Here is a 57,671-nt window from a genome sequence, read left to right on the forward strand (position 1 = left end):
TCGACATTGTTGCATCGAGGTCCTTTGACAGAGCCGGACACCGCGGTGTTGAGTTCGTTAGGTGAACACCAGCCCAGATGTGTTCAGTCCGGCCCGACTCGGCCCGCTGACGCTGCGCAACCGCATCATCAAGGCGGCCACCTTCGAGGCAGCCTCCCCGGATGCCCTGGTGACCGACGACCTGATCAACTACCACCGCCGGCCGGCGGCCGGCGGCGTCGGGATGACCACGGTGGCCTACTGCGCGGTGGCCCCCGGCGGCCGCACCGACGGCTGGCAGATCTGGATGCGCCCCGAGGCCGTCCCGGGCCTGCGCAAGCTCGCCGAGGCCGTGCACGCCGAGGGTGCGGCGATCAGCGCGCAGATCGGCCACGCGGGTCCGGTGGCCAACGCGAGGACCAACAAGGCGCAGGCGCTGGCGCCGGTGCGGTTCTTCAACCCGCTGTCGATGCGGTTCGCCAAGAAGGCGACCGTCGAGGACATCCGCGAGGTCACCGAGGCCCACGCCAATGCGGCCCGGCTGGCGATCGACGCCGGTTTCGACGCCGTCGAGATCCACCTGGGCCACAACTATCTGGCGAGTTCGTTCCTGAGTCCGCTGATCAACCGCCGCACCGACGAGTTCGGCGGTTCGCTGGAAAACCGCGCCAAGGTGGCCCGCGGTGTCGTCCAGGCGGTGCGCCGCGCGGTCGGCGATCAGATCGCGGTCATCGCCAAGCTCAACATGTCCGACGGCGTACGCGGCGGCATCCCCATCGAGGAGTCACTGCAGACCGCGAAATGGCTGGAGTCCGACGGCGGCCTGGACGCCCTGCAACTCACCGCCGGCAGCTCGCTGGTCAACCCGATGTACCTGTTCCGCGGCGACGCCCCGGTCAAGGAATTCTCCAAGGTGTTCAAGCCGCCCATCAGCTGGGGCATGCGGATGACCGGCAAGAAGTTCCTGCGCGAGTACCCGTACCACGAGGCGTATCTGCTGCGCGACGCCAGTAAGTTCCGGGCCGAGCTGACCCTGCCGTTGATCCTGTTGGGCGGCATCACCAACCGCGAATCGATGGACCGGGCCATGGCCGCCGGCTTCGAGTTCGTCGCGATGGGCCGGGCGCTGCTGGCCGAGCCGGACCTGCTGCACCGTATTCAGGCCGACAGCAGCGTGAAATCGGTGTGTACGCACTGCAATCTGTGCATGCCGACGATTTACAGCCACACCCACTGCGTGCTGACCGGCGCGCCGGACCGGTAGGCCGTTACAGTTGGACCCGATGACTGGACCAGTGGCACCCGCGCTGACCGTTCGGTACGACGGGTCCCAGCGGACCTTCGCAGCGGGCAATGATGTGGTGATAGGCCGCGATCTGCGCGCCGACGTGCGTATCGCGCATCCGTTGATCTCGCGGGCGCACCTGATCCTGCGGATCGAGCGGGGCCGTTGGCAGGCGATCGACAACGGCTCCCTCAACGGCATGTACCTCAACGGTCGTCGGGTGCCGGCCGCCGACGTCTCCGATGGCATGGCGCTCAACATCGGCAACCCGGACGGACCCCTGCTGAGTTTCGAGCTGGGCCGCAACACCGGGGCGGTGGGCATGCCGCCGCAGACCGCGGCGGTGCCGGTGGCCCGCCCGCCACAGGGCAGCGGTCCCATCGGCTACCCCAGCCAACCCATGTACCCGACCGGCGGCGGCGGTTACTCGACCGGCTACCGGACCGGCACACCGCCCGGCACGCCGCCGCCGCGGCCGCCGTATCCGACCGCGTCCCGCCCGCAGCCGGCGTACCCGACCAGCGGCAGCTACCCCACCGGATATCCGCCCAGTGCGTCGCGACCGGTCCAGCAGCAGCCGCAGTCGGGCAACATGCCCACCCAGATGGGTCCCGCCGCGGCGGTGCCCAAGAGCGGCGACGGCAACCTCGCGACCAGCATGCTCAAGATCCTGCGGCCGGGCCGGACGCCGGAAGCACCGGCCGGTGCCATCAAGATCGGCCGCGCCACCGACAACGACATCGTCATCCCGGACGTACTGGCGTCGCGCCACCACGCGACGCTGGTGCCGGGCGTCGGCGGTACCGAGATCGTCGACAACCGCAGCATCAACGGCACCTTCGTCAACGGTCTGCGCGTCGAGTCGGCCCAGCTGAACGACGGCGACGTCGTCACGATCGGCAACGTCGACCTGGTCTTCACCGGCGGCACGCTCGCGCGCCGCTCGGAGACCGAGGCCGCCACCCGCACCGGCGGCCTGGAGGTCCGCGGCCTGACGTGGACCATCGAGAACAACAAGACGCTGCTGAACAACATCTCGATCGACGCCCGCCCCGGCACGCTGACCGCGGTGATCGGGCCCTCGGGCGCGGGTAAGTCGACGTTCGCCAAGCAGGTGGCCGGACTGACCCACCCGACCAGCGGCACGGTGACGTTCGAAGGGCACGACATCCACGCCGAGTACGCCTCGCTGCGGTCCCGGATCGGGATGGTCCCGCAGGACGACGTGGTGCACGGCCAGCTGACCGTCGATCAGGCCCTGATGTATGCCGCGGAACTGCGGCTGCCGCCGGACACCAGCGAGGCGGACCGCGCGCAGGTGGTCGCGCAGGTGCTCGAGGAGCTGGAGATGACCCAGCATCGCGAGACCCGGGTGGACAAGCTCTCCGGCGGTCAGCGCAAGCGCGCGTCGGTGGCCCTCGAATTGCTCACCGGCCCTTCGCTGCTGATCCTCGACGAGCCGACCTCGGGCCTGGACCCCGCGCTGGACCGCCAGGTGATGACGATGCTGCGGCAGCTGGCGGACGCCGGCCGCGTGGTGCTGGTGGTCACCCACTCGCTGACCTACCTCGACGTCTGCGATCAGGTGCTGTTGCTGGCCCCGGGCGGCAAGACCGCGTTCTACGGCCCGCCCAGTCAGATCGGTCCGGAGATGGGGACCACCAACTGGGCCGACATCTTCAGCGCCGTCGCCGGCGATCCCGACGACGCGCATCAACGCTTCCGGCAGCGCTCGGCCCCGCCCCCGGCGCAACCGGCCGCGGCCAGCGCGCCCACGGATCTGGGCAAGCCCGCGAAAACCAGTCTGCTGCGGCAGTTCTCCACGATCGCGCGTCGACAGATGCGGCTGATCATCGCCGACCGCGGTTATTTCGCGTTCCTGGCGCTGCTGCCCTTCATCATGGGGGTGCTGTCGCTGTCGGTGCCCGGCGAGGTCGGATTCGGGGTCCCCGACCCGTTCGGCGAGGCCCCGAACGAACCGGGGCAGATTCTGGTGTTGCTCAACGTCGGGGCCATCTTCATGGGCACCGCGTTGACCATCCGCGACCTGATCGGCGAACGGGCGATCTTCCGCCGGGAGCAGGCGGTCGGACTGTCCACCACCGCTTATCTTTTGGCCAAGGTCTGCGTGTACGCGGTGTTCGCGATCGTGCAGTCGACGATCGTCACCGCCATCACGATCATGGGCAAGGGCGCGCCGACGCAGGGCTCGGTGGGGCTCGGCAATCCGACGCTGGACCTGTTCGTGGTGATGGGTGCGACGACGGTGACCTCGGCGATGGTGGGCCTGGCGCTCTCGGCGCTGGCCCGCACCAGCGAGCAGATCATGCCGCTGCTGGTGGTCGCGGTCATGAGCCAGCTGGTGTTCTCCGGCGGCATGATCCCGGTGACCGACCGGCTGGGGCTCGACCAGCTGTCCTGGATCACCCCGGCGCGGTGGGGCTTCGCGGCGTCGGCCTCCACGGTGGATCTGATCCACCTGGTGCCCGGTCCGCTGACGCCCAAGGATGGGCACTGGGAGCACACCTCGTCGGCCTGGTGGCTCGACATGGCCATGCTGGGCGGGCTGTGCGTGGCCTATCTGACCTTCGTGCGGTGGAAGATCCGGCTCAAGGGCTGAGGTTTTCCGCGCCGAAAGTCGGGTTGTTGTACGCGTTTCGCGAGTGACCCCGCGAACAAGTCAACTCTCGGCACACCAGCCGGCGGCCCGTAGCGCTTCGCGGGCGCGTCGCACCACCCCGGGCTCGTCGAACTCGAGGTGGCGCGCCGAAACCCGCACGATCCGCCAGCCGAGGCCAGCGAGGAACTCGAGCCGGTCGATGTCGGCGGCGTAGTGATTCGCGTCGGTCCAATGCTGTTCACCGTCGTACTCCACAGCGACCTTCCAGTCGGGCCACCCGAGGTCGAGGCGACGCACAATCCGACCGGCCGCGTTGCGGATCGGTATCTGCGTCACCGGCCGCGGCAACCCGCCGCGGACGAGCGCCAATCGCACGCGGGTCTCCTGCGGAGATTCGGCTCCCCCGTCGACGAGTTCGAGCACCTCCCGGAGCTGTCGGATGCTGCGGGCTCCCGGATACCTGGCGGCCAGCGTCGCCACCGCGGGGACGCCGATCGCCGTGGCGTTCAGCAGGGCGTCCACCCGTATCACGGCCTCGTCCAGTGGGAGTCGGCGACCGATGTCGAATGCCGTGCGCGGGGCCGTCGTACAGCTGACGCCGCCCAGCAGTTGCACCTCGTCGTCCGCGACGGTGTCCCGGTGGATGCTGATGCCGGCCGGCGCCCCGTGCTGGGCGCGCACCAACTCGGCCGGCGCCTTGCGGGGCACCCACTTGCTGCCCAGCAGCGCGGCGGCCGATAACCCAGCCACTGTGGCCGCGCGGTTCGACCACAGCCACGCCGCGATCGCTCGATCCCTCGGAGTCAATTGGGCGTCACGCGGCGCATACACGTTGCGGTGCACTTTCGTGTAGCGCCGGGCCAGATCGCGGCGGGCCAGCGCGCCCGACGCCAACGCCTCGGTCGCCAAGATCAGTCTGGGCACGCGCAGATCGTGCGGGAATCCGCGGAATCCCGGTATTCACCCCTGTTGGCAATCGCCGAAAGTCGGGTTGTTGTACGCGTTTCGCGAGTGGCCCCGCGAACAAGTCAACTCTCGGCGAGGTTGAGCCCGTGGGCCGCGGCGAACGCCAGGGCCTGGGGGACGTCGATCCTGGCCCCGCGCAGCGCCGCGGTGGTCCACAGCGTCGCATCGATGCGCGCGCCGCGCAGGTCCGCCTCCTGCAGTCGGGTGCCCTGGGTGCGCGCCCCCGACAGGTCGGCCCCGCGTAGCACCGCCTTGCGCAGATCGGCGTCCACCAGCGACACCTCCCGCAACCGGCAGCCGCTGAGGTCGACGCCGCGCAGATCGGCGCCCCCGAGCACCGCCAGCGAGAAGTCGACCTCGTCGAAGACGGCTGGGCGCAACCGGCAATTCGTGAACACCGACCCCATCAGGCTGCAGTGCCGAAAGGTGCTGTGCCACAGCGTCGCCCGTTCGAAACGGCAGTTCCGGAAGGCCGATCCGGAGTGCGTGGACTCGGCCAGGTTCACGCCGCTGAAATCGCAGTTGTCGAACACCACGCGCTCGGTGGTCAGTCCCGCGAGGTCCTCATCGCGGAAGTCGTGCTCGCTGAACTCGCGGTCCGACCAGTTCACCCCGCAGCCGTCAGGGACTCCAGCGCGTACTCGCTGACGGTGATCAACGCGTTCTTGGCGGACTCACGATCGCGCGCGTCCACGGTGATCACCGGGATGTCCTCGGACAGCGCCAACGCCTGGCGCACCTCGTCGACCGGGAAGCGCTGCGCGTCCTGGAACTCGTTGACGGCGATGATGAAGGGAATCTTGCGGTTCTCGAAGAAGTCCACCGCGGCGAAGCTGTCCTCCAACCGCCGGGTGTCGACCAGCACGATGGCCCCGATCGCCCCGTGGACCAGGTCGTCCCACATGAACCAGAATCGGCGCTGGCCCGGGGTGCCGAACAGGTACAACACCAGGTTTTCGTCGAGGGTGATCCGGCCGAAGTCCATCGCCACGGTCGTGGTCGCCTTGCTCGGAGTGGCCTCGAGGCCGTCCACGCCGGAGGACGCGGTGGTCACCATCGCTTCGGTACGCAGCGGCATGATCTCGGAGACCGAGCCCACGAACGTGGTCTTGCCGACACCGAAGCCGCCTGCGATGACGATCTTGGTCGATGCAGCATCACGCCTCTCAGAGTGCGCGTAGGCCACGGAGGGTCCTTCCTATCAGTTCGCGTCGTTCATCGTGTGTCGAGCGGTCGGAGAGAGTCGCCTGCACTTGAAGGTATCCCGAGGTCACGAGATCACCGACCAGGACACGGGCCACTCCGAGTGGAACGTCCAGCAGCGCTGAGATTTCGGCCACAGAAGGACTTTTCGTGCAGAGCTGGATGATCCGCCCGCGCATGTCGTTGGGCGGCCAGCGATGGAACAGCGCCGATTCCAACGTGCGCACCGGGGCCTCCAGCGACAGCGCCACGGTGGTGTCGGTACGGCCCGCGGTCAGCATGTAGGGACGCACCAGGCTCGCTTCGTGCGCTGCCGACCGTTCGAACATATTCATTCCAGTTCTTCGATCAACTGTGTTGGGGCGCGCGGCGGCGGGTGGACTGCACAGTGCTTCCCACCCGTTCCACCAGGATCGCCATCTCGTATCCGACCTGGCCGATGTCGCAGGACTTGGAGGCCAGCGTGGCCAGCTGCGACCCGTCGCCGACCTGCATGATCAGGACGTAGCCGTGATCCATCTCCACGACCGACTGCAGCACCCGGCCGCCGTCGAAAAGCTGTGCCGCACCGGCGGACAGGCTGGCCAGTCCGGAGGTGACGGCGGCAAGCTGGTCGGCCCGCTCGGGTGGTAGATGCTCGCTGGCCGCGATCAACAATCCGTCGACCGACACCAGGACGGCGTGGGCGACACCGGGGACATCACGGGCGAACTTCGAGACCAACCAATCGAGCGGGTTCTCGTGCTGCGAACCTTGCGCATAGCTCATTGCTCATCGAGTCCTTGAGTTGTGTTGCGGGCGTGCGAGCGTGCCGCGCGCACGCCGCCGAAATGATTACTCATCGAGGCGCGGATCGCCTGGGGATCGCGCTCCGGCTGACTGTCGTTCGAATCTGGCTCGTCCTCCGTGTTTTCGGCATTCTCCTGCAACTCGCCTTCCGCCACCGGCGGGGTGGCTCCACCCGGGATCAGCCGAGCACCCGGCGCACGCACCGGCAAGCCGTGATCGGTGCGCTCCTCGACGGGCACCTGCTCGGCCTCGGCGGCCGCCGCCCAGCCGTTGTCCCACACCGATTTCCAGTCCTGTGGCACTGCGAGCTGTTGCACCTCGGCCGGATCCAGCAGTTCCGTGACCATGTTCTGGTAGATCAGGTCGACGGAGCCCACCGGGATCGGGCCCGACTGCGGCGCGATCTCCTCGGCCAGCCGGTCCATATCGGTCAGGTCGATGTCGTCCTCGGCGACCGGCACCGGCCCGGTGTCCTCGAGCACCTCGTCGGGAGCTTCTTCGGAAGCCTCCTCGACCGGCTCAGCGGGCGGCTCCTCGACCGGCTCGGCGGGCGGCGCCGGCTGCTCCTCCGGTTCCTGCTGGCGGGCCCGACGACGCGAGGCGAAAAAGCCCGAGGTGTTCGACGGCAGCTCCGCCGCCGGTTCCGCGGCGGACTCGTCCGACCACCACTCGTCGGCTGCGCCGGTGTCCTGGCCCGCACCCACCTCGGTGAACAGCCGATCCCCCGGTGTGGCGATGGCACTGGAGCCGGGGTTGCGCCGCGGCAGCACCGAGACCGAGGAATCGCTGACCGCGGGCTCGCTGTCGGGTTCGTAGCGGATATCGAAGTCGACGTCGGGCGGCGCCGGCTCGTCCGCGACCGGTTCGTCGTGGGCCGGGGTCTCGGCCGCCGGCTCGACGACCTCGGGCTCGACGACCTCGGGCTCGGCAACCTCGGGCTCGTCCGCATAGGGCTCCGGCGGGTAGGACTCGGCGTAGCCCTCCAACAGGGTGGGCGGCAGGTAGACCTGCGCGATGGTGCCGGCGCCCGTCGCCCCCGGCAGCAGCCGCACCGTCATGCCGTGCTGGCGCGCCAACCGGCCCACCACGAACAGTCCCATGTGCCGGGTGTTGTCCGGAGTCACCTCGCCGCCGGCGTTCAGCCGCATATTGGCGATGCGAAGGTCGGCATCGGTCATCCCGAGGCCGGTGTCGTTGATGTCGATCAGCACGCCGGACTCGCTGGTCTGCACCGCTGTCACGCGCACTTGGGCGGTCGGCGGCGAATACCGCAGCGCGTTGTCGATCAGCTCCGCGAGCAGGTGCACCGCGTCGCCGGCCGCGGCCCCGATCAACGAGCAGTCCGGGACCATGCCGGTTTCCACCCGCTGATAGTCCTCGACCTCGCTGGCCGCGGCGTTGATCAGCGAACTCAGCGGCACCGGCTGGCCCTGTTCGCGCCCGGCCGGTGCACCGGCGAGGACCAGCAGATTTGCTCCGTTGCGTCGCATCCGGGTGGCCAGGTGGTCCAGCCGGAACAGACTGTCGAGGCGCTCCGGATCCTCCTCGTTGCGTTCCAACCGGTCGATCAGCGACAGCTGTTGGTCGACCAGCGACTTGTTGCGCCGGGACAGCGTCTCGAACATGTCGTTGACCATCACCCGCAGCCGCGCCTCGTCGCCGGCCAGCAGCAGCGCCTGGGTATGCAGTTCGTCGACGGCGTGGGCGACCTGTCCCACTTCCTCGGTGGTGTAGATCGGCAACGGATCGGGTTCCCGCTCGTCGCCGGCCTTGACGCGTTCCACGCCGGCGGCGAGGTCCTCGTGGGCGATCTTCAAGGCGCCGTCGCGAAGCCGTCGCAACGGACGGATCAACGATCGCGCGACGCCCCACACGATCAGCATCGCCAACAGGATCGCGAGGATCACCACGACGGCGTCTCTGATGGCCGCGTTGCGCTGCGCGGTGGCGGCCTCGTCGACGGTGGCCAGCAGCTCCGGCGTGACGCCCTCGATGACGTCCCGGGCGATCGCATCGGTGGTGTCCAACGAGGCCAGCATCCGCGCGCTGCCGACCACGGGCACCGCCGGATCGGCCATCATCGACAGCCGCAGCACCATCTGGGCGCGCAACTCGGAAGCCTCCGAGGAACTGTTGCCCAGCAGCGCGGACACCCCGGTGACGTTCGACGGCTCGGTGCCGGCCAGCGCGATCATCGAGGACCGCACATACGGCTCGGGCAATTCGGCACCGCGTTCGACCAGCAGCCGCTGGATCATCATCTGCCCGTGGGTCCCCACGGCGCGGGCCAAACCGTCGGCCTGGCGGCGCACGGATTCGTCGTCGACCCGCACGGACCCGGTGATGGCGGTCTCGGCGGTGAGCAACAGCGGCGCGAACGCGGTCACCCGCTCGGGCAGTTCGGCCGCATTCGGCCCGGCCTCGGAGACAAGCTCCTGGCCCTGGTCGGTCAGGGTGGTGACGGCCTCCCGAACCTCGGCGATGGTGTCATCGTTGACCCCCGCCAAGAGCTCGGAGCGACGAGTTTCGAACGCGGTCTGAACCTCAGTGGAGCCGGCCTTGGACGGCAGGGTGAACAGGGCGTCTTCGAGGGCGGCCATGTAATCGGCGATCGCCGGCACCAACTCGGCCCGGTCGGCGGCCACGCGCAGATCGCGCGCCTCGGCGAAGCTGGAGTAAATCCGGAGTCCGCCGAACACCGCGGCCAGCACCAGCGGCAGCAGCGCGATCGCCACGACCTTCCAGCGCACCGGCCAGTTCGTCGGAGACCAGCGCCGCGGCCGGATCGCCGGTTCGGGCTCGGCCACCGCCCCGGCCTCGGCCGGCGGGAAGGGGTCGGCCGGTGACGTGTTGAGGTCTGGCCCCAGGGGTTCGTTGAACGCCGGGGGCTTGTCGAACATCGTCACCGGGCGGTTCCCCCTGCCGCTGCCGGGCTCGCCGCACTCGCGATCGCACCGCTGTTATTCAGTGTTTCCGCCTTCATCAGACTTCCTGCTCATTTCGACCCGTCGCGGTGTTCGACGGGCGTAATTCGCACGGCAATTGGTGAAGTATGACAGTCCTCACCAGGGTGTTCCAATGTTCTTACTGAACGAACAGACTACGGCGGCCGCCGCGGCCGTCCGGACGCACAATGCCGAGCAAACTTCCACCCAGCACCGAAGGGACGCCAGAGATGTTCGCGCTGCTGTTCTACTCACCGCGGATTGCGCCCAATACCGGGAACGCGATCCGCATGGTCGCGGGCACCGGCGCCGAACTGCATCTGGTCGAGCCTTTGGGCTTTGACCTGTCCGAACCCAAGCTGCGGCGGGCCGGGTTGGACTACCACGACCTGGCGTCGGTGACCGTGCACGCGTCGTTGGCGGCGGCCTGGGAGGTGCTGATGCCGGCGCGGGTTTTCGCGTTCACGGCCCACGCCGAGACATCGTTTGTTGATGTTAGCTATCGATCAGGCGACGTCTTGATGTTCGGTCCGGAACCCACCGGTTTGGATGCGCAGACGTTGGCCGATCCGCACATCACCGGTACGGTCCGGATTCCGATGTTGGCCGGGCGGCGGTCGTTGAACCTGTCGAACGCCGCCGCCGTCGCGGTGTACGAGGCGTGGCGTCAGAACGGCTTTCCGGGCGCGGTATAGCGGCGCCGTCGGGTCACCAGGTGTCCCAGTGCGTCAACTGCTCGGCGGGCAACCGCTTGGCCTGCTTGAACTCGGTGCCCTTGGTGTAGGCGATCGGGAACAGCCCGCCCTGGGAGTACTGCTCGAACGGAATCCCGAGTAGGTCGGCCGCCTGCTTCTCGCCGTCGCCGATCAGGTGCAGCGTGGTCCAGGCCGAACCGAGGCCCCGGGACCGCAACGCCAGCATGAAACTCCACACCGCGGGCAACAACGAACCCCAGAACGAGGCGCTCATCCCGGCGGGCGCGCCGTCGGCACGGCCTTCCAGGCACGGGATCAGCAATACCGGCGCCTTCTCGAAATTCTCGTTGAGGTACTTGGCCGAGCTCTGCACCGCATCGAGTTGCTGGTCCCGGATGTCGCCGCGCTCGGGCTTGGGCAGGTCCAGATACGGGGTCGCATTGGCCCGGTAGATGTCGGCCAGCGCCTTCTTCTTGGCGGGGTCCTCGACAAACATCCACTGCCAGCCCTGCGCGTTGGAGCCGGTCGGGGCCTGCAGCGCCAACTCCAGGCACTCCATGATCACCTCGCGGGGCACCGGCTTGTCGAAGTCCAGCCGCTTGCGGACGGAGCGCGTGGTGGTCAGGACTTCATCGACAGACAGGTTCAAGGACATGACATCGAGAGTAGTGGTCGCCGCTGCGTCGACACCGCCGAACGGTTCATGGCTCAGCGGAAGTCCCGCGAACGCGAACCGATCTTCATGTCGATGGGTTCCATCCGGTCGGCGACGACGGTGACGGCGCCGCTGGCGTTCTGCACGATGCCGCGGATCACCAGGGCCGAGGCGGTCTGGGCCAGTTTGCGGTACCGCGACCAGACCCCCGGCGAGCACAGGATGTTGACCATCCCCGTCTCGTCCTCGAGGTTGAGGAACGTCACCCCCTGTGCGGTCGCCGGCCGCTGCCGGTGGGTCACCGCGCCGGCCACCAGCAGCCGGGTGCCGTCCGCCACCGCCAGCAACTGCGCGCAGGGCAGCACCCCGCGCGCATCGAGGTCGGCGCGCAGAAATTGGATCGGGTAGCTGTCCGGCGAGATGCCGGTGGCCCACACATCGGCGGCCGCCAACTCCAGCGCGCTCATCCCGGGCAGGGCCGGGACATGCGAGGACGTCCCCACCCCGGGCAGCCGGTCCGGCCGTTCGGCGGCCGCGGCCCCGGCCGCCCACAGCGCCTCGCGCCGGGTGATCCCGAAGCAGCCCAGCGCCCCGGCCGTCGCCAGCGCCTCGGTCTGCGGCACCGACAGCGGAACCCGCCCGGTGAGATCCACCAGTGAGCGGAACGGGCCGCCCCGGTTTCGCTCGTCCACCAGGCGCTGCGCCAACTCCGCACCGATGTTGCGCACCGCCCCCAGCCCGAGGCGCACCTCGCTGCCGGCGTTCTCGAGCGTCGCGTACGCCAGGCTGGCGTTGACGCACGCGCCGTGCACCAGCACCCCGTGCCGACGGGCATCGGCGACCAACGACTGCGGCGAGTAGAACCCCATCGGCTGGGCGCGCAGCAGCGCCGCGCAGAACGCCGCCGGGTGATGCAGTTTGAACCACGACGAGTAGAACACCAGCGACGCGAAGCTCAACGAGTGGCTCTCGGGGAACCCGAAATTGGCGAAGGCCTCCAGCTTCTCGTAGATCCGGTCGGCCAATGTCCCGGTGATGCCGTGCAAGTCACGCATGCCGTCGTAGAAGCGCCCACGCAGCCGGCGCATCTTCTCGGTGGAGCGTTTGGAACCCATGGCCCGGCGCAGCTGATCGGCCTCGGCGGGGGTGAACCCCGCACAGTCCACGGCCAGCTGCATCAACTGCTCCTGAAACAGCGGCACCCCAAGGGTTTTGCGCAGCGCGGGTTCCATGGAGGGGTGGTCGTAGGTGACCGGCTCCAGACCGTTGCGGCGGCTGATGTAGGGGTGCACCGACCCGCCCTGGATGGGTCCGGGCCGGATCAGCGCCACCTCGACCACCAGGTCGTAGAAGATCCGCGGCTTGAGCCGGGGCAGGGTGGCCATCTGCGCGCGGGATTCCACCTGGAACACGCCGACGGAATCGGCGCGCTGCAGCATCTCGTAGACGCCCGGGTCGGTCAGGTCCAGTTTGGCCAGGTCCACCTCGATGCCCTTGTGTTCGGCCAACAGATCGATGGCATAGTGCAGCGCGGAGAGCATGCCCAGGCCCAACAGGTCGAACTTCACCAGCCCGATGGCCGCGCAGTCGTCCTTGTCCCATTGCAGCACACTGCGGTTCGCCATCCGCGCCCACTCCACCGGGCACACATCGGCGATCGGCCGGTCACAGATGACCATCCCGCCGGAGTGGATGCCCAGGTGTCGCGGCAGGTTCTTGATCTCGGTGGCCAGCTCGACCACCTGCGACGGGATTCCGGCCACCTCCGGCGCCTCGACCAGACCGTTCCACCGGCTGATCTGCTTGCTCCAGGCGTCCTGCTGACCCTGCGAGAAACCCAGGGCGCGAGCCATGTCCCGGATGGCACTGCGGCTGCGGTAGGTGATGACGTTGGCGACCTGTGCCGCGTAGTCGCGACCATAGCGGTCGTAGACGTACTGGATCACCCGCTCGCGCAGGTCTGATTCGATGTCGATGTCGATGTCGGGCGGACCGTCCCGGACCGGTGACAGGAAGCGCTCGAAGAGCAGATCGTTGGCAATGGGATCGACCGCGGTGATGCCCAGGGCGTAGCAGACCGCGGAGTTGGCGGCCGATCCCCTGCCCTGGCACAGGATGTTGTTGTCCCGACAGAACCGGGTGATGTCGTGCACCACGAGGAAGTAGCCCGGGAACTTCAACTCCTCGATCACGGCCAGCTCGTGTTCGATCTGGGCATAGGCGCGCGGGGACCGCCCCGGCGGCCCGTACCGGTCGGCGGCACCCGTCAGCACCAGCTCGCGCAGCCAGCTGTCCTCGGTGTGGCGGTCCGGAACCTCGAAGGGCGGCAGCTGCGGGGCGATCAACTGCAGCCCGAAGGCGCACTGCTCGCCCAATTCCGCTGCGGCGCTGACGACTCCGGGAAACGGCGCGAACAACCGGGCCATCTCCTCCCCCGAGCGCAGATGCGCACCGCCCAGCGGGGCCAACCAGCCGGCGGCCTCATCGAGGGACTGCCGCGCGCGGATGGCGCCCATCGCCATGGCCAGCCGGCCGCGGGACGGCTCGGCGAAATGCGCGCCGGTGGTCGCCACCACCGAAACGCCGAACCGGTGCGCGATCGACGCCAGGGCCGCGTTGGTCTCATCCTCACCCGGGTGACCATGACGGGTCAGTTCGACACTGACCCGCTCTGGCCCGAACCGGTCCACCAGATCGGCCAGCGCGACCGCCGCCGCCTCCGGGCCCCCTTCGGAGAAGGCCTGGCGGACATGGCCTTTCCGACATCCGGTGAGGATATGCCAGTGCCCACCGGCGGCCTCGGTCAGCGCGTCGAAATCGTAGTGCGGCTTCCCCTTCTCGCCCCCGGCCAGGTGTGCGGCCGACAGCTGCCGGGACAACCTGCGGTACCCCTCGGGCCCGCGGGCGAGGACCAACAGATGCGGGCCGGGCGGATCCGGTGTATCGGTGCGGGCGACGTTGCCCAGCGACAACTCCGCCCCGAACACCGTGCGCACATCGAGCTCGGCAGCGGCCTCCGCGAACCGCACCACCCCGTAGAGGCCGTCGTGGTCGGTGAGGGCAATGGCCCGCAGATCCAGCCGTGCCGCCTCCTCGACGAGCTCTTCCGGAGTGCTGGCGCCGTCGAGGAAGCTGTAGGCCGAATGCGCGTGCAGTTCGGCGTAGGGCACCGTCGAGCGGCGCGCCGGCGGACCGTCCGGACGCTGGTAGTCCGCCCGCTTACGGGTCCAGGCCGGACTGTCGCCGCCGTCGCGGACGGGTTCGGTCAGCGGCAGGCCGGAGCGGCGCGGCTTGCCATTGAGCACCCGCTCCATCTCGGACCAGCTCGGCGGCCCGTTGCTCCAACCCACCCCCGCAGTCTATCGAACATCTGTTCGATGGACTGTCTCGGTCAGGGCTTGCGGGCCACGATCACCGGCATGCGCGCCGCCTGGGCGATCGAGTTGGCCACCGAGCCCAGCAGCATCCCGGTGAAGCCACCCCGGCCGTGGCTGCCGACCACCAGCAGTTGGGCGGATTCGGACTGCTTGAGCAGCGCCTTGGCGGGCCGGCCCCACTCCACCACCCGGCGGACGGTGACATCGGGATAGCGTTCCTGCCAGCCGGCCAACCGCTCGCTGAGAATGACGTGGGCGCGTTCCTCCAGCGTCTCGTAATCCACGCCGGGGATCTCGATCACATCGGCGTCGCTGACCGCGTGGAACGCCACCAGGTCGACGCCCCGGCGCGACGCGGCATCGAAAGCGATCGCGGTGGCCAGTTCCGAGGCCGGCGAGCCGTCGATCCCGACGACGACCGGCGCCTGCGACGGGTGCTCCATCAACGGATCCTCGTCGTGGATGACCGCCACCGGACAGTGCGCGTGCCGCACCACATTGGAGCTGACCGAACCGAGCAGCCCACGGGCCAGCGCCCCGCGGCCGCGACTGCCCACCACCACCAGGTCGGCCTGGGCGGACAGTTCGATCAGCACCGACTGCGACGGACCCGTCGGCATCTCGGTGCGGACCTCGAGGCCGCCGGCGTCCTTGGCGGCCTCCTGAGCCAGAGCGGTTGCCGCGCTCAGGATTTCGCGGCCCTGTTCCTCCTGCCACTGGGAGTAGCTCGGCGGCATCGCCACCTCGGGCCACATCATCATCACCGGCGGGCTGAGCACATACACGAGCGTGAGCGGCACCCGGCGGGAGGCCGCCTCCCGCGCGGCCCAGTCGACCGCCACGTTTGCCGACGGCGATCCGTCGACACCGACCAGAATGCCTCGATGAGTCGTGGGCGCGGACATGTCTTTCCCTTCCACCTGCAGGTCCCGTCGACCGGCGTTGCCACCGACGTTAGCCGCCGCGGGGACCACAGGTAAGGGCACCAAGTCCTCGGCCCCGGGTCCTCGGACCCGCGATCAGGGCGCTTGCCGCCAGATTTCCTCGGCCTGTGCCACCGACTCGGCCGGCGGGCGGTCCGTGGCAATGCGATGGGCGCCGGCCCAGGCGTCGCCGACGGCCCGTTCCTCGATTCCGCGCGCGATCTCGGGGGTGGCGTCCGAGGTGCTGTTGCGGCGCTGGGCGATCCGGTTCTGCGCCTCGGCCAGCGCGGCGCTGCACTCCATCTCCAGCAGCACGGCGTGGGCGTTGTCCGCCAACTCGCGCGCGTGTTCGCGCTGCGCCGGGTCACGCCAGGTGGCGTCGAGAATCACCGACTCGCCCGCCGCCAGCACGCTGTGCGCGCGCCGCAGCACCACCTTGTACACCATGGCCACGTTCTCCGGGGCGTACAGACCGGCATCGAGTTCACCGGGCGCACCGGCGATGACGTCGTCGCGCTCGAGGTCCCGGCGGACATCGTCGGTCGAGATCACCCGCGCGCCGACGCGTTCGGCCAGCGCTCGGGCCAACGTGGTCTTGCCCGTGCCGGGCCCGCCGCCGACGAGGGTCAGGCGCGGAACCGCGGCCCGCAGATGCGCCAGGGCGAGGTCGAGGTGGCGCGCGGCGTCGGCGGCGGCCTCGGGGTGGCCCTGCGCATGCCGGATGCAGTCCACCTTGGCCCGCACCCCGGCCCGGTAGGCGATGTAGAAGTGGCGCAGCGACTGCGGGGCCTCGTCGGCGGCACACCCGCAGTAGCGGTCCAGGTACGCCTCGGCGAGGTCGGGCCGGCCCAGGAACTCCAGGTCCATCGCCAGGAAGGCCGCATCGTCGAGGCCGTCGACATAGCGCAACCGGTCGTCGAAGTCCATGCAGTCAAGCAGATTCGGATACCCGTCGACGCAGAAGATGTCGTCGGCGAGCAGATCGCCGTGCCCGTCGACGATGCGGCGCAGCGAGATCCGGTCGGCGAACAGCACCGCCCGGCCGCGGATGTATCGGTGCGCCAACTCCTTGATCTGGCGGACCGCCGCCGCGGAGGCCACCGCGCCGGTGAACTTCTCGAGTTCGGCGAGATTGTCGTCCCACCGGCCCTTGATGGCCAGCACCCGGGCCTGCGCGTCGATCTCCCGGCCGCGGCGAGCGCTGCGGTGGAAGTCGGCCAGCACCACCGCGACCCGTTCGACCTCCGCGCGCACCGTCTCGAGGTCGGCGGCCACCCGCGTGCTCAGTCGGACCGCATCGGGATAGCGGTTCATCACCAGCACCGGTTCGCGGTCGTCGGGGCCGGGCCCGTCCAGTTGCGCAATACCAAGGTAGGCCTGCGGCGCCAGCCGATTGTTGAGTTCCAGTTCGCGGGTCAGGGCATGCTCGCGCGCGTCGCGCGTGCTGAAGTCCAGAAAGTCGGTGACCACGGGCCGCTTGGCCTTGTAGGCACGCTCGCCCACCAGAATCACCACACCGGTGTGTGTTTCGCGCACCTGGGCGTAGGGCTGACCGTCGGCGTGCGCATCGAAATCCCGGGGCATACCTCGATACTGCCCATCCGCCGCTGGGTTGGCTAGTTACGTCGGCCCCGCCCGGGGTGACCAATGACCCTGTTGCACCACGTCGGCTCGGGCGATGATGGACGCCAGCGAATGGGAAGGGTGGTAGATCATGTCCCGGGCAATCCTCGACGCCGAGGTGATCAAGCAGGCCGTGACGGTGGCCGCGCGGGCGCCGTCGCTGCACAACAGTCAACCCTGGACGTGGGTGGCCGACGGTCCCGAGCTGCAGCTGTTCGGCGACCGCAGCCGGATCCTGCGCTCGGCCGACAGCTCCGGCCGCGAGGCCCTGATCAGTTGCGGGGCGCAACTGGATCACCTGCGGATCGCGATGGCCGCCGCGGGGTGGCAGTCGTTCGTGGACCGGTTTCCCAACCCGAACAACCTCGGCCATCTCGCCTCGGTCGACTTCCAACGCAGCGAATTCGTCACCGACGCGACCCGGGCGCGGGCCAACGCCATTCTGCGGCGCCGCACCGACCGGCTGCCGTTCGAGGCGCCCGCCGATTGGGACATCCTCGCGCCGGTGCTGCATGAGTTGGTCGACTCCGACGTCGTGCATCTCGATGTGATCGACGACGCGCTGCGACCAGAACTCGCCGAGGCATCCCGGTTGAACGAGGCGCTGCGCCGCCACGACCCGGAATACATGTCCGAACTCGATTGGTGGACAGCACCGTTCGAACTCGACGAGGGAATTCCGCGCAGCGCACTGAACTCGGTGGCCGAAGCCGACCGGGTCGACATCAACCGCGCTTTTCCCGTCGACGGCCACCATGAGCGCCGGGTGGCCACCGGAGCGGATCAGGCCAAGATCCTGGTGCTGACCACGCCCGATGACAGCCGCAAGGATGCGTTGCTGGCCGGCGAGGCGCTGTCGACGGTGCTGCTGGAATGCACCGCGGTGGGGTTGGCGACCTGCACCGTGACACATCTGACCGAAACGGAGTCCGGGCGGGCGGCCATCGGCTCGCTCCTGGGCAAGCCGCGCTGCCCGCAGGCGCTGATCCGGGTGGGCCGGGCACCGGCACTCGAGCATCCGCCGGCCCCCACCCCCCGCCGCGCGCTGAGCGACATCCTGAAGTTCCGGCGCTAGCGATCGGCCGCGGTCACACCTCGAGTGGTTCCTGAGGTGCCGGGGTGCCGCGCGCCAGGGTGCGGCCCTCGAAGAACGCCGGGCTGCGCATGCGCATCACCAGCATCAGCACCACACCGAAACCGAGGATGCCGAAGCCCATGAAGAACACCAGACCAATCCCGGCGAAGGCCGCCCCGCTGCCGTTCTCCGGGTCCATGCTCTCTTTGATCGAGATGATGAAGACCGCGGCCAGCATCAGCCCACCCAGCAGCGGGAACAGCAGCTTGAACACGAAATTGCGTGCGCTGGTGAATAATTCGCGGCGGAAGTACCAGATGCAGGCGAATGCGGTGATCCCGTAGTACCAGCAGATCATGATGCCCAGCGCCGCGATGGTGTCCAGCAACGTGGATTCGGACAGCACGCTGACCGCGGTGTAGAAGACGGCGGTGACCACCCCGGCCACCACGGTGGCGAAGACCGGCGCCAGGTGTCGCGGGTGCACCTCGGCGAACTTCGCCGGGAACGCGCCGTAGGCGCCCATCGCCAGCATCGCCCGGGCCACCGGCAGGAACGTGGTCTGCAGGCTGGCCACCGAGGAGGCGAACACCGCGGCGAACAACAACAGCCCGCCCCAGGGCCCGAGCACCGGCGCGGCCAGCACCCCGAAGACGTTGTCGGCGTTGTCCTGGTTGCCCAGTCCCATGCCGGTCTCCCCGACGCCGGCGTACATCATCACCGCGACCGCGACCAGCAGGTAGGTCAACAGGATCGAGATCACACACAACAGGCCCGCCCGCCCGGGCGTCTTGGTGGGATCCTTGGATTCCTCGCCCAGCGTCAGGCAGGTGTCCCACCCCCAGAACGCGAAGATCGAGCCCGTGACGCCGATGACGAACGCGCCCAACGCCAAACCGGAGAACGGGTTGAACCAATCCAGGTCGAAGGCCAGGCCCGCCGGTGCGTCACCGAGGTTGACATGGCTGATCGCGATGACCGCGAACGCGATCAGCACCACCATCTGAAATCCGACCAGCACGTACTGCACGCGCTCGCTGGTGGTGATCCCCCGGCTGGCGATCAGGGTGGCCAACGCCAGCAGGGCCACCGTGGTGAGGATGTTGATCAGCTTGTTGTCGGCCAACTCGGCGATGCCGGGTTGGTTGAACAACTGCGCGATGAACAGGTACAGGAACTCCACGGCGATCGCGGCCAGGTTCGACAGCACGATGATGGTGGCGATCACCATGCCCCAGCCGCACATCCAGCCCACGTAGGGGCCAAATGCCTTGGTGGACCAGGTGAACGAGGCCCCACAGTCCGGTGCCCGGGAGTTCAGTTCGCGGTATGCGTAGGCGGTCAGGAACATCGGGATGAAGCCGGCGATGAAGATGGCCGGCATCTTGAGTCCGACGGCCGCGACGATCAGCCCGATGCTGGCGGTCAGGGTGTACCCAGGAGCCACGCACGAGATGCCCAGGACCGCGCCGGCGAGCGTGCCGACCTTGCCCTCGGCCAATCCCTTGGCGACCAGGCCGGTGCGCTCCTCTGCGGCCTTCAACGGATCGGTCATGGCAGGTCCTCGTCACTGAGTTGGTCGCGGGGGATGACGATCATCGGAACGTCGAGCACGCGCAGCATCTTGGCTGCGGTGGAACCGAGGAACAGTCGGCGCGGGGCGCTGAGCCGACTGGAGCCCACCATGATGACGTCGCCGTCGTGCCAGGTGAGCTGCGCGACCGCGGCCTCGACCGAGGCTCCCTGCAACACGCTCGAGGTCACCGGAAAGCCCTTGGGCAGCTCTGCTTTGGCCATGTCGAGGGTCCGCAACGCGTGCCGGACCGCATGTTCGCGAGCGGCGTCGTCGTCGCCACGCAGCATCCCGAACACCGGGTCGAGCGCCACCAGCGACACCAACCGTAACGGCACGTCGGCCGCCGCGCTCAGGCGCACCGCGTAGTCGAGCAGGAGGTCGGCACCGGCGCGTTCGCCGATCGCGCAGGTGACCCCGCGGATCCGGTCGACCCGGGATTCGCGCAAACCGCGCGGCGCGACGGCGACCGGCACGGGTGCGGAGTAGAGCAATTCGTTGACCACCGAGCCCAGCGAGCGGTTGCCCGCGATGCCGCCGCCCGACCCGCCGACCACCAGGAGATCCGCCTCGAGGCGGACGACTTCGTTGATCAGTCCCTCGGCGAACGAGTCCGCGAAGTTGCGGTGGCCGTGGGCAATGATCCCCATCGGCACCTCGGCAAGCGCGTCGGCGATCCACGCGTCGGTGCTCTCTGCGACGAGCTTCTCGTAGCTCGCGGGCGCGCCGCCCAGGGCGGGCAGTTTGGCCGGCGGGAGGATGAGGCAGATCTCGAGTTGGGCGACCAAGCTGCGGGCGAGCCGGCCGCCCAGCGCCAGCGCGTCCGCCCCGCCCGGGGTGGCCAGGTATCCGACGACCAGTTTCATGAGCGAATCCTGACAACGTGGCGCCGTCGATATCGGCAGTTCGCCGAAATTGCCGTCCGGATATCGACGGTGTGCGATGCTGCCGACAGTGGGAAGGGAGACCATGCTGGACGAGCTTCGTCGGGTGCTCAATTTCCGGGTCAGTGTCGAGCAATTGATCGAATTGGCGCTGTGGCTGGCCATTCCCTATCTGCTGGCCGGTGTCGTGTTCACCTTCTTCAACGCCGAAGCCGTGGACCGCTACCAGGCCCGGCTCGAGACCCAGCTGCCCGCCGGGGCCAACCTGCTGGCGTTCGGCCACACCACCGCGATGTGGCCGGTGCTGCTGGTCGCGCCCGACGTCTGTCGTTAGGCCGACCCGGCTGCCCCGGCCGCGACCGGGCATGGCTACATAGAGGTCGTGCCGCAGCAACTGAAGAACGTGTTGGACCTGTGCCGGGTCGAGGACCTCGGAGATGACGCCTTTCTGGGCGCGCAGCCCGACGATGACCGCAAGCGGGTGCGCGTCTACGGCGGTCAGGTCGCAGCACAGGCGATCGCGGCCGCGGCCCGCACCACCGCGCGTCGGCCGCACAGCATGCACCTGTCGTTTCTGCGCCCCGGCAACACCGAGATCCCGGTGCGCTACGACGTGGTGTCGCTGCGCGAGGGCCGGACGTTCTCCACCCGGCGGGTGACCGCCAGCCAGGACGGCACCGTGGTGATGGAGGCGCAGGTGTCGTTCATCATCGACATCGACGGCGACGAGTACCAGCAACCGATGCCCGCGGTGCCCGAACCCGAAGCGCTGGTCCCCCTCGACGAACAGCTGCGGACCCACCTGCCGGCCGACGATGAGTACCTGGAAATGGTGCGCTTTCGCATCGCCGAGATGCGCTACGTCGATCCCCCGCCCCGCCTCGCCGTCGATGCGCCGCCGCCCGCGGTGGCCCAGTGCCGGACCTGGCTGCGGCTTTCCGAACAGCCGCCGGCCGAGTTGGTCGACGACCCGCTGCTGGCCACCTGTCTACTGGCCTACATCAGCGACTGGGCCATCCTTGACGCGGTTCAGATCGCCATCGGCAAGACCTGGCAAGACCTGGAACACATGGCGTCGCTGGATCACGCGATGTGGTGGCATCGGCCGGTCGACTTCACCGACTGGCTGCTCTATGAACAGCGGAGCGGCACCGTCACCGGCGGCGTCGGTCTGGGTACTGGCGCAATCTACAACCGTGACGGCACGTTGGTCTGTACGGTGACCCAGGAGGGCTTCGTGGGAAGGCGACTCTAGATGCCACACGCCGGGCTGCTCGGGGGAAAAGCACTGGCCGCGCTGTTCGCGGTCACGGTGGTGGGTGCGTGCAGCTCGGGTCCACCGCCCCCGCCGTCGATCACGCTGACCCTGGTCCGGCACGCCGAGTCCGAGGGCAACATATCGGGCGTCATCGACACCTCGGTGCCCGGCCCGGGTCTCACACCCGAGGGCAAGCAGCAGGCCGAAGACCTCGCGGATGAGTTGCGCGGCAAGGACTTCGACGGAATCTACGCATCGAACATGGTGCGCACCGCGCAGACCGCCGCACCACTGGCCGCCGACCTCGGCGAGCAGGTCGAGGTGTTGCCGGGGCTGCGCGAGATCGAGGCGGGCTGGTTCGAGGGCAAGCCCGAGGACCAGATCGCGACGACGTATTTCCTGGCGCCGGTGCAATGGCTCGAGGGGAATATGGACGCGGCCGTTCCCGGCTCGGTCAGCGGCAAGGAGTTCAACGACCGGTTCACCGGCGCGGTGCAGGAGATCTACGCCAGCGGGGACAAGAATCCGGTGGCGGTCGCGCACGCCGGGTCGATCATGCTGTGGACCCTGTTGAACACGGTGAACTCCCGGGAAAGCCTGCTGCAGACCCGCCCGCTGCCCAACACCGCGATCGTGGTCCTCGAGGGCAACCCGATCACCGGGTGGCGCCTGGTGAGCTGGGACGGCCTCACCCTTTAGCGCGAGCGGGCGTGTCCCCGGCCGACACGCCGTCAAATTCCCGTGGTTTGCGCACCTTCGCCATCCCCAATCTTGTCAAGATTGGTTGACACGAGGGGTCCGGGCGCGCCACGATGCTCCCCATGAACTATGTCGTTACCGGCGGTACCGGGTTCATTGGCCGCCGGGTGGTCACCCGAATCCTGCGGGCTTACCCACAGGCCGAGGTCTGGGTGCTGGTGCGACGGGAGTCGCTGAGCCGATTCGAACGCCTCGCCGCCGAGTGGGGCGATCGGGCCCGCCCCTTGATCGGTGACCTCACGGCCGCCAACCTGGGCCTGACCAGCGACACCGAGGCCGAACTCGCCGCCGTCGAACACGTCGTGCACTGCGGGGCGGTCTATGACATCGCCGCCGACGACGCCCGGCAACGCGCTGCCAACGTCGACGGCGCCCGCGAGGTGATCGCCCTGGCCCAGCGCCTCGATGCGACCCTGCATCACGTCTCCTCCATCGCGGTGGCCGGCACGTACGCCGGGCAGTACGCCGAGGCCGACTTCGACCTGGGCCAGGACCTGCCGACGCCGTATCACCAGACCAAGTTCGAGGCCGAGCAGTTGGTGCGGACGACGGCAGGTTTGCGCTACCGGGTGTATCGGCCGGCGGTCGTGGTCGGCGATTCGGTGACCGGTGAGATGGACAAGATCGACGGCCCGTACTACTTTTTCGGCCTCCTGGCCAAGCTGGCGGCACTGCCGCGGTTCACCCCGATCGCGCTGCCGAATACGGCCCGCACCAACATCGTTCCGGTCGATTTCGTTGCCGACGCACTGGTGGCGTTGCTGCCCGCCGAGGGCCGCGATGGCCAGACGTTCCACCTGGTCGCGCCGAAGACGATCGGGCTGCGCGGCATCTACCGCGCCCTGGCTCCGGCCGCTGGACTGCCCCCGCTGCGGGCCAGCCTGCCGCGGGCGCTGGCCGGCCCGGTTCTCGACGCGCGCGGACCACTCAAGGCTTGGCGCAACATCGCTATCACCCAGCTGGGAATCCCGCCCCGGGTCCTCGATGTCGTCGACCTGCCGACGACATTCACCTCCGACAACACCCGAAACGCCCTGCAGGACACTGGGATCGCTGTTCCTGACTTCGCCGACTACGCGCCGGCGCTGTGGCGCTACTGGGCCGAGCACCTCGACCCCGACCGGGCCCGGCGCACCGATCCCGGCTCCCCGCTGGCCGGGCGGCACGTCATCATCACCGGTGCCTCCAGCGGGATCGGGCGCGCCTCGGCGCTCGCGGTCGCCGGGCGCGGGGCCACGGTGTTCGTGTTGGCCCGCAACGGCGAGGCGCTCGACGACCTGGTCGACGAGATCCGTGCCGCCGGCGGACAGGCACACGCGTTCACCTGCGATGTCACCGACTCGGACTCGGTCGAGGCCACCGTGAAGGACATCCTCGGCCGGTTCGGTCACGTCGACTATCTGGTGAACAACGCCGGGCGCTCCATCCGGCGCTCCGTCGAGGCGTCCACCGATCGCCTGCACGACTACGAGCGGGTGATGGCCGTCAACTACTTCGGCGCGGTGCGGATGGTCCTCGCGCTGCTGCCGCACTGGCGCGAACGCCGGTTCGGTCACGTCGTCAACGTCTCCAGCGCCGGGGTGCAGGCGTCGTCACCGAGATACTCGGCGTATGTGCCGACCAAGGCCGCGCTGGACGCGTTCGCCGAGGTGGTGGCCGCCGAGACGCTGTCCGATCACGTCACGTTCACCACCATCCACATGCCGCTGGTCCGTACGCCGATGATCGTTCCGTCCAAGCGGCTCAACCCGATTCCCGCGATCAGCGCCGAGCACGCCGCGGCCATGGTGGTGCGCGGGTTGGTCGACAAGCCGGTGCGGATCGACACCCCGCTGGGCACGCTGTCGGACGCGGGCCGCTACCTCACGCCGAAGCTGGCCCGTCGGATCCTGCATCAGGTGTACCTGGGGTATCCGGACTCGGCCGCCGCCCGGGGCGAGGCCCCGGCAGCGCCCGCCGCACCCCGGCGTCCCCGGAAGCCGAGTCGACCCGCCCGCGCGGCGCGCAGGCTGAGGGTGCCGCGCAGCCTCAAGCGCACGGTCCGCCGGTTCCCGGGCGTGCACTGGTAAACCGCGGCGATAGCATGGGCGCATGCCCGCGGTCTTCGCCGATCTGGATACCGGCGTCGACGACGCCATGGCTCTGGTCTACCTGTTGGCCAGCCCGGAAGCGGAGCTGGTCGGCATCGCCTCGACGGCCGGAAACGTTTCGGCGCAACAGGTTTGCGAGAACAACCTGGCACTGCTTGAACTCTGCGGCAGGCCCGATGTCCCGGTGTCGCTGGGCGCCGCCGTGCCGTTGAGCATCCCGCTGCGCACCGCCGAGGACACCCACGGCCCCGCCGGTCTCGGCTACGCCGAACTGCCCGCTCCGAGAACCCAACCCAGCACCCACGACGCGGCGCAGGCCTGGATCCGCGCGGCGCATGCGCATCCGGGCGAACTGATCGGCCTGGCCACCGGCCCGCTGACCAACCTGGCCCTGGCGTTGCGGGCCGAACCGGAGCTACCCCGGTTGCTGCGCCGACTGGTGATCATGGGCGGCTCGTTCGACTACCGGGGCAACACCACCCCGGTCGCGGAGTGGAACATGCTCGTCGACCCGGAGGCCGCCGCCGAGGTGTTCGCCGCCTTCGACCGTCCCGAGGGACACGCCGGTGAGCTCCCGCTGGTATGCGGGCTCAACATCACCGAAAGCATCGTGTTGACCCCGCAGATCCTGGCGCGGTTGGGCGACGCCGCGGGCGCCCCAACCCGCACGATGAGGCCCGACGATGCTCCCGGAACTCGTTCTGCGGCCGCCAATCCGCTGATCCGGGTGCTCGAGGACGCGATGCGGTTCTATTTCGAATTCCACGCGCAGCAGGACGAGGGGTATCTGGCGCATCTGCACGATCCGTTTGCCGCGGCGATCGCGCTGGACCCCGGGCTGGTGACCGCCCGGGCCGCCACCATCGATGTGGAGTTGTACGGAACGCTGACCCGCGGTATGACGGTGGCCGATGTGGCCGGACACTGGGGTCGCCCGCCGAATGCCGCCATCGTCGTCGATGGCGCAGCGCACACCGGCCGCCCGTTGGCCGAAGTGTTCTTCGACCGGTTCATCGCCCGTGTCGGCCCGTTTCTGCAGCGATTGTCCTAGCCGCTACTCATAGGCACCCTCCACGTACCAGCGCCGACGGCGGTAGCACAACAGCAGCGCCGGGCCGAGTTCAGTCGTCGAGGCGTCCTCGAGAAGCACCTGGGCGCGCGCAGTCCGGCCGGGCGCTTCCTGATCCCACCAGCGTTCATCCACGGGCCAAGGACCCGTCCACCAACGCAGCGGACCGCTGTGACCGCGATGGCTGGCCGCCAATCGGGCCGGTTCGGCAGAGAACATTCCCCGAGCGGTCACCCGAACCGGATTGCCTTGGGCATCAAGCAGATCCACCGGATCGTCGAGCAGCACCGCGGGCGCCGGTTCCGGCAGTCGTCCCGGCCATGGCCGGTCCGGGTCCGTTCGCGGCACCAGTTCATCACCCAGCGGGGCCAACGTGATGCGTTCGGCGGGTCCGCGCCCGCCGCTGAGCACCGGCAGCTGCACGGCATCGGGGCCGAGCAGGCCCTGCACCCGAACCAGCGCACGACGCGCGCGGAGGCGATCCTCGTCGCCGACCCCACCCCACAGCGGCAGCTGCAGCGCACCGGCGGACACCAGCTCCACCGGGTGCAGCCGCAGCACCGTGATCGGCCCGGTGGGGCGGTCCGCGGTGTTGCGCCGGTTCAGCCAGCCGTCCAGCTGCCAGCGGATGCGGTCGGCGGTGGCGTCCTCGGTCAGCGGTTCGGCACACCGCCACACCCGGTTCAACTCCTCGCCGTTGCTGGTCACCGCCTGGATCGCCAGCCGGGTGCAGCCCACCCCGGCCGCCTCCAGGTTCCGGTGCAGTTCGCTGGCCAGCGTCCGACCGGCAAAGGCCGCGGCGTCGACCCGGTCGATGGGCGGATCACAATCGAGCACGGCGTCGCGTTCGGGCGGCAGTTCACGGCCCGACGGCGCGCGCATCGGCTCGGCGCGCACCATTCGATGAGCCACCACCGCATCCGCCCCGAACCGGGATGCCACATCGGTGCGGGGCAGTTCGGCGAACTGACCGAAGCTGCGAATTCCCATCCGCCACAACAAATCCGACAGATCATCGCGTCCCGGAGCGGACAGACCGGGCTCGGCTGCCAGTTGCCGGATCGACAAGCCGGACAGGAACCGGGCATCAGTACCCGGGGCGATGATGCGTCCCGCACGGGCGGCGAACACGGCGGTGGGTAACTGATCGGCGATACCGATCTGGCATTCGGCCCCCGCCGCGGCCACCGCATCGACCAGCCGCTCGCCGGCCTGCTGCTCGGATCCGAAATAGCGCGCGGCTCCGCGCACCGGCAGCACCAGCAGTCCGGGACGCAGCACCTCGGCGCGCGGCACCAGGTCATCGACCGCCACGATCACCGATTCGAAGAGTCGGGCGTCCCGGCCCGGATCCGCGGCCACCACATGCAATTGGGGGCAGCGCGCTTGCGATTCGCGCCGGCGCAGGCCCCGCCGGACCCCGACCGCGCGAGCCGACGAGGAACAGGCCACGACCCGGTTGGCCAGCGTCACGGCCACCGGGGCCGTCTCCGGCAGGCCCCCGGCCAGCGCCGCGGCCACCGCGGGCCAGTCCATGCACCACAGCGCCAACACCCGTGCGGTCATGTCAACCCGCCCGCGCGCACCGGCCGCGGGCGCGCAACGACAGCCGGACCTCGCCCACCCGACCGGAACCGCATCCGCCCGTCAACTCATAGCCGCGAACCCGGGCGTCCAACCGCACCTGGGCGCCCGGCCAGTCGGCCCCGGTCACCAGCAGGGTGCAGCCCTTGTGCCGGGCCCGTGCCGTCATCGACCGGGCCCGCGTGGGCGCCACCGAGCATCCGGTCAGATCGAGCACCACCAGATCCATCCCGTCCATCAGCACCGTGGCCACTTCGAGCGGGTCGGCGCCGGGTTCGGGGATCATCGCCAACCTGCTCAGGTCCGCGCCCATCTCGACGGCGGCCAGCAGGCTCGCCCGCGGGTCACCGACGATGGCCGCATATCCCCCTCCCGCGGTCACCGCGGCGACCATGTTCAGCGGTAGCGAACGCGCCCCCGTCAGCACTCCCACGACGCCGCGCGGCAACCCCCGGGGCAGCAGGTCCGACAGTGATTTCGGCACCGGCAGCAAAGATTCCGAGGCCGGCGCGGGGCCCTCGGCGCCGACATCGGCGCGCCGGGAGCGACCCACCTTCCCGGAGACCGCCGCCATCTGGCGACGCAGCTGTTCTACCTGTTCAGAGCGGTTTTGAGAGCGCCCATCCAGGGAAAGTGCCGTCGTCATCGCCCACCTTCCAGCTCATCCCAGCTTCGCCTTGTTCGAAAATATGTTCGATATAGGCAGTAAACACCCGGGCACCGACAGCGTCAAGCGCGCGAGACGGCAGGGACGTACGTGACTCAGGTGACGAAAGTGCCCGCGATTCAGCGGGCGCGGGTACCTCGCATCAAGGCGAAAAGACCGGGGTCGGCTACTCCCACTCGATGGTGCCCGGCGGCTTGCTGGTCACATCCAGCACCACGCGGTTGACCTCGGGGACCTCGTTGGTGATCCGGGTCGAGATGCGCTCCAGCACCTCGTAGGGCACCCGCGTCCAGTCCGCGGTCATGGCGTCCTCGCTGGAGACCGGGCGCAGCACCACCGGATGCCCGTAGGTGCGGCCGTCGCCCTGCACCCCCACCGAGCGCACATCGGCCAGCAGCACCACCGGGCATTGCCAAATGTGGTGATCCTGACCGGCGGCCGTGAGTTCTTCGCGGGCAATGGAATCCGCGCGGCGCAGCATGTCGAGCCGCTCGGCGGTCACCTCACCGATGATCCTGATGGCCAAGCCGGGCCCCGGGAACGGTTGGCGCGCAACGATTTCCTCGGGCAAACCCAGTTCCCGGCCGACGGCGCGCACCTCATCCTTGAACAGCAGCCGCAACGGCTCGACGAGCTTGAACTTCAGGTCGTCGGGCAGACCGCCGACGTTGTGGTGGCTCTTGATGTTGGCCGCTCCGGTGCCGCCGCCGGACTCCACCACGTCGGGATACAGCGTGCCCTGCACCAGGAACTCGGTCTCGTCGACCGGGTCGTCCTGGACGGCATCGCGGACCGCGCGCTCGAAGGCGCGGATGAACTCGCGGCCGATGATCTTGCGCTTGCCCTCGGGGTTGGTCACTCCCGAAAGCGCCTCCAGGAACCGGCTTTCGGCGTCGACGGTGACCAATCGCGCACCGGTGGCCGCGACGAAATCGCGCTGTACCTGGGTGCGTTCACCGGCCCGCAACAGACCGTGATCGACGAAGACACAGGTGAGCCGGTCCCCGATGGCGCGCTGCACCAAGGCCGCGGCCACCGCGGAGTCCACCCCGCCGGACAGCCCACAGATCGCGTGGCCGTCACCGATCTGCTCGCGCACCTGCTCGATCAGCGCATCGGCGATGTTGGCCGCCGTCCAGGTCGCGTCGATACCGGCGAAATCGTGCAGAAACCGGCTGAGCACCTGCTGGCCGTGCGGCGTGTGCAGTACCTCGGGGTGGTACTGCACCCCGGCCAGGCGCCGCGTTCGATCCTCGAATGCCGCGACCGGAGCGCCGGCACTGCTGGCCACCACCGTGAAGCCCGCCGGGGCGGCGGTGACCGCGTCGCCGTGGCTCATCCACACCGGTTGAATCTCGGGCAGCCCAGAATGCAGCTCGCCGCCACCCACTTTGAGTTCGGTCCGGCCGTACTCGCTGGTCCCGGTGCGCTCGACGGTGCCGCCGAGGGCCTGCGCCATGGCCTGAAAGCCGTAGCAGATCCCGAAGACCGGCACGCCGAGGTCGAAAACGGCCGGATCGAGCTGCGGCGCACCCTCGGCATAGACGCTGGACGGCCCGCCCGAGAGCACGATGGCCCGCGGATCCTTGGCCTTGATCTCGTCAATGGTGACGGTGTGCGGCACGACCTCGGAGAACACCCGGGCCTCGCGGACCCGCCGGGCGATCAACTGGGCGTACTGCGCACCGAAGTCCACCACGAGAACGGGACGGGGCGAGGCTGACGACTGCACTGGCTCAGTGTAGTGGCGACCAGGCCGGTCCTCGTCCGATGGCCGTCAGCCCGCCGAGCTCACCGGCTCGATGGGCAGCCGGCGCAAGCCGCCCGGCGCTTCGGCGGGGACCACCGGATGCGCGGGTGCGATCGGGTCCAGCTTGCGGTAGGGCTGGCCCTGCGCCGGGCGCAGATCGTGTTCGCCCTTGTTGGGCCACAACGCCGCGGCGCGTTCGGCCTGCGCGGTGATCGACAGCGACGGGTTGACGCCGAGGTTGGCCGAGATCGCCGCGCCATCCATCACCGACAGCGTCGGGTACCCGTAGACCCGCTGATACGGGTCGATCACGCCGTGCTCGGGGCTGTCGCCGATGGCGGCACCACCGAGGAAGTGGGCCGTCAGCGGGATGTTGAACAGCTCGCCCCAGGTGCCGCCGGCGACGCCGTCGATCTTGGCGGCGACCCGCCGGGTGACCTCGTTGCCGGCCGGAATCCAGGTCGGGTTGGGCTCGCCGTGGCCCTGCTTGCTCGAGTAACGCCGGATGCCGAGGGGGCCCCGCTTGGTGAACGTCGTGATCGAGTTGTCCAGGTGCTGCATCACCAACGCGATCAACGTGCGTTCGCTCCACCGTCGCACGTTGAGCAGCCGCAGCGTGCCGCGCGGATCCTGGGCGGCGTTGCTGAACAGCTGCTTCCAGCGCGGCACGTCGGTGCCCGCCGGTCCGGGACCGTCGGTCATCAGCGTCTGCAACAGACCCATCGCGTTGGAACCCTTGCCGTAGCGCACCGGTTCGATGTGGGTGTCCGGGGTCGGGTGGATCGACGACGTGATCGCTACGCCGTGGGTCAGATCGAGGTCGTCGCCGACCTGGAGGCGGCCCGCCCCCACGATGGATTCCGAGTTGGTCCGGGTCAACACCCCCAGTTGGTTCGACAGCTGGGGCAGTCTGCCCGTGTCGCGCATCTTGAACAGCAGCTTCTGGGTGCCGTAGGTGCCGGCCGCGAGGATGACGTGCGTCGCGGTGAACGTCCGGCGCCGTCGTCGCAACCAACGTCCGGTCCCGGCGGTACGCACTTCCCAGAGCCCGTCGGCGCGGTGCGCGAACCCGGCCACCGTCGTCATCGGAAACACCTGCGCCCCAGCCGATTCAGCGAGTCCTAGATAGTTCTTGACCAGCGTGTTCTTGGCGCCGTACCGGCAGCCGGTCATGCACGCCCCGCATTCGATGCAGCCGGTGCGCTCCGGGCCGGCGCCGCCGAAATAGGGATCCGGCACGCGCTCGCCGGGGGCCTTGGCGTTATCCGGGCCGAAGAACACCCCGACCGGCGTCGGGACGAAGGTCTCACCGACCCCCATCTCGTCGGCGACCTCCTTCATGATCCGGTCGGCGTCGGTGAACGTCGGGTTTGTGACGACCCCCAACATCCGCTTGGCCTGCTCGTAGTGCGGCATGAGCTCGGCACGCCAGTCGGTGATGTGCGCCCACTGCTTGTCGACGAAGAACGGCTCCGGCGGCACGTAGAGGGTGTTGGCGTAGTTGAGCGAGCCACCCCCGACGCCCGCGCCGGCCAGGATCATCACATTGCGCAGCAGATGAATGCGCTGGATGCCGTAGCAGCCCAGCCGCGGTGCCCACAGGAACTTACGCAGGTTCCAGGAAGTCTTGGCGAAGTCGGTGTCGGCGAAGCGCCGACCGGCCTCGAGCACTCCGACCCGGTACCCCTTCTCGGTGAGGCGTAGCGCCGAGACGCTGCCCCCGAACCCCGACCCGATGATGAGAACGTCGTAATCCGGTTCCATGGCCATCAGTATGGCCGTACTCGTCGGTAACTTGCCACTACCCACCTCGGGAGCAGACGCGAACTTGCCTCTTTGAGGCACAAAAGGGGGAAGTACGCGTCTGCTCGCGAGTGGTACCGGGAGTTATGCACAGGCCGCAGACGGGCTGAATAGCAGTTCAAGCACCCAAACCGCACGATCCCGCTATGAAAGCAGCCGCCGGCCAAGCCCTCATCGATGCGGCCGGCGGCTTCGCCACCACCGCGCAACTGTTGACCGTGATATCCCGTAAACAACTCGACAGGCAGATCCGACAGGGGCAGCTGGTGCGGGTGTGGCGGGGTGTGTACGGCATCGAGAATCCCGACAGCCTCGGGCGACTGCGCGCACTCGACCTCTTCCTTGGTCGCGAGGCGGTCGCCTGCCTCGGCACCGCAGCGCAGTTGCACGGGTTCGACACCGAAAATCCCTCGGCCATCCACATCCTGGATCCGGGAGTCCGGGTGCGACCCACCGTCGGGCTGATGGTCCATCAGCGCACCGGCGCGCCGCTGCGCCGGGTCGCGGGACGGCTGGCAACGAGTCCCGCCTGGACTGCCGTCGAAGTGGCCCGTCAGTTGTCCAGACCTCGGGCCTTGGCGACGCTTGATGCGGCATTGCACTCTGCGGCGTGCAGCCTTGGCGAACTGGACCGCGCCGTGCGAGAGCAGCACGGCAGACGCGGAATAGTCGCAGTGCGAGAACTTCTGCTTCTTGCCGATGGTCGGGCGGAATCACCCATGGAGAGTGAGGCTCGCCTGGTGATGCTCGAAAATGGCTTGCCGCAACCGGAACTGCAGTACGAGATCCGTGGACGCGGTGAAGTGTGGCGTGTCGATTTCGCTTGGCCCGAAGCCAGGGTGTGCGCCGAGTACGAAAGCGTGGACTGGCATGCCGGACGCAGCGAAATGCTCAGAGATAAAAAGAGATTCGCCGGTATTCAGGAAATGGGCTGGACGATGATCCCCATCGTGGTGGACGACGTCCGGGTCGAGCCAGATAGGTTCACCGACCGGCTCGCCCACCATCTCTCATCGGCGAGCAGACGCAAACTTGCCTAAATCAGCCCCGCAATGGGGAAGTACGCGTCTGCTCGCGGCAGTCAGGACCCGACCGTCAAGCCCACCTTCTGGAATTCCTTGAGATCGCAGTAGCCGGCCTTGGCCATCGACCGACGCAGGCCGCCGACCAGGTTCAACGAGCCGAACGGATCATCGGAGGGGCCGCTGAGCACCTGATCCAGCGACGGCCGCTCACCCATCGCGATCTGCAGCAGCGCACCGCGCGGCAACGACGGGTGCGCGGCGGCCGAGGGCCAGAACCAGCCGTCGCCCAGGGCCTCGGCGGACTGCGCCAGCGGCGTGCCGAGCACCACGGCGTCCGCGCCGCACGCGATCGCCTTGGCCAGCTCGCCGGAGGTGTGGATGTCGCCGTCGGCGAGCACATGCACGTAGCGGCCGCCGGTTTCGTCGAGATACTCGCGGCGCGCCGCGGCGGCGTCGGCGATCGCGGTGGCCATCGGCACGCTGATGCCGAGCACCTCGTCGCTGGTGGTCGCGCCCGAGGTCGATCCGTAGCCGACGATGACCCCGGCCGCGCCGGTGCGCATCAGATGCAGTGCGGTGCGATGGTCCTGCACGCCGCCGGCGACGACGGGCACGTCCAGCTCCGAGATGAAGGTCTTCAGGTTCAGCGGCTCGCCGTTGGACGATACGCGTTCGGCCGAGATGATCGTGCCCTGGATGACCAGCAGGTCGATCCCGGCGGCGACCAGCGTCGGGGTCAGCGCCTGCGCGTTCTGGGGGCTGACCCGGACCGCGGTGGTCACGCCGGCCTCGCGTACCCGGGCCACCGCCGCGCCCAGCAGGTCGAGGTCCAGCGGCGCGGCATGCAGTTGCTGCAGCAGGCGCACGGCCGCCGACGGCTCGGGCTCCTTGGCGGCGGCCTCGACCACCTGGGCGACCTTGGCCTCGACGTCGGCGTGCCGGCCGATCAGGCCCTCGCCGTTGAGGACGCCGAGACCGCCGAGGCGGCCCAGCTCGATGGCGAAGTCGACCGACACCAGCGCGTCGGTGGGATGGCTGAGCACCGGGATCTCGAACCGGTAGGCGTCCAGCTGCCAGGCCGTCGACACGTCCTGGCTCGACCGGGTGCGCCGGGACGGCACGATGTTGATGTCGGCGAGCTCGTAGGTGCGCCGCGCACTGCGGCCCATGCCGATTTCGACCAAGTCACGCACTGAACCAGTCCCCTTTGTTAACGCGCGTAGTAGTTCGGTGCTTCGACGGTCATCGTGACGTCGTGCGGGTGGCTTTCCTTGAGTCCCGCCGGAGTGATCCGCACGAACTGCGCTTGCTGCAGCTGTTCGATGGTGGACGCGCCGGTGTAGCCCATCGCCGCCCGCAGTCCGCCGGTGAGCTGATGGATCACCGTCGACAACGGGCCGCGGAACGGCACCCGGCCCTCGATGCCCTCCGGGACCAGCTTGTCCTCGGAGAGCACATCGTCCTGGAAGTAACGGTCCTTGGAGTAGGACTTGTTCAGCCCACCGGTTGCGCCGCGGCCCTGCATCGCGCCCAGCGACCCCATCCCCCGATAGCTCTTGAACTGCTTGCCGTTGACGAAGATCAGTTCCCCGGGGGATTCGGCGGTCCCCGCCAGCAGCGAACCCAGCATGGTGGCGGACGCGCCCGCGGCCAGCGCCTTGGCGATGTCGCCCGAATACTGCAGGCCGCCGTCGGCGATCACCGGCACGCCGGCCGGGCCGCACACCGCCATGGCCTCCAGAATCGCGGTGACCTGGGGCGCCCCCACCCCCGCGACCACGCGGGTGGTGCAGATCGAGCCGGGCCCGACCCCCACCTTGACGGCGTCGGCGCCGGCTTCGACGAGCGCCGCGGCGCCGCTGCGGGTGGCGACGTTGCCGCCGACCACCTCGACGCGGTCCCCGACCTCGGCCTTGAGCTTGCCCACCATCTCGAGCACCATCCGGTTGTGGGCGTGCGCGGTGTCGACGATCAACACGTCCACCCCGGCGTCGGTGAGCGCCATCGCGCGGTCCCAGGAGTCGCTGCCGACACCCACAGCCGCACCCACCAGTAGCCGGCCGTCGCTGTCCTTGGTGGCGTTCGGGTGTTGTTCGGTCTTGACGAAATCCTTGACGGTGATCAGGCCGGTGAGCTTGCCGTGCCCGTCGACGATGGGCAGCTTCTCGATCTTGTGCCGGCGCAGCAGCCCCAGGGCGGCGTCGGCGGTGACACCCTCGCGCGCGGTGATCAGCGGCGGTTTGGTCATCACCTCCGAGACCGGCTTGTTCAGATCGACCTCGAAGCGCATGTCGCGGTTGGTGATGATCCCGACCAGGGCGCCGGCGTCGTCGACGACGGGCAGGCCGGAGATCCGGAACCGCGCGCACAGCGCGTCGACCTCGGCCAGCGTGTTGCTCGGTGAGCAGGTCACCGGGTCGGTGACCATGCCCGCCTCGGAGCGCTTCACGGTCTCCACCTGGCTGGCCTGTTCGGCCAGCGGCAGATTGCGGTGCAACACCCCCATCCCGCCGGCGCGGGCCATCGCGATCGCCATCCGCGACTCGGTGACGGTGTCCATCGCGGAGCTGACCAGCGGAACCTGTAGCCGGATCCGGCGGGTCAGCTGGCTCGAGGTGTCGGCCGTCGCGGGGATCACGTCGGAGGCGGCGGGCAGCAGCAGCACGTCGTCGAACGTCAGGCCCAACATCGCGACCTTGTGCGGATCGTCCCCACCGGTGGGCACCGCCGTGCGTTCGGCGTCGGATACCGGTCGAGATACTGGTCGTGCCATCGGGGCGGCCTCCACTAAGGCAGACGGGGCGAGAGTGCCATCCTATCGGCTCGTCGGATGTGCGCCGCCCGCCCCGGGGCCGGGTATCGCTGGCCTAGCCCAGCACGGCTGCGTAGGGTGGAGGCGTGCGCGACCATCTTCCTCCGGGATTGCCGCCAGACCCGTTCGCCGACGACCCCAGTGACCCGTCCGCGGCGCTGGATGCCATCGAGCCCGGCCAGCCACTGGATCCCCAGGAGCGCTCCGCAGTCGAGGCCGACCTGGCCGATCTCGCGGTATACGAATCGCTGCTGGCTCACAAGGGAATCCGTGGCCTGGTGGTGTGCTGCGACGAATGCCAGCAGGACCACTACCACGACTGGGACATGCTGCGCGCGAATCTGCTGCAGCTGCTGGTCGACGGCACCGTGCGCCCGCACGAGCCCGCGTATGACCCGGAACCCGACGCGTACGTCACCTGGGACTACTGCCGCGGCTACGCCGATGCGTCGCTGAACGAGGCGGCCTCCGAGAGCGACGGGTACCGCTAACCCTCTTCCGGGATCTCGGCTTCGATCAGCGGTGCCTGGACGGTGGTCGTGGTCGTGACGATCTCCGCAGTCGACGCCGACGTCTCGGTTGGCGCACTGGTCACCGCCGACTCGGCCGCTTCAGTCTCCTCGACCTCGTCGGCCGGCTCGGCTGCCCGCGGCGCGGTGGTCGTGGTGAGCGACGACGACGGCGGCACCGTGGTCGACGTCTTCGTCGCGGTCGCGCTCGTGGGCGTCGTAGTGGCGGCGGGCGGTGCGGTGGTCGGCTCCGGCGTGGGCGTGGTGGTCGGTTCCGCACTCGGCTGCGCGCCCGGCTCGGTGCTGGGTGCTGTGGTCGGGGCGCTCGGCTCGGTCGTCGGCTCCGGACTGCTCTCCCCCGGCGGCGACTCCGACGTCGTCGCGGTTTCGGACGGGACGGTGGTGGTCTCGTCCGAGGGCGCGGTGGTCGTCGGAGCCACGAGGGCCGGCAATTCCAGCAGCGTGACGCCCGGCGGTGGCGGCACCGAGGGTGCGCCCGGCACGATTTCGGGCAGCGCCGCATTCGCGTCCCGAGTGCCGACCTTGACGCTCAGCTCATTCCACTGCTGGATCAAGTCGGTCTTGTTCTCGACATCGTCGACGGTCTGCACCTCGGTGCTGACCTGTTCGAGCTTGGCCTGCGCCTGTTCCCAGTCGCCGCGCTCGATCAGCTGCTGGACCTCGGCGAGCTGCGTCTGCGCCGCCAGGGTCACGCGATCATCGCGCACCGCCTGCGATTCCCCGAACAGCGCCGTGCGCAGCCCGTACATCGAGTCGCCGGGTTGGGCCCCGCCCACCAGGGCGCCGAAGCCGCCGATCGCCAGCACGCCGGCGGCCAACGAGGCCACGATTGTCAGCCCGCGCCGCGGTCCCGGCTTCGCGGTTTGCACCGCCAGGCCCTCGCGCACTGCGGCCGCGGCCTCGTCCTCGGTGAGGAATCGGCGCACCGACGGCCCGCGCACGCCGTCGCGCCAGTCCTCGAGCAGCGCGAACAGCTCGGCATCGGCCCGGTCGGCGGGCCGAACCCGGCGCTGATCGGCCAACGCGTCGAGCAGCTGGTCGGTGGCCGCGATCTCGGCCAGGGATTCGGGTTCGGCGGAGTCCCGGAAGTCACTAGGCATAGTCGTACCCCGAGGCCGTGATCTCGTTCTTCAACTTGGCCAGCGCGCGATGCTGCGCGACCCGCACCGCCCCGGCGGTGCTACCCACCGCGACCGCGGTCTCCTCGGCGGACAGCCCGACCACCACCCGCAGGATCACGATCTCGCGTTGCTTTTCGGGCAGCACCTGCAGCAGCGCGTCCATCCGCGCCGCGGCGTCGGAGTTGATCGCCTGCTGTTCAGGACCCATATCAGGGTCATAACGCTCGGGCACCGAGTCGGTCGGTTCCGCGCGATTTCGGCCCGCCGCGCGATGCGCGTCGGCGACCTTGTGCGCTGCGATGCCGTACACAAAAGCCAGGAACGGTCGTCCCTGATCCTGGTAGCGCGGCAGCGCCATCATGGCGGCCAAGCAAACCTCCTGTGCGACGTCATCAGCCGAGAGACCACTGCGCTCCGCGGTTCCGACGCGGGCCCGGCAATACCGGACTACGACGGGGCGGATTATCTCCAGCACTTCCCGGAGCGCGTCACGATCGCCAGCGACCGCGTCAGCAACGACGGCGTCGAGACGTTCTCCTGGAATTGTCATCGACGGTGATATCTCCAACGTTACGGCCGGAGGTATCCCGGCGGCGCGGCACAGCTAAACAATAACGGCCCGGTGGGCCACCTTAGGGTCAGTGTGGGCACCACCGGCCGCCGCGATGGGAAACGGTATGGGCCGCGCTCTCGCGGATCAGTCGAATCTGCGCACCCGAAAACGCCTCGCTGCCAATCCCGTCGAGCAGGCTGGCCACCGCCCAGCGCAGCGGGACCAGACCGTGCTGTTCGGTGCGAACCAGCAGGTCGTCGGCCACCGCCCGGGCTTCGGGGACGCGGCCGCCGCTGCACAGCGCGGCGGCCAGCACCACATCGCTCTTGATGCGGTGGCGCACCGACCCTGCGTCGGCGGCGAGCGCGACGGCACTGTGGGCATGCGTCAGCGCGGTCTCCGGCTCGCCGCGCGCCATGGCGAGTTCGGCGCTGACCCATTCGATCCGAATGGCGGACCTGTTCTCGGGCCCCCGCTGCGCCCGCGCCACGACCAACAGCCGCGCCGCGGCGGCGAATCGTCCGAGCCCCAGCGCGTCTGCCGCCAGTCCTACCAACGCGTCGAGTCGCGCCACCGGATCGTCGCCGGCCAGCAGCAGCGCCCTGCCGTCCCAGCCGCGGGCGAGCCGATGCCAACCGAGCTGACGCAGCAGGGAACCCTCGGTGCTGTGCGCCAGGGCGGCCAGCGGACCGGTCCGCGTCTCCCGGCGCACCAGGGCCAACTCGGCGCGCGCGGCGGCGTAGTGCCCTTGTCCGCCGGCGGCCACCGCGCGCAGCCAGCGCTGCTGCGGATCGTGCGCCGGCGGCAACGGCCGGTGCCCCGGGGTGTCGCCGAAGGCCACGGCGCGAAGCGGCGTTGCGGCGAGGCTGACAAGTGCGCGCGACATCGCGGCACGCTACCAATTGTCGAGTTAACACTTGGCGGCTGCCACGTTACGAACACATAAATCGCCACGGCGGTTGGGGTGAACGGGTTTGCCAACGAGATCTCAGCGACGTGCAGAAATTCATGATCACTGTGCCGCACCCACATTCGCGGAGCGCTCACAATCCTTAAAGGATGAACATGAAGTAAATTCTTACGCTGCGGTTATGCCATTTAACACAGTGCCCCACTATTGACTGACTTTCGTCGACCCACATACTTTGTGGGTGCACTCGAGTTGTCATCGGCGACAGCACTCGGACTACACCTTCCTTTGCCAGCCAAAGGAACTCGGCGACAAGGGGTTCTCCAATGCCACAGCCGCAGCAACTACCCGGACCCAACGCCGACATCTGGGATTGGCAAATGCACGGCCTGTGCCGGGGCGTCGACTCCGCGATGTTCTTCCACCCCGACGGGGAACGCGGCCGCGCCCGCGCCCAACGCGAACTGCGGGCCAAGGAAATGTGCCGCGCCTGCCCGGTCATCACGCAATGCCGAACGCATGCGCTGGCCGTCGGCGAGCCCTACGGCATCTGGGGCGGCCTCTCGGAGTCCGAACGCGAACTGTTGCTCAAGCGCGGGATTCGCCGCAGCGCCTGAACCAAACCGATGCCCACGGCTGCGACGAGCGCCAACGCCGCCAGCCAGGGCAACAGGTAGCCGAACAGCAACCACAGGTGACCGGCGGTGTCGGCGAGGGTGTCCCAGCCACGGTGGACCTGACCGAAGAAGCCCTCGTAGCGCTGCGGTGCCGGTCCCCCGACCTGCTCGGCGGTGAACGTGACATCCACGGTGCTGTAGGCGATTCGGTCGCCGAGCGCCGCGCGTTGGGCCCGCAGGCTGTCGAGTTCGGCCTGGCGCTCCGACAGCGCGTCCTCCGCTCTGATCAGCGCCTCCGGGTCGCGCGCGTCGCGCATGATCGCCAGTAGCCGGTCCACCGAGGTCTGCAGTGCGGTGATCCGGGCGTCGAGATCCACCCGCTGCGTCGTGACGTCCTCGATGCGGGTATCGGCGTTCTGCACGAAGCCCAGTGCCTCGAGTTCGTTCAGCACCGCCTCGAGCTGATCGGCCGGGACGCGCAGCACCACCGACGACTGCGCCCGGCCCGCGCCGGACCCGGCATCGTCGGTGCGGCTGTCGACGCGACCGTCGGCATCGGCCGCGATATCGGCGGCCCGGTCCGCGGCCGCGCCGGTGTCGGCGACCGTGATCCGCATCGAGGCGGTCTTGACCACGTCGCGCGGGGGTTGTGGCGCGCTCGGCGGCGGTCCGCTGTGCTCCGGCAGGATCGGTGCCGCGGGTGCGGTGGCGCTATCCGCGGCATCCGGTGCGCTGCCACGCAACGGCCCCTGCGCCCCGGAGCACCCCGTCATGACGACGAGCGCGGCCAATACCAGCATCAACACCGACAGGCGGCGAGAATTCATACGGCAACGCTAGTTGAGTCCCGCGGTTCGGCACCGGAAAAAGTCTCAACAGGGCATCAAACCGCCGTCGACGGTGAGCACCTGGCCGGTCATGAAGCTGGAGGCCGCCGAGGCGAGAAACAGCGCCGGCCCCACCTCACTGTTGGACGGCCAGCCCGTTCTGCAGCGCGTACATGCTGGCGCCGATGCGGTTGGACACCCCGATCTTGGCGTAGGTGCGTTCCACGTGATTGCGCGCGGTCTTCTCGCTGATCACGAGCGTCGTCGCGATCTGCTTGTTGGACGCGCCGGTGGCGACCAGGCGTAGCACCTCGATCTCGCGCGGCGTCAACCGATCCGGTCGCACATGGACCCGGCGGTGGCGATGGTCGGCGGCATCGAGGACCGCCGCCACCGCGACGGAGTCCAGCTCCTCGGCGGCCGACCTGGCGCGCAGCCGTCGCTCGGCGTCGGCCGGTGACATCGCCGCCCGATAGGGCCGCGGTTCCAGCGCCGACTGGTAGCTCACGGCGGCCGCCAGGATGCGGTCGGACAGGCTCAGCGCGGGGCCGGCCAGATTCCGCGGATAGCCCGCGCCGTTCACACATTCGTGGTGGTTTCCGGCCACCGTGGCGACCTCACGCACGCCGTTGACCTGGCTGAGGATGCGCACGGTGAGGTACGGATGCAACCGGACTCGCTCGAACTCCCCCGCCGACAGGTGGGTGGGTTTGGACCAGACCTGATTCGATACCCCGATCCGACCCAGGTCGTGGACGTAGCCGGCGCGGCGAACCGTCGCCACCTCGGGCTCGGTGAGCCCGGCGATGCTCGCGGCGGATGCGGCAAGGTCGGCAACGGCGCGCGAATGTCCCAGGGTGAAGGGACATTTCAGGTCAACGAAGTCACCGAGTGCCCGCAACATCCCATCCAGGGCCGGGCCGTCCAGATGTTCACCACGGTCGGGGGCCTGACGCAGCGCGATGTCCCAGCTGCCGCCGACGGCGGGTCCGGCCAGGATCTGCTCCGCATCGGCGATGAACGCGTCGGCGATCTGCGGGTCGAACTGTCCGCCGCGGCGGGACCGCACCATCGCCACGGCACCCTGCACCCCCAACGTTCGGTGGTACACCTCGACGGTGTCGGCCAGCTGCGCTACCCGGATGGCGATCGGGAGCAGCTCGCCGCGGACACCGCCGGGCAACCCACCGCCGTCGAATCGCTCGAAGGTGAACCCGAGGGCGTGCTGCACATCGGCGCCCAGCCCCATTCGTTCGGCCAACAGCGCCGCCGATGTGCAGTGCGAGTGGATCAGCCGGGTCAGCTGCCCGCGGGCGTTGACGAACAACGCTCCCAGGACCAGTAGTCTTCGCGAAAGAGGTTCGCCACGAGCCACATTCGAAATCAAGAACCGGTAGTAGGGCAGGCCCGCCCAGTCGACCGAATAGGAATCGTGCCGCACGGCGATGTCGTCGCCGAACCAACGCGCGTATTCATGCGAATCGGCATGACAGCCGATCCACATGACGAGTGCGGTGTAGTAGATGCAGTCCCGCTGTCGAACGGGTAGACCCAGCCGGTCGGCGATCCTGGTACCGATCAACGCCGAGCGCAACATGTGCTCGGCTGGCTGACCCAGGCCGAGATCGACGGCCACCGACAGCGCCGCCAGCAGTTCGGCCCGGGTTGGCCCGGCGCCAGCGTTCATCAGCCAGATTCTGCCAACTCGGCGGCACCGTGGTGCCGGGTTGGATCAAACGCGTCGAACCGGCCCTGCCCCACCACCGCCAAGCCGCGCTGCGGTGCCCGGAAGTCGCCGAGACGCGCCTGTTCGGGCAACGGGGCGAGCTGTCCCAGGTCGCGGCCGTGCAGCATCGCCCGCGACGCGCGGACCGCCCATATCTGCTTGGGTGCGATGCGGAAGTGTTGGCCATTGGGCATGGTGCCGGCCAGGCGCACCTGTCCGGCCCCCAGCGCCGCTCCGGCGAAGCGGCCGATGCCGGCCAGCGCGCCAGAGTTGGTCCACAACCCGTCGGGAAGTCTGCATCCGATCACGGTGAACATCCGGGTTGCCGGGGTGTGTCGCAATTCCACCGTCCACCGCAACACGTCGGGGATGTCGACGTTCAGCGTGAAGTCCCCCGTCCAGGTGACGTCGACGGGGCACTGCACCGCCGCATGCGTGGTGGCCGTGCTGAAATAGCGCGCACAACTGTGCTCGGCCGGCGTGGTGGCATAGCCGGCGTGGTGGCATAGAAGGTCCATGCCCCGGCCGGGTCGCGGTGCCACACCGAGCGGTAACCGGGTACCGCCTCGGGTAGGAATGACGCGGCCGGGAAATCCCGTAGTGCCAGATAGTGGCCGCTCGCGAACGGCAATCCCATGACGCCGAATCCGGTGACGGTCTCGTCCGGGCCGGTGGGCAGTATCGGTGTGGTTGCCACCTCGGCGGCGGCGGTGCGCGGGTTTTTCACGGTGTTCATGGCGCCAGCGTGCGCCGTTCGCGCCGCGGTCACATGGGGCGGTTGCCTCAAAACGCCAACGCCCGCTAGCCCCGGACTGCGACGGCGTGACCGAACGGGCGCTGAAAACCCTTCGCCCGGCGGCTATCCCGCCAGCGTGCGCAGCACCTGATCAGTGGTCACCCAGTCCATGCACTTGTCGGTCACGGACTGTCCGTAGGTGAGCGGCTGGGCCTCGGGCGCCTGGGCACCTGCGACCAGGAAGCTTTCCAACATGACCCCGCTGACGGGGAGCCCGTCGCGCACGAGTTGCGCGACCTCGGCCGCCACGCCGGCCTGCCGCAAGTGGTCCTTGCCGGAATTCGCGTGGCTGCAATCGATGACCACGCGCCCGGGAAGCCCTGCGGCCTCCAGTCGGGCGACCGTGGCCGTCACCGCGGCGGCGTCACAGTTGGGGCCCCCGGTGCCGCCGCGCAGGATCACGTGGCAGTCCTCGTTGCCCTCGGTGGTCACCACCGCGCCCCGCCCGAGGTCGTCCATCCCGAAGAAGACATGCGAGGCCGCAGCGGATTTCGCACCGTCGACGGCGACCTGGGTGTTGCCGTCGGTGCCGTTCTTGAATCCGACCGGCATCGACAGACCCGATGCCAGCTGCCGGTGCACCTGCGATTCGGTGGTACGGGCGCCGATCGCGCCCCACGCCACCGCGTCGGCGATGTACTGCGGGCTCGTCGGTTCCAGGAACTCGCAGCCCACCGGCAGGCCGATGTCGATGATATCGAGCAGCAGCTGCCGCGCGACGCGCAGGCCGCGGGCCACGTCGAAGCTGCCGTCCATCCCCGGATCGTTGATCAGACCCTTCCAGCCGACCGTGGTGCGGGGCTTCTCGAAGTACACCCGCATCACGATCTTGAGCCGGTCACCGAGCTCGTCGGCGACCTTGGCGAGCCGGCTGGCGTACTCCAGCGCGGCCGCCGGGTCGTGTACCGAACACGGGCCCACCACCACCAACAGGCGGTCGTCGCGGCCGGCGAGGATGTCGGCGACCTCGTCGCGGTCCCGGGCTACCCGCTCGGCGCGCCGCGCGCCCAACGGGAACTCGGTGAGCACCTCGTGCGGGCTGGGGATCGCGCTGAAACTGCGGATCCGCCGGTCCGATGTCGACGGTGGGGTGACGGTCTGCGCGAGATTCATTTCTCGGGTGCCTTCCTGGTATGGGCACCTCAGCAAAAGTCCGGTGCCCTTGAATGACGAAAGGCAGCGACCTGATGGTCACTGCCTGGGCTCCGGGTGGATGCGTGCTTAGTGCTGCGCCTTATCGGCTCCGCCCGGAGCCTGGATAAAGCGCCAATAGCTGGCACACACGCCGATGTTCACGCCGCCCAGGCTATACCGCCGGCCGCGTTCGGGCAAAAGCGGGCCGCGTGAGGCGCGCTGGTGGCTGCCGCAGTTACCGGTCCAGGCCGAACACTTTCACCGCAGCCGACTTGCCCTTCAGACCGTGAAATCCCCGGTCGATCAGGGCGATGGGCCGGGAGGCCATCGCGTCCACCGTCTGTTGGGTGACCAGGATCGGATCACCGGTGTCCTTGGTGAGCTGTTCGACGCGGGCGGCCACGTTGACGGTGTCACCGATCAGGGTGAATTCGAGCTTGCCGGCCCCGCCGATGGTCCCGGCGATCACCAGACCGGTGTTGATCCCGATGCCGATGCGCAACTGCCCGCCGAATCGCTCGCCTACGAGGCGTTGGATCCGCACCGCGGCGGACACCGCGGCATCGGCATGCCCCGCAAGATCGTTCGGGGCACCGAAGACCGCCAGCGCGCCGTCGCCGAGGAACTTGTTGACGTGGCCGCCGGCATCGACGACCGCGGGCACCACCATCTCGAACAAGGCGTTGAGCCGAGCGACCGTGTCCTCCGCGGTGTTCGCCTCCGCGAACGGAGTGAAATCGCGGATGTCGACGAACATCACCGTCACCTCGCGGCGCTCACCGGTGAACACGTCGTCACCCTGCTCGAGCAACCGCGCCGCTAAAACCGGATCAACGTAGGTGCCGAACGCTCCCTGAAGTCGTTGCCGCTCGGCCAGACCCGCCTGCATGCGGTTGAACGACGCCGCCAGCGCTCCCAGATCGTCGTCCTGCACCACCGGCAGTCGTTGGCTGAAATCACCGGCCGCCACCCGCTCGGTTCCGGCGGCGAGATCGTGAATGGGTTGCAGCAGAGGCGAGTACGCGGCCCAGAGGAACGGCCCGATGACCAGCACCAGGGCGCCACCGATCACCATGGGTAGGACCGGGCCGTGGCTGGCGGCGTCCAATATGCCGCCCAGCATCGCGCCCGCGACGGCAAACGCGAACCCCACCGCAAGCATGGCCACGTTGGTCCACGTGGCGAACGCCGGGTGAGGACGGGGCAGGGCGTCGCCGATATCCGTACCCGAGGCGATCGCGGCTCTGGCGGGACGCAGGGTTTGCTCGGTGTAGCTGTGCACGGTGATCAGCTGGCCGGCAGTTCCGGCCACGGCGCCCAGGATCGCGTACTGGATGAGCCGCGATCCGCTCGCTCCGGCAATCGTCCCGACAACAGCGAAGAGCACCGCTGTCCAGACAAAGGAGACGACGACCCCCCTGGCGATCACTTTCCTGCCAAGGCGGTAGGTGGCGCGCAGTGCGTCCGCTGGGTCGACGTCGGTGCCGGCGGCCCACCGCTGGACGAGGCGGGCGTCTGATCCGTCGGGGAACACCAGCAAATACACGTACCCGAGTACGCCGACCACGGTAACGGCCGCCGCCGCCGCGAAACGATCAGACCTCTCGAAAGCGACGATGCCCATCGCCCAGGCGAGAAGAACCGGGAGCGACAGGGGGATCGTGAGCGCCCAGCATGCCCACGAATACCTGGATTTGTAGTGCTCCCACGCCGCTTGCCAAATGCGATCCATGCCAATAAAGAAACACCCGCCGATGATCAGCCGGGGCGTGTTTGCTCAACTCCGCGATTCGACGCCTTCGACACCCCTCAGAACCGAAAACACCCCCGACCCAACCGGGCCGGGGGTGCTTCGTCGGAACTACTGACTAGTGAGCGTGGCCGTGGTGGCCGTGCCCGTGATCCTCTTCCTCGACCGGCTTGTCGACGATCGCGGTCTCGGTGGTCAGCACCATCCGGGCCACCGATGCAGCGTTGAGCATCGCCGACCGAGTCACCTTGACCGGGTCGATGATGCCGTCGGCCAACAGATCCGAGTATTCCAGCGTCGCGGCGTTGAAGCCGTGTCCGGCCGGAAGTTCCGAGACCTTGCTGACGACGACGGCGCCGTCGAGACCGGCATTGCTGGCGATCCAGTACAGCGGCGTGCTCAGCGCGGACGAGAAGACGTCGACGCCCAAGGCCTCGTCACCGGAGAGCGAGTCCCGCAGTGCGGTAAGCGACTTGCGCGCCTGGATCAGTGCCGATCCGCCGCCGGCCACGACACCCTCTTCGACAGCGGCCTTGGCTGCTGCGACGGCGTCCTCGACGGCTTCCTTGCGCTTCTTGAGATCGGTCTCGGTGGCCGCGCCGACCTTGATGACGGCGACGCCGCCGGCCAGCTTGGCGAGCCGCTCTTCGAGCTTCTCCCGGTCCCAGTCGGACTCGCTGCTCTCGATCTCCGAGCGCAACTGCGCCGCACGCGCGTCCACGGCTTCCTTGGCGCCGCCACCGTCGACGAGCACGGTGTCGTCCTTGCTCACCACAACGCGGCGGGCGGTGCCCAGTACATCGAGGCCGACCTCACGCAGCACCAGCCCGACGTCGGGGTTGACCACCTGTGCGCCGGTCACGACGGCCAGGTCGTCCAGGAACGCCTTGCGCCGGTCGCCGAAGAACGGCGCCTTGACGGCGACGGCCTTGAGCGTCTTGCGGATGGCGTTGACGACGAGCGTCGACAACGGTTCACCCTCGACGTCCTCGGCGATGATCAGCAGCGGCTTACCCGCCTCGGCGACCTTCTCCAACAACGGCAGCAGATCCGGCAGCGAGCTGATCTTGTCGCGGTGCAGCAGTACCAGCGCGTCCTCGAGGACGGCTTCCTGCGAGTCGAAATCGGTGACGAAGTAGGCCGACAGGAAACCCTTGTCGAAACCGACACCGTCGGTGATCTCCAGCTCGGTGTTCAGCGTCGAGGACTCCTCGACGGTGACCACGCCGTCGGCCCCGACCTTGGTCATGGCCTCGCCGACCATCTCGCCGACCTCCGCGTCACGCGAGGACACGGTGGCCACCTGGGCGATGGCATTCTTGCCGTCGACCGGGGTGGCCGATGCCAGCAGGGCCTCGGACACGGCATCGGCGGCCTTGCCGATTCCCAGGCCGAGCGACATCGGATTGGCGCCGGCGGCGATGTTGCGCAGCCCGGCCTTGATGATGGCCTGGGCCAGCACCGTCGCGGTGGTGGTGCCGTCACCGGTGACGTCGTTGGTCTTGGTCGCCACCGACTTCACCAGCTGGGCGCCAAGGTTCTCGAATGGATCTTCGAGGTCGATCTCTCGTGCGATGGTCACACCGTCGTTGGTAACGGTCGGTCCGCCAAAGGCCTTGGCCAACACGACGTGTCGGCCGCGCGGGCCCAGCGTGATCTTGACCGCGTCGGCGAGCTTGTCAACGCCGGCCTCCAGGGCACGGCGTGCGGTCTCGTTGTATTCAATCTGCTTGCTCATAGCTGTCTTTCCCTACGGGTCAGTCCCACATGACGCGTACCGCCCCGGACATCACCCATTGCTGGGGACCTCCGGGGCGGCACGCTTTGTCGCTACTTGGAGACGACGGCCAGCACGTCACGGGCGGAGAGGATCAAGTACTCCTCGCCGTTGTACTTGATCTCGGTGCCGCCGTACTTGCTGTAGATGACGACGTCACCCTCCGACACGTCCAGGGGAATCCGCTTTTCGCCATCCTCATCCCAGCGGCCGGGGCCAACTGCGACGACGGTGCCTTCCTGCGGCTTCTCCTTGGCGGTGTCGGGGATGACCAGACCGGATGCGGTCGTGGTCTCAGCCTCGTTGGCCTGAACGAGGATCTTGTCCTCGAGTGGCTTGATGTTCACGCTCGCCACGATGGAGCCCCTTCACTCATGTTTCGCTCTTGGTTAGTGGTCGGCATTCGTTCCACTCTCGCGCCGTCGTCGCGGGTGCCGACCCGAGGCGGTTCGACTGCCGCCTAGCACTCTATACACGAGAGTGCTAGCACTCAAGGTCGGGTGCTGCCTATGGCACAAACTCGCTCCGGGCGAACGGGCAGGAGTCGCGGGTTATCCACAGTTACGAGTTCATCCACAGTCCACCGCATCGGGTTGGGCGAACGTCAGGAACCACGAAATAGAATCGCACACATGTTCGATGGATCGCTGCCGGAGCCGCCGGCATTGCCCCGAGCGAACGACGCCGCCCTGGTCGACGCTATCTCGGGGTGGTCCACTGCGGCTTCGGCCGCCGACGGTCGGCGCTTGGCGGCGATCGCCGAACTGGTGTCGCGGCGCTGCACCGACGAGCATCCCGACTGGGCCTGTGACGACTGGGACGCCACCGCCGCCGAGATCGCCGCCGCGCTCAACCTCAGCCACGGCCGCGCCTCGGGGCTGATGAATCTGGCGATCACGCTGCGTGACCGCTTTCCCCAAGTGAATGCGCTGCTGCTGGCCGGCGCCATCACGGCGTGGACGGCGCAGGTGGTCGCCGACCGCACCTGCCTGGTGTTCGACCCCGACGCGGTGGCCACTCTGGACGCGCGGATCGCGGAACGCGCGGTGACGTGGGGTCCGCTTTCGGAATACAAGCTGAGCCAGGCCCTGGATGTCTGGGTCGAGCAGATCGACCCCGGCGCGGTGCGCCGAGCCGGGACGAACGCCCGCAATCGCGACGTCACCCTCGGCGAACCCGACGAGCACAGCGGCACCACCGCCCTGTGGGGACGACTGCTGTCCACCGACGCCGCCCTGCTCGGCAAGCGCTTGACGGCCATGGCGAACGCGGTCTGCGCCGCCGACCCGCGGACCATGGCGCAACGCCGTGCCGACGCACTGGGGGCGCTTGGCGCGAAGTCCCAGCACCTGGCGTGCCTGTGCGGCTCCCCGGAGTGCCCCGCCGGCGCTGATGACGGCCGCGCGAGCAGCGTGGTGGTGCATGTCGTCGCCGAACAATCGGCCGTGGCGGAACCCGACGGACCAGCAGCGTCCAGCCTGCACGGAGACCACCACCCCAGATCCGAGCCCGCCTCGCGTCCGGCACCGGCGCTACTCGTCGAGGGCCGCGGCGGCATCGTGCCCGCGCCACTGTTGGCCGAGCTGGTGGCCCGCGGCGCCAAGGTGCGGCCGGTCACCACCCCCGCGCCCGCCCCCGAGCCGCACTACCGGCCCTCGGCCAAACTGGCGGAGTTCGTCCGGATCCGCGATTTGACCTGCCGCTTCCCGGGCTGCAACCGCCCGGCGTTCAGCACCGACATCGACCACACCCGCCCGTACCCCGATGGACCGACTCATGCGGGCAACAATGGGTGCTACTGCCGAAAACACCACTTGCTCAAGACATTTTGGCCGGGATGGAGCGATGAACAACTCGCCGACGGCACCATCCTCATCACGACACCCACCGGTCACACGTACCGGTCCAAACCCGGTGCCGCGCTCCTGTTTCCCAATTGGCCCACCCTCACACCGGTGCCGTCGGGAGCATCCGCACGCCCGACACCGGACTCGTTCGCCCGCACCCTGATGATGCCCCGGAGAAAGCAGACCCGCGCCCAGGCCCGCCAGTACCGCATCACCGCCGAACGCGCGCTCAATGACGCCGCCGTCGCCGAACGAAACAAACCCCCGCCGTTTTAGCCGAACCGGCTCGGGTCCATCAGCAGGTGGTCCGACACGTCGCCGAGCATCTCGATCGTCACGACGCGCTCGGTGAAATACCAGCCGCCCTCATCACGGGCGAAGGTGTCCGCGTAGCGGCCCACCGCGATGGGTTGCAACGGCACCGTCTCGGTCTGTTGCACCACACAGAATGTCGATCGAGCGGTCGCGGTGTCGCCGCCGATCTCGACGATCGGGTTGAGGACCAGATGCCGGGTCCGGGTGGCGTTGCCGGAATCGGGGAATCGTCGCGTGGTGGCGGCGAACAGCTCCGCAATGTGCTGCGCCCCGGCGACACCCATGAACGATCCGCGCCCCAGCAGCGCGCCCACCCCGTCGAAATCCCCGGCATCGATCAGTTCGGCGTAGCGGTACAGCAACTCGCTGATATCCAGCCGGTCGGCGGTCGCGGCGCTCACGCGACCTGGCTCCGCACGACGGGCAGGCCGGGGTCGCTGGCCACCCCCAGCGGCGACGCCGGCGCCCCCGCCGCGATCAGGTGGGCGGCGAACGAGGCGATCATCGCGCCGTTGTCGGTGCACAACCGCGGCCGGGGCACCCGCAGCGTCAAACCCGCCGCGGCGCAGCGTTCCTCGGCCAGCTCGCGCAGCCGGGAGTTCGCCGCCACCCCACCGGCGATGATCAGCGTCGACACCCCGAGGTCGGTGGCCGCCCGCACCGCCTTGCGGGTCAGGACGTCGGCGACGGCCTCCTGGAAGCCGGCGGCGACATCGGCGGCAGCAGCCTGGGGGTTCGCCTCCATGTGGCGGGCCACGGCCGTCTTGAGGCCCGAGAAGCTGAACGCGTACGGATTGTCGCGCGAACCGGTCATGCCACGCGGAAAGACGATCGCCTCCCGGTCCCCGGTTCGCGCCAGATCGTCGAGGACCTTGCCGCCGGGATAGCCCAGCCCGAGCAGCCGGGCCACCTTGTCGTAGGCCTCGCCGGCCGCGTCGTCGACGGTGCTGCCCAGTTCGATGAGCGGCTCGCCGAGCGACCGCACATGCAGCAGATGCGTGTGCCCACCGGAGACCAGCAAGCCGATGCTTTCCGGCAGCGGGCCGTGGTCGAAGACATCGGCGGCCAGATGCCCACCGAGGTGATTGACCGCGTAGAACGGCACCTCCCAGGCAGCCGCATAGGCCTTGGCCGCGGCCACTCCCACCAACAGCGCTCCGGCCAGCCCGGGGCCGATCGTCGCGGCCACCACATCGGGGCGCGCGACACCGGCATTGGCAAGCGCGCGGCGCATGGTGGGCCCCAGCGCCTCGAGGTGCGCCCGGGACGCGATCTCGGGCACCACGCCCCCGAACCGCGCGTGCTCGTCGACGCTGGAGGCCACCTCGTCGGCGAGCAGCGTCACCGTCCCGTCGGCGTCGAGGCGGGCGATGCCCACACCCGTTTCATCACAAGAACTTTCGATGGCAAGAATGACGGTCATCGGTGCTCTCCCGGCTCGAGTCGCATGGTGTAGGCGTCGGCGCCGCTGCCCGGGTAGTAACGCTTTCGCAAGCCTATGCGCGCGAAACCGGCGCTCTCGTACAGCGATATCGCGGCATCGTTGTCGGTGCGCACCTCCAAGAACACCGGCCCACCGGCGGCGAAGGCGAGCAGGTCATCGAGGAGCCGGCGGCCGATCCCGCGACCCCGGTACGCGGGCTCGACTCCGACGGTGTGTATCTCGTACTCGAACGGCTCGTCCCGTCCCAGGCGGGCAATCCCGGCGTAGCCGACCAGGCGGCCCGCCACCCGCGCCGCGACGTAGTGATTGTGCGGAGTGGCCAGGGCATGCCGGAAAGCGCGCGCCGGCCACGGATCGTCGCCGACGAACAACTCCGACTCCAACTGCGCGCACCGCTCGACATCGGCGCTGCGCAGCGCGTCGATCACCGCGTCGTCGACCTCGCCGGTCATCGCAGCCCCCGCTCGGCCAGCGTCTTGGCATCGGGGCGGCGCAGATACAGCGGCACCAGTGGATCCGGCTCAGCCTCCCAATCGGGCACGGCGCCAACCAGTGCCAGTGGCGACGGGTATTCCGGGCCGACCACCGGCACGCCGACCTGCGCGGCATGCTCGGGCGATCCCGCGACCGCGGTAAGGCCCGCCGTGTCCACATCGGCGAGCGCGGCCACCGCCGGTCCCCCGGTCCGCCGACCGTCCCGGTACCGGGCCCAGTACACCTCCCGGCGCCGCGCGTCGGTCACCACCAGGACGTCACCGCGGGTCTGTCCCCCGATGCCGTCGAGGCTGCACACGCCGTGCACCGGAATGCCGAGCGCATGCCCGTAGGCGGCGGCGGTGGCCATCCCCACCCGCAGACCGGTGAAGGGTCCCGGACCGCAGCCCACCACCACCGCGTCGAGATCACCCATCCGAAGCGCCGCATCAACAAGCGCGCCAAGCACATTCGGGGTCAGACATTCGGCGTGCGCGCGGGGATCCCGGGTCACCCGCTCGGCCAGCAGCTCACCCGGCCCCGCGCCGCGCCGAACGACGGCAGCGGTGACGGCGGGCGTCGCGGTGTCGATGACCAGCACCACGGCGGTCATGATCCGCTCCACGCCCACGTCGCGGTGCGCACCTCGGAATCGGCGGCCCGCTCGAGCCGAATGTCGAGGTGTCGCTCCGACAATCGCTCGGCCAGGCCCTCACCCCATTCGACCACCACCACCGCATCCTCGAGGTCGGTATCAAGATCCAGCGAGTCCAACTCGGCCAGCAGATCCGCCGCCGCGTGGTCGAGCAGCCGGTAGACGTCCACATGCACCAGCGCCGGTGCCCCGGCCTGCCGGGCCCGGTGCAGTCTGGCCAGCACGAACGTCGGGGAGGTGACCGGGCCGTCGACATCCATCGCCGCGGCAATTCCCTTGGCCAGCACTGTCTTTCCGGCGCCCAGCGGGCCTGAGAGCACCACCACGTCACCGGCTCGCAGCTGCGCACCCAGGCGTCGTCCCAGCGCCACGGTGTCCTCAGCGGTGTCCAGCGTGGCCACGCCGGTGCCCGGTCGTCGCTCGTCAGCCACGGGAGCGGGTCCGTTCCCGCAGCCGGCGGGTCATCGCCACCAGCTTGTTGGGGGTGGCCCGGTCGACCAGCCGCGCCAGGGCATCGTTGATCACCGCCGGCTCCTCCAGCTGGACCAGGTGGCCGGCGTCCCCGATGACCAGTAGCTCCGACTTCCCCAGCACGGCCGCCATCTCCGCGGCGTGTTCCGTTGTGGTCAGCACATCGGCGGAGCCGCAGACGACCAGCGTGGGCAGCCCGGCCAGTGCGGTCAACCCGTCGGCCTCGTCGTGGGTGCCGAGCGCGTGCAGGAAACCGACCATGGTCTTGACCGGGGTGTCGTGGATCATCTGCTCGGCGTAGCGGGCCACCGTCGGGCTGACCCCGTCGTCGCCGAACGAGGCCGCCTGCAGGATCGGGGCCAGCACCGTGCGCACCGCGCCGCGGCCGCGGTGCAACAGGTTGGGGGCGTAGCGGGTGGCGAAGCGCGCCATCTCCAAGGCCGGGTTCTGCAGGATCTCCCCGACTGGAGAACGCGAAAGTCCTTCGGCCGCCGACGAAATGATCGCAGCACCGACGATGTGGGTACCGTACTGCTCGGGGAACTGACGCGCATGGGACAGCACCGTCATGCCGCCCATCGAATGCCCGATCAGAACCACCGACCCGCGGGGCGCCAGCAGGGTGAGCACGGTCTCGAGGTCCCGACCGAGCTGCTCGACGGTGTAGGTCTTGTACGACGCCACCCCGGACCGGCCGTGGCCGCGCTGGTCGTAGAACACCATGCGGACGTGATCGCCCCACACCGGCGCCAGGTCGCGCCGCTGGAAGTAGAACGAGCCCATGCCCATGCAGAAGCCGTGGACGAACACCACCGTCACCTCGGCGTCGGCCGGACCCACCTCCCGCACCGCGAGGTCGACGCCGTCCGGGGTGGTCACCACGCTGCTGCGGTCGGTGTCGAAGATGTCGAAATCCTCGCCCGCATAAGGGTCTTCACGCGGGTTTCGGCGCGTCAGGGAGCGCGCGGTGGACGCCCCGGCCACGGTGCCGACCGCCCCGAGTCCGGCCACTCCGGCCAACCACCGCCGGGCGCTCACGCCGCACCACCGCCGGTGTAGACGCGAGTGACCCGGCCGCGGGGGCTGGTCACCACCTCGTAGTGGATGGTGCCCAGCAGCTCGGCCCAGTCCGCCGCGGTCGACTCTCCTCGAGCGCCCGGCCCGAACAGGACGGCCTCGTCACCCTCCACCACGTCCGTGGCGCCGGGGCCGAGGTCGACGACGAACTGATCCATGCAGATCCGGCCGATGTTGGGCCGCCGCCGCCCGTGGATGGTGACCTCGAATCGTCCGCTTAGCGTCCGGAACACCCCGTCGGCGTAGCCCAGCGGAATCAGCGCCACCGTGGTGTCGCGGTCGGCGATCCAGGTGTGCCCGTAGGACACGCCGGCACCGGCCCGCACCGCCTTGACCATCGCGACCGGAGCCGTCAGCGTCATCGCCGGGATCAGGCCGGCGTCGCCGTGCTCGGGCACCGGGTTCAGGCCGTAGGCGGCGATGCCGGGACGGACCATGTCGAACGCCAGATCGGGTCGGGTCAGGGTGGCCGGCGAGTTGGCCAGATGCGCCACCTCGAAGATGACCCCGTCCCGGCGGGCCAACGCGATCAGGTCGGTGAAGCACTTGGCCTGCAGATCGTTGGTGGGATGCGCGGGCTCGTCGGCGCACGCCAGATGGGACATGATGCCGCGGCTGTGCAGTGCCCCCTCGGCGACGCCGCGACCGAGCGCCGCAACCAGGTCGGGGAAATCGGCGGCCGCCACGCCGTTGCGGTTGAGCCCGGTGTCCACCTTGACCGTCACCGACGCCGTGGTGTTCTCCTGCCGGGCGGCGGCCAGCACGTCGTCGAGCTGGCGCAGCGAGGACACCCCGAGCTGGACATTCGCGCGCAGGGCGGCCGCGAAGTCGGTGCCCGGCGGGTGCAGCCACGCCAGCACCGGGGCCGTGACGCCCCCGCCGCGCAGGCCCAGCGCCTCCTCGATCGTCGCGACCCCGAGTTCGGCCGCCCCTGCGGCTATCGCGGCGCGCGCCACCGGGGCGGCACCGTGTCCATAGCCGTCTGCCTTGACAACGACCATCACCTGGGCCGAGTGCGCGCATTCACGCAGCGTGCCGACGTTGTGCGCGATCGCGCCCAGGTCGACGACGGCGGCGGGTCGGTTCATGTTGTGATCACCGTCGTCGATTGTCCCAGGCGCGCACTCAGTGAGCGAAATGCTCCTCGTCGGCGAACCCGCCGACCCCCACTTTGTCGAGCTTGGCCAGCACTTCCACCAGGTCGTCGCGCAGCGCCCGGGCCAGGTTCGCCGAGAATCCCTCGCGCACCACAATGCGCAGCACGGCGACATCGGAGGCACCGTCGGGCATCGTGTAGGCCGGCACCTGCCAGCCGTAGCCGCGCAGCAGCGCCGATACGTCGTACACGGTGTACTTGACGTCCGCCTTCAGCTTGAACGAGAGCACCGGGATCGCCGAGCCGTCGGAGATCACCTCGAACACCTTCAGCGCCGCCACCTCATGCGCCAGCCATTGCGCGGTGTCGGACAGGCTGCGCATCACCTCGGTGTAGCCGGCGCGACCGAGCCGCAGGAAGTTGTAGTACTGGCCGACGACCTGGTTGCCGGGCCGGGAGAAGTTCAACGTGAACGTCGGCATGTCGCCGCCGAGATAGTTGACCCGAAACACCAGTTCCTCGGGCAGGTGCTCGGCATTGCGCCACACCACGAAGCCGATGCCTGGATAGGTCAGGCCGTACTTGTGGCCGCTGACGTTGATCGACACCACCCGCGGCAACCGGAAGTCCCACTCCAGATCGGCGTGCAGGAACGGCACCACGAAGCCGCCGCTGGCGGCGTCGACATGCACCGGGACGTCCGGGCCGCCCGTACCGGTCAGCGCGTCGAGCGCCGCGCAGATCTCCGCGACGGGTTCCAGTTCGCCGGTGTAGGTGGTGCCCAGGATCGCCACCACGCCGATGGTGTCCTCGTCGACGGCGGCGGTCACCTGCTCGGGGGTGATCACGTACCGGCCATCCTCCATCGGCAGGTAGCGGGCCTCCACGTCGAAGTAGCGACAGAATTTCTCCCAGACCACCTGCACGTTGGAACCCATCACCAGGTTGGGGGTGCGGGTCTTCCAGCCGGTCTTGGGGTCCTCACCCACGCGCTGGCGCCACCGCCACTTCATCGCCAGCCCCGCGAGCATGACGGCCTCGCTGGAGCCCACGGTGGACACCCCGATGGCGGTCGACGGGTCGTCGTCGCGCAGCCCTTCGGCGTGAAACAGGTCCGCCACCATGCACACGCAGCGCTGTTCGATCGCCGCGGTCACCGGGTACTCGTCCTTGTCGATCATGTTCTTGTCGAAGGTCTCCGACATCAGCTCGCCGGCCTCCGGATCCATCCAGGTGGTGACGAAGGTGGCGAGGTTGAGCCGCGAGCTGCCGTCGAGCATCAGCTCGTCGTGGATGTAGCGGTAGGTCTCGTCCGGTGAGGTGGACTCGTCGGGCAGCCGCAGCGCGGGAGTTCGCCACGTCGACGGCCGTCCGGTGTAGGCGGGCTCCGAGCCGGAGTTACGCGTCATTCTGTGCATGAGGACCTTTCTGCAGGATGGAACCGAGTGCGGTGCGCAGGTGCGCGAGAATGCGGGACGCTGAGATCGGTACCGGCGCCGGGCCGGGCTCGGCCGCGGCGAGCGCGGCGGCACGGGTGTGGACAAAGGCTCCGGCGGCCGCGGCCTCTGCGGCGGGCAGGCCGGCAGCCAGCAGCGCGCCCAACACCCCGGAGAGTACATCGCCGGAACCTGCGGTGGCGGCCCAGGATTCGCCGGCCGGATTCAGGTATACCGGACCGCCGGGCGCGGCGATCACGGTGACGTTGCCCTTCAGCAGCACCGTCGCGCCGGTGTCGTCGGCCAGCGCACGCACCGCCGCGACGCGGTCCTGGGCCGGCGGCGCCCCGGCCAGGCGCTCGAACTCGCCGGCATGGGGGGTCAGCAGCGTCGGTGCGGTGCGCGCCCGCAGCCCATCGCGGCGCCGGGCCAGGACGGTCAGTCCGTCGGCGTCCACCAGCACCGGCACATCGCTGCCCAGCGCGAACGCCAGGGCCTGCTCGGCGGCATCGTCGACGCCCAGACCCGGTCCGACGACCCACGCCTGGACCCGGCCGGCCTGCTGCGGGTCGGGCGCAGCCACCACCTCGGGCCAGTGCGAAACCACCTCGGCGGCAGCACTTCCCGCGTACCGGACCATGCCCGAGTGGGTGGCGACCGCGGCACCCGCGCACAGGATCGCCGCCCCGGGATAGCGATCGGAGCCGGCCAGCACCCCGGTCACCCCCTGGGTGTACTTGTCGTCGCGACGGCCCGGGACCGGCCAGCATGCGGCGACGTCGGTGGCCTCGAACTCGCGCACCTCGGTGTCGGGCAGCGCCAAGCCGATGTCGACGAGTTCGACGCGGCCACAGTCGGCCAGCGCGTGCACGGGCTTGCGCCCGCCGAAGGTGACGGTCAGGTCGGCCCGCACCGCGGGACCGGTGCGGGCCCCGGTGTGCACGTCGATGCCGCTGGGGATGTCCACGGCGACCACGGGGGCCTCGGTGCGTGCGAAGATCTCGGCCGCCTCGGGCCGCAGCGGGCCGCGCCCCGATATGCCCACGACACCGTCGATCACCAGATGGGTTGCCGGGGAGATGGTTTGCACCACCCTTCCGCCCGCGCGCCGAAACGCCGCCAACGCCGCAGGATGAGTGCGGTCCGGGCGCAGCAGGACGGCGTCGGCGGCCGCGCCGCGGCGACGCAGGAACGCCGCGGCCCACAGCGCGTCGCCGCCGTTGTCGCCGGAACCGACCACCGCGCACACCCGGCGCCCGAAGATTCCGCCGGTGCGGGCGATGAGTTCGCGGGCGATCGCGGTGGCCAAACCGTAGGCGGCCCGGCGCATCAGCGCACCCTCGGGCAGCGCTGCGAGGAGGGGGGCTTCGGCGGCGCGAATCGCGTCGGCGGTGAAGTAGTACCGCATCGAACACACGTTACGTGGGTATCTCTGGAACATGCGAGATTCAGAACTCACCAACGAACTGCTCGAATTCGAACATGCCGGCTGGAAGTCGCTGTGCGACGGCAGCGGCGACGCCTTTTACGGCAACATGATGACCGACGCCGCGGTGATGGTGCTGGCCAACGGAGCGGTGCTGGACCGCGACGCGGTCACCGCGGCGCTCGGTCAGTCGCCGCCCTGGGCGCGCTACGAGATCTCCGAGGTCCGACTCATCGAGATCGCGCCCGACACGGCCGCCCTGGTCTACACCGGAACCGGC

General features: G+C 69.1%; 51 protein-coding genes (1 of these 51 cut by a window edge). 14 read left to right on the forward strand and 37 right to left on the reverse strand.

The features are described from left to right. The first annotated feature begins 61 nt into the window (after positions 1-61). Together RCP80_RS18315 and RCP80_RS18320 are read left to right on the forward strand one after the other, a co-directional pair. A complete protein-coding gene (locus RCP80_RS18315) occupies positions 62-1,243 on the forward strand; it encodes an NADH:flavin oxidoreductase (RefSeq protein ID WP_308479029.1) in 1,182 nt (393 codons plus the stop codon). Between the two features lie 19 nt (positions 1,244-1,262). Then, on the forward strand, positions 1,263-3,884 hold the full coding sequence (locus tag RCP80_RS18320) for an ATP-binding cassette domain-containing protein (RefSeq protein WP_308479030.1): 2,622 nt from the start codon (positions 1,263-1,265) through the stop codon (positions 3,882-3,884). 60 nt (positions 3,885-3,944) lie between these two features. Here RCP80_RS18320 and RCP80_RS18325 read toward each other — a convergent pair whose 3' ends face one another. The 6 genes from RCP80_RS18325 to RCP80_RS18350 all read right to left on the reverse strand — a co-directional run bounded on the left by RCP80_RS18325 (position 3,945) and on the right by RCP80_RS18350 (position 9,742). Beyond that, positions 3,945-4,808 carry an endonuclease domain-containing protein gene (locus tag RCP80_RS18325; RefSeq protein WP_308479031.1) on the reverse strand — a complete coding sequence of 288 codons (864 nt, stop codon included), beginning with the start codon at positions 4,806-4,808 and terminating at the stop codon, positions 3,945-3,947. Positions 4,809-4,912: 104 nt separating this feature from the next. Further along, the gene (locus tag RCP80_RS18330; protein WP_308479032.1) at positions 4,913-5,461 is read right to left on the reverse strand and encodes a pentapeptide repeat-containing protein; all 549 of its coding nucleotides are present in this window, start codon (positions 5,459-5,461) and stop codon (positions 4,913-4,915) included. After that, positions 5,458-6,036 carry a GTP-binding protein gene (locus RCP80_RS18335; RefSeq protein WP_308479033.1) on the reverse strand — a complete coding sequence of 193 codons (579 nt, stop codon included), beginning with the start codon at positions 6,034-6,036 and terminating at the stop codon, positions 5,458-5,460. Before RCP80_RS18335 ends, RCP80_RS18330 begins: the two co-directional genes overlap by 4 nt. Continuing rightward, positions 6,017-6,388 (reverse strand): DUF742 domain-containing protein, encoded by a 372-nt coding sequence (locus RCP80_RS18340; RefSeq protein WP_308479034.1) that lies wholly within the window; start codon positions 6,386-6,388, stop codon positions 6,017-6,019. Before RCP80_RS18340 ends, RCP80_RS18335 begins: the two co-directional genes overlap by 20 nt. A gap of 13 nt (positions 6,389-6,401) precedes the next feature. Continuing rightward, the gene (locus RCP80_RS18345; RefSeq protein ID WP_308479035.1) at positions 6,402-6,821 is read right to left on the reverse strand and encodes a roadblock/LC7 domain-containing protein; all 420 of its coding nucleotides are present in this window, start codon (positions 6,819-6,821) and stop codon (positions 6,402-6,404) included. Then, entirely contained in the window at positions 6,818-9,742 is a 2,925-nt protein-coding gene (locus RCP80_RS18350; RefSeq protein ID WP_308482916.1) for a sensor histidine kinase, read from the reverse strand. The genes RCP80_RS18345 and RCP80_RS18350 overlap by 4 nt, the downstream gene beginning before the upstream one ends. A 275-nt stretch (positions 9,743-10,017) precedes the next feature. On the opposite strand from RCP80_RS18350, the gene RCP80_RS18355 reads away from it, so the two are divergent. Beyond that, complete coding sequence (locus tag RCP80_RS18355) at positions 10,018-10,482, forward strand: tRNA (cytidine(34)-2'-O)-methyltransferase (RefSeq protein ID WP_308482917.1); 465 nt, start codon at positions 10,018-10,020, stop codon at positions 10,480-10,482. Positions 10,483-10,495: 13 nt separating this feature from the next. Here RCP80_RS18355 and RCP80_RS18360 read toward each other — a convergent pair whose 3' ends face one another. The 4 genes from RCP80_RS18360 to RCP80_RS18375 form a co-directional block, all read right to left on the reverse strand. Next, on the reverse strand, positions 10,496-11,137 hold the full coding sequence (locus tag RCP80_RS18360; protein WP_308479036.1) for a nitroreductase family protein: 642 nt from the start codon (positions 11,135-11,137) through the stop codon (positions 10,496-10,498). A 53-nt stretch (positions 11,138-11,190) separates the two neighbouring features. Further along, a complete protein-coding gene (locus RCP80_RS18365) occupies positions 11,191-14,487 on the reverse strand; it encodes an error-prone DNA polymerase (protein WP_308479037.1) in 3,297 nt (1,098 codons plus the stop codon). Between the two features lie 41 nt (positions 14,488-14,528). Then, the gene (locus RCP80_RS18370; protein ID WP_308479038.1) at positions 14,529-15,419 is read right to left on the reverse strand and encodes a universal stress protein; all 891 of its coding nucleotides are present in this window, start codon (positions 15,417-15,419) and stop codon (positions 14,529-14,531) included. 114 nt (positions 15,420-15,533) lie between these two features. Beyond that, on the reverse strand, positions 15,534-17,021 hold the full coding sequence (locus RCP80_RS18375) for a bifunctional aminoglycoside phosphotransferase/ATP-binding protein (protein WP_308479039.1): 1,488 nt from the start codon (positions 17,019-17,021) through the stop codon (positions 15,534-15,536). A gap of 127 nt (positions 17,022-17,148) precedes the next feature. Here RCP80_RS18375 and RCP80_RS18380 point away from each other — a divergent pair, with 127 nt between their 5' ends. After that, positions 17,149-18,135, forward strand: a complete 987-nt coding sequence (locus RCP80_RS18380; RefSeq protein WP_373693544.1) for an Acg family FMN-binding oxidoreductase — start codon at positions 17,149-17,151, stop codon at positions 18,133-18,135. Between the two features lie 13 nt (positions 18,136-18,148). Here the strand turns inward: RCP80_RS18380 and RCP80_RS18385 are convergent, their stop codons facing one another. Together RCP80_RS18385 and RCP80_RS18390 are read right to left on the reverse strand one after the other, a co-directional pair. Further along, complete coding sequence (locus RCP80_RS18385; RefSeq protein WP_308479041.1) at positions 18,149-19,690, reverse strand: APC family permease; 1,542 nt, start codon at positions 19,688-19,690, stop codon at positions 18,149-18,151. After that, complete coding sequence (locus RCP80_RS18390; RefSeq protein WP_308479042.1) at positions 19,687-20,574, reverse strand: universal stress protein; 888 nt, start codon at positions 20,572-20,574, stop codon at positions 19,687-19,689. Before RCP80_RS18390 ends, RCP80_RS18385 begins: the two co-directional genes overlap by 4 nt. A gap of 76 nt (positions 20,575-20,650) precedes the next feature. Here RCP80_RS18390 and RCP80_RS18395 point away from each other — a divergent pair, with 76 nt between their 5' ends. The 5 genes from RCP80_RS18395 (at position 20,651) to RCP80_RS18415 (ending at position 25,750) form a co-directional block, all read left to right on the forward strand. Further along, entirely contained in the window at positions 20,651-20,926 is a 276-nt protein-coding gene (locus RCP80_RS18395; RefSeq protein ID WP_308479043.1) for a hypothetical protein, read from the forward strand. A gap of 48 nt (positions 20,927-20,974) precedes the next feature. Next, the gene (locus RCP80_RS18400) at positions 20,975-21,847 is read left to right on the forward strand and encodes an acyl-CoA thioesterase (RefSeq protein WP_308479044.1); all 873 of its coding nucleotides are present in this window, start codon (positions 20,975-20,977) and stop codon (positions 21,845-21,847) included. Continuing rightward, complete coding sequence (locus RCP80_RS18405) at positions 21,848-22,549, forward strand: histidine phosphatase family protein (protein WP_308479045.1); 702 nt, start codon at positions 21,848-21,850, stop codon at positions 22,547-22,549. A gap of 122 nt (positions 22,550-22,671) precedes the next feature. Further along, complete coding sequence (locus tag RCP80_RS18410) at positions 22,672-24,678, forward strand: SDR family oxidoreductase (protein ID WP_308479046.1); 2,007 nt, start codon at positions 22,672-22,674, stop codon at positions 24,676-24,678. 22 nt (positions 24,679-24,700) lie between these two features. Beyond that, on the forward strand, positions 24,701-25,750 hold the full coding sequence (locus RCP80_RS18415; RefSeq protein ID WP_308479047.1) for a nucleoside hydrolase: 1,050 nt from the start codon (positions 24,701-24,703) through the stop codon (positions 25,748-25,750). Positions 25,751-25,753: 3 nt separating this feature from the next. Here RCP80_RS18415 and RCP80_RS18420 read toward each other — a convergent pair whose 3' ends face one another. The 4 genes from RCP80_RS18420 to RCP80_RS18435 all read right to left on the reverse strand — a co-directional run bounded on the left by RCP80_RS18420 (position 25,754) and on the right by RCP80_RS18435 (position 31,533). Beyond that, a complete protein-coding gene (locus RCP80_RS18420) occupies positions 25,754-27,334 on the reverse strand; it encodes a DNA polymerase Y family protein (protein WP_308479048.1) in 1,581 nt (526 codons plus the stop codon). A 1-nt stretch (position 27,335) separates the two neighbouring features. Beyond that, a complete protein-coding gene (locus RCP80_RS18425) occupies positions 27,336-27,998 on the reverse strand; it encodes a DnaE2-dependent mutagenesis accessory factor ImuA' (RefSeq protein ID WP_308479049.1) in 663 nt (220 codons plus the stop codon). 187 nt (positions 27,999-28,185) lie between these two features. Continuing rightward, positions 28,186-29,751, reverse strand: coding sequence for a glutamine-hydrolyzing GMP synthase (guaA, locus tag RCP80_RS18430; protein ID WP_308479050.1), 1,566 nt, complete (start codon positions 29,749-29,751; stop codon positions 28,186-28,188). A 45-nt stretch (positions 29,752-29,796) separates the two neighbouring features. Beyond that, positions 29,797-31,533 carry an FAD-dependent oxidoreductase gene (locus RCP80_RS18435; RefSeq protein WP_308479051.1) on the reverse strand — a complete coding sequence of 579 codons (1,737 nt, stop codon included), beginning with the start codon at positions 31,531-31,533 and terminating at the stop codon, positions 29,797-29,799. A gap of 185 nt (positions 31,534-31,718) precedes the next feature. Here RCP80_RS18435 and RCP80_RS18440 point away from each other — a divergent pair, with 185 nt between their 5' ends. Continuing rightward, positions 31,719-32,612, forward strand: a complete 894-nt coding sequence (locus RCP80_RS18440) for a type IV toxin-antitoxin system AbiEi family antitoxin domain-containing protein (RefSeq protein WP_308479052.1) — start codon at positions 31,719-31,721, stop codon at positions 32,610-32,612. Positions 32,613-32,653: 41 nt separating this feature from the next. On the opposite strand, the gene RCP80_RS18445 is transcribed toward RCP80_RS18440, so the two are convergent. Continuing rightward, positions 32,654-33,781 carry a GuaB3 family IMP dehydrogenase-related protein gene (locus RCP80_RS18445; protein ID WP_308482918.1) on the reverse strand — a complete coding sequence of 376 codons (1,128 nt, stop codon included), beginning with the start codon at positions 33,779-33,781 and terminating at the stop codon, positions 32,654-32,656. Between the two features lie 26 nt (positions 33,782-33,807). Then, positions 33,808-35,370: an IMP dehydrogenase gene (guaB, locus tag RCP80_RS18450; RefSeq protein ID WP_308479053.1), complete on the reverse strand. Its 1,563-nt coding sequence runs from the start codon at positions 35,368-35,370 to the stop codon at positions 33,808-33,810. 125 nt (positions 35,371-35,495) lie between these two features. Between guaB and RCP80_RS18455 the strand changes: the two genes are divergently transcribed. Beyond that, complete coding sequence (locus tag RCP80_RS18455; RefSeq protein WP_308479054.1) at positions 35,496-35,900, forward strand: DUF5319 domain-containing protein; 405 nt, start codon at positions 35,496-35,498, stop codon at positions 35,898-35,900. On the opposite strand, the gene RCP80_RS18460 is transcribed toward RCP80_RS18455, so the two are convergent. The 3 genes from RCP80_RS18460 to RCP80_RS18470 all read right to left on the reverse strand — a co-directional run bounded on the left by RCP80_RS18460 (position 35,897) and on the right by RCP80_RS18470 (position 38,499). Then, entirely contained in the window at positions 35,897-37,039 is a 1,143-nt protein-coding gene (locus RCP80_RS18460) for an anti-sigma-D factor RsdA (protein WP_308479055.1), read from the reverse strand. The genes RCP80_RS18455 and RCP80_RS18460 overlap by 4 nt on opposite strands. Beyond that, positions 37,032-37,610 (reverse strand): sigma-70 family RNA polymerase sigma factor, encoded by a 579-nt coding sequence (locus RCP80_RS18465; RefSeq protein WP_308479056.1) that lies wholly within the window; start codon positions 37,608-37,610, stop codon positions 37,032-37,034. Before RCP80_RS18465 ends, RCP80_RS18460 begins: the two co-directional genes overlap by 8 nt. An 88-nt stretch (positions 37,611-37,698) precedes the next feature. Beyond that, positions 37,699-38,499 carry a hypothetical protein gene (locus tag RCP80_RS18470; protein ID WP_308479057.1) on the reverse strand — a complete coding sequence of 267 codons (801 nt, stop codon included), beginning with the start codon at positions 38,497-38,499 and terminating at the stop codon, positions 37,699-37,701. A gap of 350 nt (positions 38,500-38,849) precedes the next feature. On the opposite strand from RCP80_RS18470, the gene RCP80_RS18475 reads away from it, so the two are divergent. After that, positions 38,850-39,140, forward strand: a complete 291-nt coding sequence (locus RCP80_RS18475) for a WhiB family transcriptional regulator (RefSeq protein WP_308479058.1) — start codon at positions 38,850-38,852, stop codon at positions 39,138-39,140. Here RCP80_RS18475 and RCP80_RS18480 read toward each other — a convergent pair. The 7 genes from RCP80_RS18480 to groES form a co-directional block, all read right to left on the reverse strand. Continuing rightward, positions 39,065-39,967, reverse strand: a complete 903-nt coding sequence (locus tag RCP80_RS18480; RefSeq protein WP_308479059.1) for a DUF4349 domain-containing protein — start codon at positions 39,965-39,967, stop codon at positions 39,065-39,067. The genes RCP80_RS18475 and RCP80_RS18480 overlap by 76 nt on opposite strands. 136 nt (positions 39,968-40,103) lie before the next feature. Then, complete coding sequence (locus tag RCP80_RS18490) at positions 40,104-41,654, reverse strand: HD domain-containing phosphohydrolase (RefSeq protein WP_308479060.1); 1,551 nt, start codon at positions 41,652-41,654, stop codon at positions 40,104-40,106. Next, complete coding sequence (locus RCP80_RS18495) at positions 41,654-42,211, reverse strand: hypothetical protein (protein WP_373693375.1); 558 nt, start codon at positions 42,209-42,211, stop codon at positions 41,654-41,656. The genes RCP80_RS18490 and RCP80_RS18495 overlap by 1 nt, the downstream gene beginning before the upstream one ends. 341 nt (positions 42,212-42,552) lie before the next feature. Next, a complete protein-coding gene (locus RCP80_RS18500) occupies positions 42,553-43,602 on the reverse strand; it encodes a 3-deoxy-7-phosphoheptulonate synthase (RefSeq protein ID WP_308479061.1) in 1,050 nt (349 codons plus the stop codon). Positions 43,603-43,858: 256 nt separating this feature from the next. Next, positions 43,859-45,355, reverse strand: a complete 1,497-nt coding sequence (locus RCP80_RS18505) for an adenylate/guanylate cyclase domain-containing protein (RefSeq protein WP_308479062.1) — start codon at positions 45,353-45,355, stop codon at positions 43,859-43,861. A gap of 136 nt (positions 45,356-45,491) precedes the next feature. Next, positions 45,492-47,111, reverse strand: a complete 1,620-nt coding sequence (gene groL / locus RCP80_RS18510; protein ID WP_308479063.1) for a chaperonin GroEL — start codon at positions 47,109-47,111, stop codon at positions 45,492-45,494. A 92-nt stretch (positions 47,112-47,203) separates the two neighbouring features. Further along, positions 47,204-47,506: a co-chaperone GroES gene (gene groES, locus RCP80_RS18515; protein ID WP_003929249.1), complete on the reverse strand. Its 303-nt coding sequence runs from the start codon at positions 47,504-47,506 to the stop codon at positions 47,204-47,206. 276 nt (positions 47,507-47,782) lie between these two features. Between groES and RCP80_RS18520 the strand changes: the two genes are divergently transcribed. Continuing rightward, positions 47,783-49,273, forward strand: a complete 1,491-nt coding sequence (locus RCP80_RS18520; RefSeq protein WP_308479064.1) for an HNH endonuclease signature motif containing protein — start codon at positions 47,783-47,785, stop codon at positions 49,271-49,273. Here RCP80_RS18520 and RCP80_RS18525 read toward each other — a convergent pair. Genes RCP80_RS18525 through RCP80_RS18565 form a run of 9 tightly spaced genes read right to left on the reverse strand, consistent with a single transcriptional unit; the run spans position 49,270 to position 57,373 of the window. Further along, on the reverse strand, positions 49,270-49,713 hold the full coding sequence (locus RCP80_RS18525) for a nuclear transport factor 2 family protein (protein ID WP_308479065.1): 444 nt from the start codon (positions 49,711-49,713) through the stop codon (positions 49,270-49,272). The two genes, RCP80_RS18520 and RCP80_RS18525, sit on opposite strands and share 4 nt — an antisense overlap. After that, positions 49,710-50,735, reverse strand: coding sequence for a tRNA (adenosine(37)-N6)-threonylcarbamoyltransferase complex transferase subunit TsaD (gene tsaD / locus RCP80_RS18530; protein WP_308479066.1), 1,026 nt, complete (start codon positions 50,733-50,735; stop codon positions 49,710-49,712). Before tsaD ends, RCP80_RS18525 begins: the two co-directional genes overlap by 4 nt. Next, on the reverse strand, positions 50,732-51,208 hold the full coding sequence (gene rimI, locus RCP80_RS18535) for a ribosomal protein S18-alanine N-acetyltransferase (RefSeq protein ID WP_308479067.1): 477 nt from the start codon (positions 51,206-51,208) through the stop codon (positions 50,732-50,734). The genes tsaD and rimI overlap by 4 nt, the downstream gene beginning before the upstream one ends. Then, positions 51,205-51,843 carry a tRNA (adenosine(37)-N6)-threonylcarbamoyltransferase complex dimerization subunit type 1 TsaB gene (gene tsaB, locus RCP80_RS18540; RefSeq protein WP_308479068.1) on the reverse strand — a complete coding sequence of 213 codons (639 nt, stop codon included), beginning with the start codon at positions 51,841-51,843 and terminating at the stop codon, positions 51,205-51,207. Before tsaB ends, rimI begins: the two co-directional genes overlap by 4 nt. Continuing rightward, positions 51,840-52,316 carry a tRNA (adenosine(37)-N6)-threonylcarbamoyltransferase complex ATPase subunit type 1 TsaE gene (gene tsaE, locus RCP80_RS18545; RefSeq protein WP_308479069.1) on the reverse strand — a complete coding sequence of 159 codons (477 nt, stop codon included), beginning with the start codon at positions 52,314-52,316 and terminating at the stop codon, positions 51,840-51,842. The genes tsaB and tsaE overlap by 4 nt, the downstream gene beginning before the upstream one ends. Next, a complete protein-coding gene (locus RCP80_RS18550) occupies positions 52,309-53,394 on the reverse strand; it encodes an alpha/beta fold hydrolase (protein WP_308479070.1) in 1,086 nt (361 codons plus the stop codon). Before RCP80_RS18550 ends, tsaE begins: the two co-directional genes overlap by 8 nt. After that, positions 53,391-54,521, reverse strand: coding sequence for an alanine racemase (gene alr / locus RCP80_RS18555; RefSeq protein ID WP_308479071.1), 1,131 nt, complete (start codon positions 54,519-54,521; stop codon positions 53,391-53,393). The genes RCP80_RS18550 and alr overlap by 4 nt, the downstream gene beginning before the upstream one ends. 37 nt (positions 54,522-54,558) lie before the next feature. After that, a complete protein-coding gene (locus RCP80_RS18560; RefSeq protein ID WP_308479072.1) occupies positions 54,559-55,947 on the reverse strand; it encodes a glutamate decarboxylase in 1,389 nt (462 codons plus the stop codon). After that, positions 55,928-57,373 (reverse strand): NAD(P)H-hydrate dehydratase, encoded by a 1,446-nt coding sequence (locus tag RCP80_RS18565; RefSeq protein ID WP_308479073.1) that lies wholly within the window; start codon positions 57,371-57,373, stop codon positions 55,928-55,930. Before RCP80_RS18565 ends, RCP80_RS18560 begins: the two co-directional genes overlap by 20 nt. Positions 57,374-57,404: 31 nt before the next feature. Here RCP80_RS18565 and RCP80_RS18570 point away from each other — a divergent pair, with 31 nt between their 5' ends. Further along, positions 57,405-57,671 carry the 5' portion of a nuclear transport factor 2 family protein gene (locus tag RCP80_RS18570; RefSeq protein ID WP_308479074.1) on the forward strand. 105 nt of this gene lie beyond the right edge of the window, so only the first 267 of its 372 coding nucleotides appear in the window; the start codon lies at positions 57,405-57,407; its stop codon lies beyond the right edge, outside the window.

It is taken from the genome of Mycolicibacterium sp. MU0053, assembly GCF_963378095.1.
Lineage (GTDB): Bacteria > Actinomycetota > Actinomycetes > Mycobacteriales > Mycobacteriaceae > Mycobacterium > Mycobacterium burgundiense.

Coding starts and splice junctions, on each gene's coding strand:
- RCP80_RS18320 (WP_308479030.1), top strand. CDS start 1,263: ATGACTGGACCAGTGGCACCCGCGCTGACCGTTCGGTACGACGGGTCC.
- RCP80_RS18340 (WP_308479034.1), bottom strand. CDS start 6,388: ATGAATATGTTCGAACGGTCGGCAGCGCACGAAGCGAGCCTGGTGCGT.
- RCP80_RS18345 (WP_308479035.1), bottom strand. CDS start 6,821: ATGAGCTATGCGCAAGGTTCGCAGCACGAGAACCCGCTCGATTGGTTG.
- RCP80_RS18350 (WP_308482916.1), bottom strand. CDS start 9,742: ATGTTCGACAAGCCCCCGGCGTTCAACGAACCCCTGGGGCCAGACCTC.
- RCP80_RS18355 (WP_308482917.1), top strand. CDS start 10,018: ATGTTCGCGCTGCTGTTCTACTCACCGCGGATTGCGCCCAATACCGGG.
- RCP80_RS18360 (WP_308479036.1), bottom strand. CDS start 11,137: ATGTCCTTGAACCTGTCTGTCGATGAAGTCCTGACCACCACGCGCTCC.
- RCP80_RS18370 (WP_308479038.1), bottom strand. CDS start 15,419: ATGTCCGCGCCCACGACTCATCGAGGCATTCTGGTCGGTGTCGACGGA.
- RCP80_RS18375 (WP_308479039.1), bottom strand. CDS start 17,021: ATGCCCCGGGATTTCGATGCGCACGCCGACGGTCAGCCCTACGCCCAG.
- RCP80_RS18385 (WP_308479041.1), bottom strand. CDS start 19,690: ATGACCGATCCGTTGAAGGCCGCAGAGGAGCGCACCGGCCTGGTCGCC.
- RCP80_RS18390 (WP_308479042.1), bottom strand. CDS start 20,574: ATGAAACTGGTCGTCGGATACCTGGCCACCCCGGGCGGGGCGGACGCG.
- RCP80_RS18395 (WP_308479043.1), top strand. CDS start 20,651: ATGCTGCCGACAGTGGGAAGGGAGACCATGCTGGACGAGCTTCGTCGG.
- RCP80_RS18405 (WP_308479045.1), top strand. CDS start 21,848: ATGCCACACGCCGGGCTGCTCGGGGGAAAAGCACTGGCCGCGCTGTTC.
- RCP80_RS18410 (WP_308479046.1), top strand. CDS start 22,672: ATGAACTATGTCGTTACCGGCGGTACCGGGTTCATTGGCCGCCGGGTG.
- RCP80_RS18415 (WP_308479047.1), top strand. CDS start 24,701: ATGCCCGCGGTCTTCGCCGATCTGGATACCGGCGTCGACGACGCCATG.
- RCP80_RS18420 (WP_308479048.1), bottom strand. CDS start 27,334: ATGACCGCACGGGTGTTGGCGCTGTGGTGCATGGACTGGCCCGCGGTG.
- RCP80_RS18425 (WP_308479049.1), bottom strand. CDS start 27,998: ATGACGACGGCACTTTCCCTGGATGGGCGCTCTCAAAACCGCTCTGAA.
- RCP80_RS18435 (WP_308479051.1), bottom strand. CDS start 31,533: ATGGAACCGGATTACGACGTTCTCATCATCGGGTCGGGGTTCGGGGGC.
- RCP80_RS18440 (WP_308479052.1), top strand. CDS start 31,719: ATGAAAGCAGCCGCCGGCCAAGCCCTCATCGATGCGGCCGGCGGCTTC.
- guaB (WP_308479053.1), bottom strand. CDS start 35,370: ATGGCACGACCAGTATCTCGACCGGTATCCGACGCCGAACGCACGGCG.
- RCP80_RS18460 (WP_308479055.1), bottom strand. CDS start 37,039: ATGCCTAGTGACTTCCGGGACTCCGCCGAACCCGAATCCCTGGCCGAG.
- RCP80_RS18465 (WP_308479056.1), bottom strand. CDS start 37,610: ATGACAATTCCAGGAGAACGTCTCGACGCCGTCGTTGCTGACGCGGTC.
- RCP80_RS18470 (WP_308479057.1), bottom strand. CDS start 38,499: ATGTCGCGCGCACTTGTCAGCCTCGCCGCAACGCCGCTTCGCGCCGTG.
- RCP80_RS18475 (WP_308479058.1), top strand. CDS start 38,850: ATGCCACAGCCGCAGCAACTACCCGGACCCAACGCCGACATCTGGGAT.
- RCP80_RS18480 (WP_308479059.1), bottom strand. CDS start 39,967: ATGAATTCTCGCCGCCTGTCGGTGTTGATGCTGGTATTGGCCGCGCTC.
- RCP80_RS18490 (WP_308479060.1), bottom strand. CDS start 41,654: ATGAACGCTGGCGCCGGGCCAACCCGGGCCGAACTGCTGGCGGCGCTG.
- RCP80_RS18495 (WP_373693375.1), bottom strand. CDS start 42,211: ATGGACCTTCTATGCCACCACGCCGGCTATGCCACCACGCCGGCCGAG.
- RCP80_RS18500 (WP_308479061.1), bottom strand. CDS start 43,602: ATGAATCTCGCGCAGACCGTCACCCCACCGTCGACATCGGACCGGCGG.
- RCP80_RS18505 (WP_308479062.1), bottom strand. CDS start 45,355: ATGGATCGCATTTGGCAAGCGGCGTGGGAGCACTACAAATCCAGGTAT.
- groL (WP_308479063.1), bottom strand. CDS start 47,111: ATGAGCAAGCAGATTGAATACAACGAGACCGCACGCCGTGCCCTGGAG.
- RCP80_RS18520 (WP_308479064.1), top strand. CDS start 47,783: ATGTTCGATGGATCGCTGCCGGAGCCGCCGGCATTGCCCCGAGCGAAC.
- tsaD (WP_308479066.1), bottom strand. CDS start 50,735: ATGACCGTCATTCTTGCCATCGAAAGTTCTTGTGATGAAACGGGTGTG.
- rimI (WP_308479067.1), bottom strand. CDS start 51,208: ATGACCGGCGAGGTCGACGACGCGGTGATCGACGCGCTGCGCAGCGCC.
- tsaB (WP_308479068.1), bottom strand. CDS start 51,843: ATGACCGCCGTGGTGCTGGTCATCGACACCGCGACGCCCGCCGTCACC.
- alr (WP_308479071.1), bottom strand. CDS start 54,521: ATGAACCGACCCGCCGCCGTCGTCGACCTGGGCGCGATCGCGCACAAC.
- RCP80_RS18560 (WP_308479072.1), bottom strand. CDS start 55,947: ATGCACAGAATGACGCGTAACTCCGGCTCGGAGCCCGCCTACACCGGA.
- RCP80_RS18565 (WP_308479073.1), bottom strand. CDS start 57,373: ATGCGGTACTACTTCACCGCCGACGCGATTCGCGCCGCCGAAGCCCCC.